Annotated in this window: 48 protein-coding genes (1 of these 48 cut by a window edge); 18 read left to right on the top strand and 30 right to left on the bottom strand. The window is 74.4% G+C overall.

Annotation, left to right across the window (positions count from 1 at the left end; all coding sequences use genetic code 11):
• Positions 1-2,259 (bottom strand): condensation domain-containing protein (locus ACIQVZ_RS10745; RefSeq protein WP_402448739.1); only part of this gene is annotated, 2,259 nt, incomplete at its 3' end.
• 103 nt (positions 2,260-2,362) lie between these two features.
• Complete coding sequence (sbnA, locus tag ACIQVZ_RS10740) at positions 2,363-3,412, bottom strand: 2,3-diaminopropionate biosynthesis protein SbnA (protein WP_350878288.1); 1,050 nt, start codon at positions 3,410-3,412, stop codon at positions 2,363-2,365.
• A gap of 221 nt (positions 3,413-3,633) precedes the next feature.
• Here sbnA and ACIQVZ_RS10735 point away from each other — a divergent pair, with 221 nt between their 5' ends.
• Complete coding sequence (locus ACIQVZ_RS10735) at positions 3,634-10,812, top strand: amino acid adenylation domain-containing protein (RefSeq protein WP_402448737.1); 7,179 nt, start codon at positions 3,634-3,636, stop codon at positions 10,810-10,812.
• 114 nt (positions 10,813-10,926) lie between these two features.
• On the opposite strand, the gene ACIQVZ_RS10730 is transcribed toward ACIQVZ_RS10735, so the two are convergent.
• The 13 genes from ACIQVZ_RS10730 to ACIQVZ_RS10670 form a co-directional block, all read right to left on the bottom strand.
• Positions 10,927-11,685 (bottom strand): AfsR/SARP family transcriptional regulator, encoded by a 759-nt coding sequence (locus ACIQVZ_RS10730; RefSeq protein ID WP_350878290.1) that lies wholly within the window; start codon positions 11,683-11,685, stop codon positions 10,927-10,929.
• A gap of 136 nt (positions 11,686-11,821) precedes the next feature.
• The gene (locus ACIQVZ_RS10725; RefSeq protein ID WP_107453059.1) at positions 11,822-12,112 is read right to left on the bottom strand and encodes a helix-turn-helix transcriptional regulator; all 291 of its coding nucleotides are present in this window, start codon (positions 12,110-12,112) and stop codon (positions 11,822-11,824) included.
• Between the two features lie 257 nt (positions 12,113-12,369).
• Positions 12,370-14,595, bottom strand: a complete 2,226-nt coding sequence (locus tag ACIQVZ_RS10720) for an MMPL family transporter (protein WP_350878291.1) — start codon at positions 14,593-14,595, stop codon at positions 12,370-12,372.
• Between the two features lie 154 nt (positions 14,596-14,749).
• Positions 14,750-15,325 (bottom strand): 4'-phosphopantetheinyl transferase superfamily protein, encoded by a 576-nt coding sequence (locus ACIQVZ_RS10715; RefSeq protein ID WP_350878292.1) that lies wholly within the window; start codon positions 15,323-15,325, stop codon positions 14,750-14,752.
• Between the two features lie 203 nt (positions 15,326-15,528).
• Complete coding sequence (locus ACIQVZ_RS10710; RefSeq protein WP_402448733.1) at positions 15,529-16,689, bottom strand: acyl-CoA dehydrogenase family protein; 1,161 nt, start codon at positions 16,687-16,689, stop codon at positions 15,529-15,531.
• Positions 16,686-17,405 (bottom strand): hypothetical protein, encoded by a 720-nt coding sequence (locus tag ACIQVZ_RS10705; RefSeq protein ID WP_402448731.1) that lies wholly within the window; start codon positions 17,403-17,405, stop codon positions 16,686-16,688. Before ACIQVZ_RS10705 ends, ACIQVZ_RS10710 begins: the two co-directional genes overlap by 4 nt.
• Positions 17,402-18,292, bottom strand: coding sequence for a hypothetical protein (locus tag ACIQVZ_RS10700; RefSeq protein WP_350878295.1), 891 nt, complete (start codon positions 18,290-18,292; stop codon positions 17,402-17,404). The genes ACIQVZ_RS10705 and ACIQVZ_RS10700 overlap by 4 nt, the downstream gene beginning before the upstream one ends.
• A gap of 2 nt (positions 18,293-18,294) precedes the next feature.
• Positions 18,295-18,567, bottom strand: coding sequence for an acyl carrier protein (locus ACIQVZ_RS10695; protein ID WP_063348736.1), 273 nt, complete (start codon positions 18,565-18,567; stop codon positions 18,295-18,297).
• A gap of 47 nt (positions 18,568-18,614) precedes the next feature.
• Positions 18,615-19,901, bottom strand: a complete 1,287-nt coding sequence (locus tag ACIQVZ_RS10690; RefSeq protein WP_402448728.1) for a type III PLP-dependent enzyme — start codon at positions 19,899-19,901, stop codon at positions 18,615-18,617.
• A gap of 2 nt (positions 19,902-19,903) precedes the next feature.
• Entirely contained in the window at positions 19,904-21,316 is a 1,413-nt protein-coding gene (locus ACIQVZ_RS10685; protein ID WP_402448726.1) for a hypothetical protein, read from the bottom strand.
• A gap of 87 nt (positions 21,317-21,403) precedes the next feature.
• Positions 21,404-22,336 (bottom strand): 3-oxoacyl-[acyl-carrier-protein] synthase III C-terminal domain-containing protein, encoded by a 933-nt coding sequence (locus tag ACIQVZ_RS10680; RefSeq protein ID WP_402448725.1) that lies wholly within the window; start codon positions 22,334-22,336, stop codon positions 21,404-21,406.
• A gap of 192 nt (positions 22,337-22,528) precedes the next feature.
• Positions 22,529-23,107, bottom strand: a complete 579-nt coding sequence (locus ACIQVZ_RS10675; RefSeq protein ID WP_350878299.1) for a TrmH family RNA methyltransferase — start codon at positions 23,105-23,107, stop codon at positions 22,529-22,531.
• A complete protein-coding gene (locus ACIQVZ_RS10670; RefSeq protein ID WP_063348741.1) occupies positions 23,104-23,748 on the bottom strand; it encodes a class I SAM-dependent methyltransferase in 645 nt (214 codons plus the stop codon). Before ACIQVZ_RS10670 ends, ACIQVZ_RS10675 begins: the two co-directional genes overlap by 4 nt.
• Before the next feature lie 240 nt (positions 23,749-23,988).
• Here ACIQVZ_RS10670 and ACIQVZ_RS10665 point away from each other — a divergent pair, with 240 nt between their 5' ends.
• Positions 23,989-24,186 (top strand): hypothetical protein, encoded by a 198-nt coding sequence (locus ACIQVZ_RS10665; RefSeq protein WP_402448721.1) that lies wholly within the window; start codon positions 23,989-23,991, stop codon positions 24,184-24,186.
• 55 nt (positions 24,187-24,241) lie between these two features.
• Here ACIQVZ_RS10665 and ACIQVZ_RS10660 read toward each other — a convergent pair whose 3' ends face one another.
• Positions 24,242-26,791 (bottom strand): lysylphosphatidylglycerol synthase domain-containing protein, encoded by a 2,550-nt coding sequence (locus ACIQVZ_RS10660; protein ID WP_402448719.1) that lies wholly within the window; start codon positions 26,789-26,791, stop codon positions 24,242-24,244.
• Between the two features lie 91 nt (positions 26,792-26,882).
• On the bottom strand, positions 26,883-27,644 hold the full coding sequence (locus ACIQVZ_RS10655; protein WP_402448716.1) for an SDR family oxidoreductase: 762 nt from the start codon (positions 27,642-27,644) through the stop codon (positions 26,883-26,885).
• 215 nt (positions 27,645-27,859) lie between these two features.
• Here ACIQVZ_RS10655 and ACIQVZ_RS10650 point away from each other — a divergent pair, with 215 nt between their 5' ends.
• The 3 genes from ACIQVZ_RS10650 (at position 27,860) to ACIQVZ_RS10640 (ending at position 29,715) form a co-directional block, all read left to right on the top strand.
• Positions 27,860-28,126 carry a UBP-type zinc finger domain-containing protein gene (locus ACIQVZ_RS10650; protein WP_350878302.1) on the top strand — a complete coding sequence of 89 codons (267 nt, stop codon included), beginning with the start codon at positions 27,860-27,862 and terminating at the stop codon, positions 28,124-28,126.
• A 164-nt stretch (positions 28,127-28,290) separates the two neighbouring features.
• Complete coding sequence (locus ACIQVZ_RS10645) at positions 28,291-28,563, top strand: hypothetical protein (RefSeq protein ID WP_350878303.1); 273 nt, start codon at positions 28,291-28,293, stop codon at positions 28,561-28,563.
• Between the two features lie 174 nt (positions 28,564-28,737).
• On the top strand, positions 28,738-29,715 hold the full coding sequence (locus ACIQVZ_RS10640) for a sigma-70 family RNA polymerase sigma factor (RefSeq protein WP_402448714.1): 978 nt from the start codon (positions 28,738-28,740) through the stop codon (positions 29,713-29,715).
• On the opposite strand, the gene ACIQVZ_RS10635 is transcribed toward ACIQVZ_RS10640, so the two are convergent.
• Positions 29,623-29,961 carry an STAS domain-containing protein gene (locus ACIQVZ_RS10635; protein ID WP_402448713.1) on the bottom strand — a complete coding sequence of 113 codons (339 nt, stop codon included), beginning with the start codon at positions 29,959-29,961 and terminating at the stop codon, positions 29,623-29,625. The genes ACIQVZ_RS10640 and ACIQVZ_RS10635 overlap by 93 nt on opposite strands.
• A 150-nt stretch (positions 29,962-30,111) precedes the next feature.
• Here ACIQVZ_RS10635 and ACIQVZ_RS10630 point away from each other — a divergent pair, with 150 nt between their 5' ends.
• On the top strand, positions 30,112-30,549 hold the full coding sequence (locus tag ACIQVZ_RS10630; RefSeq protein ID WP_402448711.1) for an SRPBCC domain-containing protein: 438 nt from the start codon (positions 30,112-30,114) through the stop codon (positions 30,547-30,549).
• A 69-nt stretch (positions 30,550-30,618) separates the two neighbouring features.
• Positions 30,619-31,110, top strand: a complete 492-nt coding sequence (locus ACIQVZ_RS10625) for an NUDIX domain-containing protein (protein WP_402448709.1) — start codon at positions 30,619-30,621, stop codon at positions 31,108-31,110.
• Between the two features lie 62 nt (positions 31,111-31,172).
• On the opposite strand, the gene ACIQVZ_RS10620 is transcribed toward ACIQVZ_RS10625, so the two are convergent.
• The 3 genes from ACIQVZ_RS10620 to ACIQVZ_RS10610 all read right to left on the bottom strand — a co-directional run bounded on the left by ACIQVZ_RS10620 (position 31,173) and on the right by ACIQVZ_RS10610 (position 33,752).
• Positions 31,173-31,922: a Clp protease N-terminal domain-containing protein gene (locus tag ACIQVZ_RS10620; RefSeq protein WP_350878310.1), complete on the bottom strand. Its 750-nt coding sequence runs from the start codon at positions 31,920-31,922 to the stop codon at positions 31,173-31,175.
• 194 nt (positions 31,923-32,116) lie between these two features.
• Entirely contained in the window at positions 32,117-32,857 is a 741-nt protein-coding gene (locus ACIQVZ_RS10615; RefSeq protein ID WP_402448706.1) for a tyrosine-protein phosphatase, read from the bottom strand.
• A 184-nt stretch (positions 32,858-33,041) separates the two neighbouring features.
• Positions 33,042-33,752 (bottom strand): VC0807 family protein, encoded by a 711-nt coding sequence (locus ACIQVZ_RS10610; protein WP_402448703.1) that lies wholly within the window; start codon positions 33,750-33,752, stop codon positions 33,042-33,044.
• Positions 33,753-33,957: 205 nt separating this feature from the next.
• On the opposite strand from ACIQVZ_RS10610, the gene ACIQVZ_RS10605 reads away from it, so the two are divergent.
• The 3 genes from ACIQVZ_RS10605 to ACIQVZ_RS10595 all read left to right on the top strand — a co-directional run bounded on the left by ACIQVZ_RS10605 (position 33,958) and on the right by ACIQVZ_RS10595 (position 38,008).
• Entirely contained in the window at positions 33,958-34,839 is an 882-nt protein-coding gene (locus ACIQVZ_RS10605) for an RNA polymerase sigma factor (RefSeq protein WP_402448701.1), read from the top strand.
• On the top strand, positions 34,836-35,984 hold the full coding sequence (locus ACIQVZ_RS10600) for a hypothetical protein (RefSeq protein WP_402448699.1): 1,149 nt from the start codon (positions 34,836-34,838) through the stop codon (positions 35,982-35,984). Before ACIQVZ_RS10605 ends, ACIQVZ_RS10600 begins: the two co-directional genes overlap by 4 nt.
• 395 nt (positions 35,985-36,379) lie before the next feature.
• On the top strand, positions 36,380-38,008 hold the full coding sequence (locus ACIQVZ_RS10595) for a protein kinase (RefSeq protein ID WP_402448697.1): 1,629 nt from the start codon (positions 36,380-36,382) through the stop codon (positions 38,006-38,008).
• Positions 38,009-38,067: 59 nt separating this feature from the next.
• On the opposite strand, the gene ACIQVZ_RS10590 is transcribed toward ACIQVZ_RS10595, so the two are convergent.
• The 5 genes from ACIQVZ_RS10590 to ACIQVZ_RS10570 all read right to left on the bottom strand — a co-directional run bounded on the left by ACIQVZ_RS10590 (position 38,068) and on the right by ACIQVZ_RS10570 (position 41,902).
• A complete protein-coding gene (locus tag ACIQVZ_RS10590) occupies positions 38,068-38,478 on the bottom strand; it encodes a VOC family protein (protein ID WP_402448695.1) in 411 nt (136 codons plus the stop codon).
• Positions 38,479-38,563: 85 nt separating this feature from the next.
• On the bottom strand, positions 38,564-39,097 hold the full coding sequence (locus tag ACIQVZ_RS10585; RefSeq protein WP_350878316.1) for a potassium channel family protein: 534 nt from the start codon (positions 39,095-39,097) through the stop codon (positions 38,564-38,566).
• Positions 39,098-39,195: 98 nt separating this feature from the next.
• Positions 39,196-40,590: a hypothetical protein gene (locus tag ACIQVZ_RS10580; RefSeq protein WP_402448693.1), complete on the bottom strand. Its 1,395-nt coding sequence runs from the start codon at positions 40,588-40,590 to the stop codon at positions 39,196-39,198.
• Between the two features lie 151 nt (positions 40,591-40,741).
• The gene (gene tatA / locus ACIQVZ_RS10575; RefSeq protein WP_350878319.1) at positions 40,742-41,041 is read right to left on the bottom strand and encodes a Sec-independent protein translocase subunit TatA; all 300 of its coding nucleotides are present in this window, start codon (positions 41,039-41,041) and stop codon (positions 40,742-40,744) included.
• A 291-nt stretch (positions 41,042-41,332) separates the two neighbouring features.
• Positions 41,333-41,902, bottom strand: a complete 570-nt coding sequence (locus tag ACIQVZ_RS10570; protein ID WP_402448691.1) for a methyltransferase family protein — start codon at positions 41,900-41,902, stop codon at positions 41,333-41,335.
• Between the two features lie 171 nt (positions 41,903-42,073).
• Here ACIQVZ_RS10570 and ACIQVZ_RS10565 point away from each other — a divergent pair, with 171 nt between their 5' ends.
• Both ACIQVZ_RS10565 and ACIQVZ_RS10560 read left to right on the top strand, forming a co-directional pair.
• Positions 42,074-42,355: a type II toxin-antitoxin system Phd/YefM family antitoxin gene (locus tag ACIQVZ_RS10565; protein WP_244293429.1), complete on the top strand. Its 282-nt coding sequence runs from the start codon at positions 42,074-42,076 to the stop codon at positions 42,353-42,355.
• Positions 42,356-42,360: 5 nt separating this feature from the next.
• A complete protein-coding gene (locus ACIQVZ_RS10560; RefSeq protein ID WP_402448687.1) occupies positions 42,361-42,639 on the top strand; it encodes a type II toxin-antitoxin system RelE/ParE family toxin in 279 nt (92 codons plus the stop codon).
• Positions 42,640-42,717: 78 nt separating this feature from the next.
• On the opposite strand, the gene ACIQVZ_RS10555 is transcribed toward ACIQVZ_RS10560, so the two are convergent.
• Positions 42,718-44,274, bottom strand: coding sequence for an MFS transporter (locus tag ACIQVZ_RS10555; protein WP_402448686.1), 1,557 nt, complete (start codon positions 44,272-44,274; stop codon positions 42,718-42,720).
• A gap of 109 nt (positions 44,275-44,383) precedes the next feature.
• On the opposite strand from ACIQVZ_RS10555, the gene ACIQVZ_RS10550 reads away from it, so the two are divergent.
• Positions 44,384-44,995 carry a TetR/AcrR family transcriptional regulator gene (locus ACIQVZ_RS10550; RefSeq protein WP_350878322.1) on the top strand — a complete coding sequence of 204 codons (612 nt, stop codon included), beginning with the start codon at positions 44,384-44,386 and terminating at the stop codon, positions 44,993-44,995.
• 41 nt (positions 44,996-45,036) lie between these two features.
• Here ACIQVZ_RS10550 and ACIQVZ_RS10545 read toward each other — a convergent pair whose 3' ends face one another.
• The gene (locus ACIQVZ_RS10545; protein WP_350878323.1) at positions 45,037-45,354 is read right to left on the bottom strand and encodes a cupin; all 318 of its coding nucleotides are present in this window, start codon (positions 45,352-45,354) and stop codon (positions 45,037-45,039) included.
• 150 nt (positions 45,355-45,504) lie between these two features.
• Between ACIQVZ_RS10545 and ACIQVZ_RS10540 the strand changes: the two genes are divergently transcribed.
• Entirely contained in the window at positions 45,505-45,765 is a 261-nt protein-coding gene (locus ACIQVZ_RS10540) for a hypothetical protein (RefSeq protein ID WP_350878324.1), read from the top strand.
• 141 nt (positions 45,766-45,906) lie between these two features.
• Here ACIQVZ_RS10540 and ACIQVZ_RS10535 read toward each other — a convergent pair whose 3' ends face one another.
• Positions 45,907-47,064, bottom strand: coding sequence for an acyl-CoA dehydrogenase family protein (locus ACIQVZ_RS10535; protein ID WP_350878325.1), 1,158 nt, complete (start codon positions 47,062-47,064; stop codon positions 45,907-45,909).
• A gap of 209 nt (positions 47,065-47,273) precedes the next feature.
• Here ACIQVZ_RS10535 and ACIQVZ_RS10530 point away from each other — a divergent pair, with 209 nt between their 5' ends.
• Positions 47,274-48,491 (top strand): TetR/AcrR family transcriptional regulator, encoded by a 1,218-nt coding sequence (locus tag ACIQVZ_RS10530; RefSeq protein WP_402448683.1) that lies wholly within the window; start codon positions 47,274-47,276, stop codon positions 48,489-48,491.
• 43 nt (positions 48,492-48,534) lie between these two features.
• Here ACIQVZ_RS10530 and ACIQVZ_RS10525 read toward each other — a convergent pair whose 3' ends face one another.
• Entirely contained in the window at positions 48,535-48,858 is a 324-nt protein-coding gene (locus ACIQVZ_RS10525; protein WP_350878328.1) for a hypothetical protein, read from the bottom strand.
• Between the two features lie 344 nt (positions 48,859-49,202).
• Here ACIQVZ_RS10525 and ACIQVZ_RS10520 point away from each other — a divergent pair, with 344 nt between their 5' ends.
• The 3 genes from ACIQVZ_RS10520 to ACIQVZ_RS10510 all read left to right on the top strand — a co-directional run.
• Complete coding sequence (locus tag ACIQVZ_RS10520; protein ID WP_402448681.1) at positions 49,203-51,128, top strand: ATP-binding protein; 1,926 nt, start codon at positions 49,203-49,205, stop codon at positions 51,126-51,128.
• A gap of 61 nt (positions 51,129-51,189) precedes the next feature.
• Positions 51,190-53,547 (top strand): hypothetical protein, encoded by a 2,358-nt coding sequence (locus tag ACIQVZ_RS10515; protein ID WP_402448679.1) that lies wholly within the window; start codon positions 51,190-51,192, stop codon positions 53,545-53,547.
• A 130-nt stretch (positions 53,548-53,677) separates the two neighbouring features.
• On the top strand, positions 53,678-54,065 hold the 5' portion of the coding sequence (locus ACIQVZ_RS10510) for a VTT domain-containing protein (protein WP_350878332.1). It continues 266 nt past the right edge of the window; 388 of the gene's 654 nt are visible here — the first part of the coding sequence; it begins with the start codon at positions 53,678-53,680; the stop codon falls past the right edge of the window.

The raw sequence follows: 54,065 nt of genomic DNA, 5'->3' as shown, positions 1-54,065 counted from the left end.
GATGTGGGGGTGGCGGGTGTGCCAGCGGTGGCAGAGGTCGGCGGGGAGGGCTTCGCCGGTGACCATCAGCCAGCGCAGGTGGGGGAGTTGGGGGGCGGTGCCGTCGAGGTCCCAGGCGTCCAGGGCGGCGCGCAGGAGTGAGGGGACGACCTCCAGGACGGCGATCTTCTCGTCCCGGGCCATGCCGAACAGGGCGGCCGGGTCGGCGGCCATGTCGGTGCCGGAGACCCGGACGGTGCCGCCGACGATGAGCGGGGCGAGCATCTGCCAGACGGAGACGTCGAAGGTGAGGGGCGCGTTCTGGACGACGCCCTCTCCGGCGGCCAGGTCGAGGTCGCCGACCTTGGCCCAGAGGTGGTTCATCATGCCGGAGCGCTGGACCATCGCGCCCTTGGGCTTGCCGGTGGAGCCCGAGGTGAACATCACGTACGCCAGGTCCAACTCGCCTCCGATGGAGGGGAGTTCGGCGCCACTGCCGGAGTCGGACGGATCGGTCAGCGGCAGGGCGGTGGTCGCCCCGGCGGTGAGCTCGGCGGCCTGTGCCTCGTACCCGGCGCCGACCAGCAGGTGGCGGGCGCCGCCGTCCTCCAGCAGCCCGGTGTTGCGGGCGGCCGGGGCGGCCGGGTCGAGCGGCAGGTAGGCACCGCCGGCGGCCTGGACGGCCAGCACGCCGGTGACGAAGGGGACGCCGGGCTCGGCGAACATCGCGACCACCGAACCGGTGGTGACCCCGGCGGCGGTCAGCCGGGCGGCCAGGCCCGCCGCGCGGGCGACCAGTTCGCGGTAGTCGATCCGCTCGGCGCCGTCCGCCACGGCCACCGCGTCCGGCGTACCGGCCGCGACGGCGCGGACCCGCTCGACCAGACCCTGGTCGGCGGCGGTGGCCGGATCCCAGGCGCCGAGCAGCCCGAGCGGTTCGCCGGTCGCGCCCAGGCCCACCTGGCCGAGCGGGCGGTCCGCGGGCATGGTGGCGAGGGCGCCGAGGAAGGTCCCGAACCGGGCGAGGTGGGTGGCGAGTTCGGCCGGCTCGTACAGCTCGGGGTTGCCGTCGAGGTGGATCTCGACGGTGCCGTCGTCCGCGTTCAGGACCGTCATGATGAGGTCCTTGACGATGCCGGTGGACAGGTTGACCACGACCCCGCGGCAGTCGCCGAAGGCCAGCTCCGGGTCCTGGTTGAGCACGTTGATGAACGGGCCGAAGGCGCGCTGGTCGTCGATCCGCAGGCCGATGTCGCGGCGGACCCTGTCCCCGCGGTAGCGCTGGTGCTTCAGCGTGCCGGCGACCTCGACCCAGGCCGCGCGCAGCAGTTCGGTGCGGGTCATCTCCGGGCGCACCCGCACGGCCAGCGGCAGGTAGTTGGCGAGCATGCCGGGGATCTCGCGGCTGACCGCGCCGACCCGGCCGGTGACCGGCAGGGTGAGCAGCGGCGCCGGGACCCCGGTGACGCGCTGGGTGTAGGCGGCCATCGCGGCGACCATCAGGACCGGCATGGTGACCTTGCCGTCCTGGGCGAGGGCGTGCAGCGCGGCCGTGGTCGCGGGGGAGAGCCGGGCGGTCTCGCGCAGCGCGACCCGGCCGGGGGCCGGCTCCTGCTCGGAGAGCGAGACCAGCTCGGGCGCCGGGCCGTGCCGGTCGGAGGTGAGGCGGTCCGTCCAGTAGGCGCGGTCCTTCTCGACCATCGACGAGTCGAGGTACTTGCGCTCGGCGTCCAGCAGCCGGTGGAAGGCCGGCATGGCGTCGGCGTCCAGCTCGGCCGGGCCCTCGCCGGCGGCCAGCCGGGTGTAGGCGCTGGACAGCTTGGGGTAGAGCAGCGAGCGGCTGAAGCCGTCGGCGAGGATGTGGTGCATGCACAGGTAGAGCAGGTGGTGCTCCGGGGCGAGCCTGATCAGCGCGCCGCGGAACAGCGGGAAGTCGGTGACCTTCATCGGGTCGGCGTGGTCGGCCCGCATCCACCGCTCGGCGGCCGCCGACGGCTCCGCCTCGCCGCTGAAGTCCAGCGTCCTGAGCGGGATCTGGGCGAGCGGGCGGATGATCTGGCCGGGGGCGCCGTCCTCCTCGACGAACTGCACCCGCAGCCCCTCGGCCTCGTGGCCGAGGCGTTGCAGCGCCCGTCCGAGCAGCTCGGCGTCGAGCGGTCCGCGCAGATCGATGTAGTCCGCCATGTTGTAGGCCAGCGGCCCGGCGGCGAACTGCTCGTCGAACCAGATCTCGGCCTGTGCCGCGGTGAGCGGAAGGACAGCGTTCCGGTTTGTCGTCACTGCTTTGCTCTCCGTCATTCTCAGCCTCAGCCCCGCCTTGAAAACTCTCGACCCTCTGACCCCGCCGGCCCCGCTCGCGTCGGCCCCGACCCCGCCGGTCCGGTCAGCCGGACACGGTCTGGAGCCCGGCGTGGAGCCCGGTGGCGACGCCCGCCCCGAGGCCCCGGTGCTCGATCCCGGGCAGCAGGCCCTCCGGGCCGACCGAACCGCGCACCCACTCGTCGTGGTAGACGGTGTCCATGTAGCGCTCGCCCAGGTCCGGCGAGATGGTCACGGCGGTCACCCGCTCGCGCACGCCGCCCGCGCCGTCGCCGTAGTGCTCGTTCAGCCAGCGCAGCGCGCCGCTGACGGCCGTCCCGGTGGAGCCGCCGAACAGGAAGCCGCCGCGCATCAGTTCGCGGCAGGTCCGGACGGTGTCGGTCTCCTCGACGTGGACCGCCCGCTCCACCAGCGACTCGTCCAGCAGCGCGGGGCGCACGCTGGTGCCCAGGCCCGGGATGTGCCGGGTGGCCGGCGGGGCGCCGAAGGTGACCGAGCCGACGCTGTCGACCGGGACGACCCGCACCGAGGGGCGCCGCTCGCGGAAGTACCGGGCGCAGCCCATCAGCGTCCCGGTCGTGCCCGCGCCGATGAACAGCACGTTCAGGTCCGGGAACTGGCGGGCGATGGCCGGCGCGGTGGTCCGGTAGTGCGCCATCCAGTTGCCCGGGCTCAGGTACTGGTTGAGCCAGACCCGCTTCTCGTCGGCGGCGAGCAGCGCCTTGACGTGGCGGATCCGCGCACCGAGGAAGCCCTCGGTCTCGTGCGGCTCGGTGATCAGGTGCACCTCGGCGCCGTACGACTCCATGGTGCGGCGGGTGACCTCGTTGCAGCGAGAGTCGGTGACGCAGATGAACTTGTAGCCGCGGCTGGCGGCGAGCACGCTCAGGGCGACGCCCATGTTCCCGGACGAGGATTCCACCAGGGTCGAGCCGGGGCCGAGGACGCCCGCCGCCTCGGCCTGCGCGACCATTTCCCGGGCCGCTTTCAGCTTGATGGACCCGGCGAAGTTGAACCCTTCGACTTTCAGGAAGAGACGGTGCCCGAAGAACGGCTGCAGATTCACGAAGAGGTCGCTGACCTCGAATTCGTGCGACGCGGAAATGACCGGCACTGGAGACTCCTGGCCTTCGGTAACGAATTAGCCTCGGCGGCAAGCCTCCCGCCGGGCGCTGACGAGGGGCTGACGGACTGCTGACGGGGTCCGCGACCAGGGTTTCGGACCCGCCCGCAGGCGCGCGTCAGCCGTCCGTCAGTTGCCGGTCAGTTGCTCGTCAGCGCCATCGGAAAGCGTTTGTTATTCCGCACTTGCAGGCCTTCCACGAGGAGCCCGGTTTGAATCGGCCGTCCGCCATCAGTGAAGTCCTTCCGCTCTCGCCGCTGCAACAGGGACTGCTCTTTCTCTCGGAGTACGACCGTGAGGGGACGGACGTCTACACCATTCAGCTGGTCCTCGACCTGGACGAGCTGACCGACGCCGATGCCGCCGCGCTGCGCACCGCGGCGGGCCTGCTCCTGGAGCGGCACCCCAACCTGAAGGCCTGCTTCCGGCACCGCAGGAACGGCGAGGCGATCCAGGTGATCCCCACGTCGGTCGAACTGCCGTGGCGCGAGGTCGCGGTGGCGGCCGGCGCCGAGGGGCCGGAGGCGGAGTTCGACCGGCTCGCCGAGGAGGACCGGCTGCGCCGCTTCGACCTCGCCCGCCCGCCGCTCCAGCGGCTCACCCTGGCCCGCGCCGAGGGCGGGCGCTGCCGGCTGGTCTGGACCGTCCACCACATCCTGGTGGACGGCTGGTCGATGGTCTCGCTGATCGGCGAACTCGCCGCGCTCGCCGAGGAGCTGAAGGCCGGCGGCGCCCCCGCCAAGCAGCCGCAGGCGGGCGCGGCCCGCTACCAGGCGCACCTGGCCTGGCTCGGCGCGCAGGACAAGGAGGCCGCCCGGCAGGCCTGGAGCACGGCCCTGGCCGGGGTCGTCGACCCGACCCGGCTGGTGCCGGCCGGCCGCGACCGGGCCGCCGGCGCCGCCGCGCTGCCGCAGGCCGTCCCGCTGGAGCTGACCCCCGAGGTCTCCGCCGCGCTGACCGGCTTCGCCCGCTCGCGCGGCCTGACCGTCAACGCGGTGGTGCAGGGCTGCTGGGCGCTGCTGCTGTCCCGGCTGACCGGCCAGGACACCGTGCTGTTCGGCGCGGTCACCTCCGGCCGGCCGGCCGAGGTCCCGGACGTCGAGCGGATGGTGGGCCTGTTCGCCAACACGCTCCCGGTCCGGGTGGACGTCGACCCGGCCCGCACCCCGGCCGAGCTCTTCGCCGACGTGCAGCGGTCGCAGACCGCGCTGCTGGCGCACGAGCACCTGACCCTGGCGGAGGTCCAGCAGCTCACCGCCGTGCGCGGCGAACTCTTCGACACCGCCCTGATGTTCCAGAACTACCCGATGGGCGGCCTGCCGCTGGCCACCGGCACCGGCCCCCGGGTGACCGGCGCCGACGTCCGCTCCGCCACCCACTTCCCGGTCACCCTCACGGTCTTCCCCGGCACCCCGTTCGGCCTGGCCGTCAACCACGTGCCCGCGCTGGTCACCCGGGCCGAGGCCGAACTGGTCGGGCGGCGCTTCGCCCGGCTGCTGGCCGCCGCCGTCGCCCGGCCCGACGAGCCGTGCGGCCGGCTGGACGTCCTGGACGAGGCCGAGCGCGCCGGGATCACCGGGGCCCGCAACGCGACCGGGGTGCCGCTGCCCGGCGACTGGCTGGCCCCGCTGCTGGCCGCCCGGGCCGCCCGCACCCCGGACGCGCCCGCCGTGCGCTGCGGCGAGGAGCGCCTGACCTACCGCGAACTGCACGCCCGCGCCGACGCGCTGGCGCACGCCCTGCACGCCGCCGGGGCCGGCCCGGAGCAGGTGGTGGCGATCGCCCTGGACCGCTCCTGCGACCTGGTGGTGGCCGCCCTGGCCGTCCTCAAGTCCGGCGCGGCCTACCTGCCGCTGGACCCGGACTACCCGGCCGACCGGCTGCGCTACATGCTCGCCGACGCCGCCCCGGTGGTGACCCTCACCCACCGCCGGGTGCGCGAACTCCTCGCCGCCGAATCCGCCGAATCCGCCGAAGGCGAGATGAGCACCGGCGAGCTGTGGGTGCTGGACGGCCCGGACGCCGCGACCGGTGCGCCCGGGCAGCGCGTACCGGGCACGGCCCCGCACGCCGACCACCCCGCGTACGTGATCTACACCTCGGGCTCCACCGGCCGCCCCAAGGGCGTCGTGGTGCCGCACCGGGCGCTGGTCAACCTGGTCGAGGACATGGTCGCCCGCTTCGAGGTGACCACCGAGGACCGCTTCCTCGCCGTCACCACCTTCGGCTTCGACATCGCCAACCTGGAGCTGTTCGTCCCGCTCGCCGCCGGCGCCGAACTGCTGGTCGCCGACCGCGAGACGGTCCGCGACCCGGCCGCCCTGGCGGACGCCGTCACCGGCCTGGACGCCACCCTGCTGCAGGCCACCCCCAGCCTCTGGCAGTCGCTCGCCGCCGACCACGCCCCCCGGCTGGCCGGCCTGCGCGCCCTGGTCGGCGGCGAGGCACTGCCCGAACCGCTGGCCCGCACCCTCACCGCGCACTGCGCGTCCGTGACCAACGTGTACGGCCCGACCGAGACCACCATCTGGTCCACCGCCGCGCCGCTGACCGCCGCCGAGGCCGGGCCGCCGCCGATCGGCGGCCCGATCGCCAACACCCGGGTGTACGTCCTGGACGGCGCGCTGCGCCCCGTCCCCGACGGCACCTTCGGCGACCTCTACCTCGCCGGCACCGGCCTGGCCCGCGGCTACCTGGGCCGCCCCGGCCTGAGCGCCGAGCGCTTCGTCGCCGACCCGTACGGCCCGAGCGGCGAGCGGATGTACCGCACCGGCGACATCGTCCGCTGGGACGCCGCCGGCACCGCCCTGGAGTACGCGGGGCGCAGCGACCACCAGGTGAAGATCCGTGGCTACCGCATCGAGCTCGGCGAGATCGAGTCCGTGCTCGCGGCGCAGCCCGGAGTGACGCGGGCCGTCGTCACGGCCCGCACCGACCGGGCGGGGGACGCCCGCCTGGTCGCCTATGTCGTACCGGCAGGGATCGACCGCGACCGCTTGCGGGAGCGGGCGTCATCGGTGCTGCCCACGCACATGATCCCTGCCGTGTACGTTCCCTTGGACGACCTGCCGCTGACCCCCAACGGCAAGGTCGACCGCAAGGCCCTGCCCGCCCCGCCGGACGAGCGGGCGGGCACCGGGCGCGAGCCCGCGGGGGAGCGCGAGGAACTGCTCTGCGCGGTCTTCGCGGAGGCCCTCGGGCTCGACCGGGTCGGCGCCGACGACGACTTCTTCGAACTCGGCGGCCACTCGCTGTCCGCGACCAGGGTCGCCAACCGGCTGCGTGCCGCGCTCGGCGTGGACGTCCCGGTGCGGACCCTGTTCGACGCCCGGACGGCCGAGGCGCTGGCCCGCGCCCTCGCCCCGGACACGGCGGCGGCCGCGGCGGAGCCGGCCCCCCGGCGCCCCGCGCTGCGCGCCGTCCCGAACCGGCCGTCCTCGGTGCCGCTCTCGCACGCCCAGGAGCGGCTCTGGTTCCTGGACAAGATGGACGGGCCCACCGGCAACTACAACATCCCGCTGGCGGTCCGCCTCACCGGCCCGCTGGACGCCGCCGCGCTGGCCGCCGCCGTCCGGGACGTGGTGGCCCGGCACGAGAGCCTGCGCACCGTCTTCGCCGAGGCCGACGGGCTGCCCTCGCAGCTGGTGCTCTCCGCCGAGGAGGCCGAGCAGGCCGGCGCCCCGCTGGTCGTGGTGGACCTCTCCGGGGCGGCACCGGGCGCGCTGGAGGCGGCGCTGGCCGCCGAGGCCGTCCACCCCTTCGAGCTGTCCGCCCAGGTACCGCTGCGGGCCCGGCTGTTCACCCTCGGCCGGGACAGCCACGCGCTGGCCCTGACGGTGCACCACATCGCCGCCGACGGCTGGTCGCTCGGCCCGCTCGCCCGCGACCTCTCCGACGCCTACCGGGCCCGGCTGGACGGCGCCGGGCCGCGCTGGGAGCCGCTGCCGGTGCAGTACGCCGACCACGCGCTCTGGCAGCGCGAACTGCTCGGCTCCAAGGACGACCCGGACAGCCTGGCCAGCGCCGAACTCGCGCACTGGCGCGAGGCGCTGGCGGGCATCCCGGAGGAACTGGACCTGCCCACCGACTTCCCCCGCCCGGCCCGGGCCGGGCACCGCGGCGCCGAGGTCGAGTGCACGGTGCCCGCCGGGACCCACGCCCGGCTCGCCGAACTGGCCCGGCGCGGCGGCGCCAGCCTGTTCATGGCCGTCCAGGCGGGCCTGGCCGCACTGCTCACCCGGCTGGGCGCGGGCACCGACATCCCGCTCGGCAGCCCGGTGGCCGGGCGCACCGACGACGCCGTCCGCGACCTGGTCGGCTTCTTCGTCAACACCGTGGTGCTGCGCACCGACACCTCGGGCGACCCGGCGTTCACCGCCCTGCTCGGGCGGGTCCGGGAGACCGACCTGACCGCCTACGGGCACGCCGAACTGCCCTTCGAGCACCTGGTGGAGGAGCTCAACCCGGTCCGCTCGATGGGCCGGCAGCCGCTCTTCCAGGTGATCCTGGCCTTCGAGAACAGTGCCGACCCGCTGCCCGCGATGCCCGGCCTGAGCGCCGAGGTGCTGCCGATCGGCAGCACGACGGCCAAGTTCGACCTGTCCTTCCAGGTGCTGGAGCGGACCGGTCCGGACGGCGCCCCGGCCGGTCTGGACATCCGCCTGGAGTACCGCGAGGACCTGTTCACCGGGGCGACGGCGGCCCGCCTCGCCCGGGCCCTGGCCACCCTGCTCGACTCCGCCGCCCGCACCCCCGACGCACCGCTCAGCGCCCTCGACCTGCTCACCGCCGAGGAGCGCCGCGTCCTGCTGGAGGAGTGGGCCGGCCCGACCGCCCCGTTCACCCCGGTCACCCTGACCGCCGTGTTCGAGGGCCTGGCGGCCGCCGACCCGGACCACCCCGCGCTGATCGGCCCGGACGGCGTGCCGGCCGGTCCGGCGACGACGCGGCTGTCCTACGCGGCGCTCAACGAGCGGGCCAACCGGCTCGCCCACCTGCTGCTGGAGCGCGGGGTCGGCCCGGGCGACGTGGTCGCGCTGGCGATGCCGCGCTCCGCGCCGCTGGTGATCGCGCTGCTGGCGGTGCTCAAGACCGGCGCCGCCTACCTGCCGGTCGACCCGCAGTACCCGGCCGAGCGGATCGCCTACATGCTCGACGACGCGGCGCCCGCCCAGGTGCTGACCGTCGAGGCGGTCGCCGACCGGATCCCGGGGCTGGCCGAGGGCGTCGGCCCGCTGGTCCTGGACTCCCTGCGCACCCGGTCCGACCTGGCCGGCCGGCCCGACCGCAACCCCGTCGACGCCGACCGCACCCGGCCGCTCCTCCCGCAGGACGTCGCCTACGTGATCTACACCTCGGGCTCCACCGGCCGCCCCAAGGGCGTCGCGGTGCCGCACCTGGGGGCGGCCAACCTGGCCGCCAACCACCAGGCGCGGATGGGCGCGGGGCCGGACACCCGGGTGCTGCAGTTCGCCTCGTTCAGCTTCGACGCCACCGTCTGGGAGCTCGGCGTCTCGCTGTACTCGGGCGGCACCCTGGTGGTCGCCACCGACGAGAGCCGGGTCTCCGGCGAGGTGCTGGCCGCGCTGCTCGCCGAGCACCGGGTCAACCACACTGTGCTGCCGCCCACCGTGGTCGCGGGCCTGCCCGAGGACGTGGCGCTGCCCGCGGACCTGCACCTGCTGGTCGCCGGCGAGGCCTGCCCGCCGGCTCTGGTCGACCGCTTCGCCCCGCAGGTCGAGTTCCGCAACGCCTACGGCCCGACCGAGACCTCGGTCTGCGCCACCTGGAGCGAGCCGCTGCGTCCGGGTAGCGGCCGCCCGCCGATCGGCCGCCCGCTGGACAACCACCGGGTGTACGTCCTGGACGAGGCCCTCGCCCCGGCCCCGGTCGGCGTCACCGGCGAGCTGTACGTCGCCGGCACCGGCCTGGCGCACGGCTACCTGCGCCGCCCGGTCACCACCGCCGAGCGCTTCGTCGCCGACCCGTACGGCCCGGCCGGCACCCGGATGTACCGCACCGGCGACCTGGCCCGCTGGCGGGCCGACGGCACGCTCGACTACGTCGGCCGGGTCGACCACCAGGTGAAGCTGCGCGGCTTCCGGATCGAGCTCGGCGAGATCGAGGCCGCGCTGGTGCGCCACCCGGTGGTCGTGCAGGCCGCGGTGCAGGTCGCGCCCTCGCCCACCGGCGTGCTCCAGCTGACCGGGTACGTGGTGCCGCTGCCCGGCGTCGCCGCCGTCGACGTGCCGGTGCTGCGCGCGTTCGTCGCCGAGTCGCTGCCCGCGCACATGGTGCCCGCGACGCTGGTGACGCTGCCCGCGCTGCCGCTGACCGCGAACGGCAAGCTCGACACCCGCGCCCTGCCGGCGCCCGGTGCCGCGCCCGCCGCCGCGCAGGCCCCGGCGCGGCGCCCGGGCACGCCGGCCGAGGAGGTCATCGCCGGGGTCTTCGGCGAGATCCTCGGCCTCGACCAGGTCGGCGCCGACGGGGACTTCTTCGACCTCGGCGGCGACAGCCTGCGCTCGGTGCAGATCGTCAGCCGGGCCGCGAAGGCCGGGCTCACGCTCTCGCTGGCCGACGTCTTCACCCACAAGACGGTGGCGGCCCTCGCCGCCGCCGCCCGGCCCGCCGCCGCCCGGCCCGCCGCCTCGCGGCGGCTCCCCGCGACGGTGCTGGAGCCGGTGCTGCCGATCCGGCCCGGCGGCACCGCCGAGCCGCTGTTCTGCGTGCACGGCGGGGTCGGCTTCGGCCTGCCGTACGCGGAGCTGGCCCCGCACCTCGACCAGGCCCGGCCGGTGTACGCGCTGCAGTCCGACGGCGTCGCCGCGCCCGAGGGGGAGTGGGAACGGCCGCAGGGCGTACGGGAGCTGGCGGCCACGTACCTGGCGAGGATCCGCGGGGTGCAGCCGCACGGCCCGTACCACCTGCTGGGCTGGTCCTTCGGCGGGCTGGTCGCGCACGAGATGGCGGTGCAGCTCCAGGCGGCGGGCGAGCGGGTGGCCTTCCTGGCGGCGCTGGACGTCTTCCCGGTGCTGCCGGGCGACCACGATCCGACCGACGAGGAGATCCGCGGGGCCTTCCTCGCCCACCACGCCACCGGGGCGGGCATCGACGACGGGGAGCTGCGCCGGCTGATGGCGGTGATGCGCCACCACACCGACATCGCCCGGGAGTTCACCCCCGGCCGGTTCGACGGCTCGCTGCTGCTGTTCACCGCCGCCGACGAGGTGCAGGGCGCCCCCGCCGCCGAGCTCGCCGACCGCTGGCGCGCGCACCTGACCGGCGCGCTGACGGTGCACGACGTCGCCTGCGGCCACGAGGAGATGCTCGGCCGGGAGGCGGCCGGCCGGATCGGCGCGGTGGCCGACGCCGCGCTGCGCCGGTCCTGAACGACCGGACGGCCGGGCCCGGAATCCGGGCCCGGCCGTCACGGGGCCGCCAGCGGCGCCCCAGGAGGGGAGCCGCCGGTGTGCCGGGGCGAACTGCCCTCGCCCCGACGGGACTTACAGTGAGGGGTCCTGCATCAGGATCGCCTGGTAGAGGTGGTGGAGACGACGACTCGGTTTGAGCCCCAACTCGTCGTCGAGCCACTTCCGGGTGCGGTGGAAGATGTCGACGGCCTCCGACTGCCGGCCGCACCGGTAGAGGGCGATCATCAACTGCTCGCTGAACCGCTCGCGTTCCGGGTACTGGGCGAGCAACTGCTTCAGCTCGGCCACCACCGCCCCCGCCTCGCCCGCCTGCAACTGCGCCGAGATGAGGTCCTCCCGCGCGGTCTTGCGCTGCTCGTCCAGACGCAGCGCGACGGCCCGGCACCAGGGCCCGTCGCTCGTGTCGAGCAGGGCCGGGCCGCGCCACATCGCGAGCGACTTGCGGAGCGTGTCCATCGCTTCGTACGGCCGGTCGCTGACCAGCCCCGCGCCCTTCTCCGCCGTCCGCAGGAATCGGTACGCGTCGACCGCGTCCTCCGAGACGTTGAGCATGTAACCGTTGTCAACCGTGCGGATGAGTTCCTGGTCCGGCCCCTCCAGACCGATTTCCGCCAACGATTTGCGCATGCGTTTGACATTGGCCTGCAAGGCGTTGCGCGCGTTCTTGAGCGGCGCTTCCCCCCACAGTTCGTCGATCAGTTCGTCGAACGCGACCACCTGACCGGCGTTGAGCGCCAGCATGGTGAGCATCACGCGGTTCTTCTTCGCCCGTAGACCTACGGTGCGCTGACCGTCGCCGATCAATAGTGGGCCTAATATGGAGATGTACACCAAATTCCCCGTCCCTAGCGGTGAACTCCAGCCACAAGCTTTTCTCCTGTGACCTCGGCCCGGCCACCGTCAACAGTGGTCGACGTGTTTGGGGTGGCCTGACAAAGGGGAAAAGCCTGGGTATCATTCGCGCTGGTCAAGTATCGGACACGCCTGGGTCGTCCGGCCATGTACCTTCGTACATGAGTTGATGAACCTGCGCCACCAATCCCACCTGAAGCCGCGACTCCACTCCCAGTTTCGCGAGGATGTTGGCGACGTGCGCCTTCACCGTGCGCTCCGTGACGTGCAGTCGGGCGGCGATGCCGCGGTTGGAGTGTCCGGCACCGATCAGGTCGAAGACCTGTCGTTCCCGTCCGGACAGCGTCCCGACCCGGGTGAGCTCGTTGCGCCAGCGCGCCGAGGCGAGGCTGCCGTCACTGTGCATGGCCACCCCCCTGACCGCCCCCTGCTTCCCCGTGGTGCGTCCAGCGGCAGTTGCGCCCCCCCGTCACCGGGAAGGTCGTTCACGTGCCGACGAACGCGCATGCGATTCTACAACTCCCGTAACAAACCACCACGGGACAGTCGGCGTCAAACCCCTTGTCACAACTGGTTGTGGCCGATGCCTGCACGAAACGCACACGAAAGGGCCGGGGAAGGGGCTAAGCCCTTCCCCGGCCGTCGAGTTGGACGGGTCCCGTGTTACGGGAGGGTCGTGCGGGCCGCCGAGGCCGCCGCCGCCGCGGCCACGATGGCCGGCATCCGCGGGGCCCGGGTCGTGGTCTGGCGCGCGAGCCGTGAGGGCCAGAAGGTCTTCCAGCCGAGCAGGGTGACCACGGCCGGCAGGACGACGATCCGGATCACCGTCGCGTCGAGCAGCACCGCGCAGGCCATGCCCACCCCCATCTGCTTCATCTCGATGAAGTTCAGCGAGGCCAGCAGGGCGAACACGCAGACCATCACCACCGCGGCGCTGGTCACCACGCCCGCCGTGCGGGTGATGCCCTGCTCGACCGCCTCCCTGACGGACAGTCCGCCGCGCGCCGCCTCCCGGATCCGGCTGACCACGAAGACGTGGTAGTCCATCGACAGGCCGAGCAGGATCACGAAGAGCATCAGCGGCAGCCAGGCCACCACCCGGCCGGTGGACTCGAAGTGCAGCAGGTCCTCCGCCCAGGTGTGCTGGAAGATCAGCGCGAGCAGGCCGAAGGAGGCCGCCGCGGACAGCAGGTTGAGCACCACGGTGATCAGCGCGAGCATCACCGAGCGGAACGCGACGGTCATCACCAGGAAGGTCAGCACCAGGGCCACCCCGAGCACCCAGGGCATCTTGCGCATGACGTTCGCCCGGTAGTCGACGTCGAACGCGACGTCGCTGCCGCCGACCGCGAACTCGGCGCCCGCGACCGTGCCGAGGGTCTGCGGGGCGAGGTCCTGGCGCAGCCGGGCCAGCGAGGCGCGGGCCTGCGGGGAGCCGCTGTCGAAGTGGGTGCCGATCGCGATGGTGGCGACCGTGCCGTCGGGGGAGGTGCGGACGGTCGGCGCCGGGTTGTGCACGAAGAGGGCGTCCTGCGAGGCGCGTTCGACCAGTGCCTCCACCGCGCCGCCCAGCTCCGCCGTCCGGTCGGCCGGGACCTTCACCGCGACGGTGTGGGTGTCGGCCTGACTCGGGAAGGAGTCGGTCAGCCGCTCGTTGGCCTGCATCGCCGGGATCGACCGGGGCAGGTCGTCGATCCCGGTGGCCTTGAGCTTCAGGCCGAGGGCGGGCAGCGCGAGGACGAGCAGCGCGCCGACCGAGAGCACCAGCGCGATCACCGGGTGGCGCAGCGCGGGCTTGAGCATGGTCGACCACAGCCGCGGCTTGACCCCGCCCTTCTGGGTGAGCCGCCACACCAGCGGGACCCGCGGCGCGTCCAGGTAGCGGCCGAACCGGGACAGCATGGCCGGCAGCACGGTCAGCGAGGAGGTGATCGCGATGGCGACCACCAGCACCGCGCCGGTGGCCATCGACTCGAAGGCGATGTGCCCGGCGAGGTAGAGCGCCCCCATCGAGATCATGACGACCACGCCGGACACCAGCACCGAGTGCCCGGAGGTGGCGGCCGCGATCTCGATGGCGTCGATGTTGTTGGCGCCCAACGCCCGCTCCTCGCGCTGGCGTTTGAGGTAGAACAGCGAGTAGTCGACCCCGATGGCCATGCCCATCAGCACGATGACGTGCGTCACCGGCCCCGGGTCGGGCACCAGTTGGGAGGCCACTCCCCACAGGCCCAGCCCGGCGAGCACCGAGGACAGGCCGAGGACGACCGGGACGCTCGCGGCGACGATCGCGCCGAAGACGAAGACCATCACGAGCAGCGTCACCGGCAGGCTCAGCACGGTCGCCTTGCCGAGGTCCTTGCTCAGCATCTCGTTGAGCCCGGCCTTGATCGAGCCGGCGCCGACGAGCTCCATCCGCAGCTCGGTGTGCGACGCGTGGGTCCTCGCCACGGTGTCGATGAGCGGCTGCACCCGGTCGGCGGAGGTCTCCGGATCGCCGTCGAGGGTCACCGGGACGAGCAGGGCCGAGCCGTCCGGCGCGGGCACCGGAGCGTCGATCGAGCTGATGCCGGGGAGGGCCTTCAGGTCGCGGGTGGCGTCCGAGGCCGCGGACTGAGCCTGGACGGGGTCGAGCCGGCCGCCGCCCCACGGGGTGATGAGGACGTTCTCCACCGCGCGCTCCTGGAGGCCGCCGCTGCGGGCGATCGCGGCCGCCCGGCCGGACTCGCCGATGGCGAGGTCGGAGGTGGTGGCCTGCCGGGTGCCCGTGACGCCGCCGACCACGAGGGCCGCCACGACGAACGCCACCCAGAGCGCGATCGCCCACCAGGGGTGGACGGCGCTCCACCGAGCGGCCCTGGTGATCACGTTCCTGCCTTCCACGATCACGTTCCCCTCCTCAAAAGAAATGCCCGGATCAAGACACGGGCCTGACTTATGAGTCCGGCCGGTGCGGTGCGGCGTTCGCCTGCATCACCGAATCTAGTGACGCTTCGACGCATGATCACGGGTACAACTTCGACGATCGGAGGGGGAGTTTCTTCTACTTGACAGCCGGCCCGAGAGGGCTGCCGCCGGATTCCCCGGGCGGAATTTGATACCACATCCGCCGGGACACGTTAAAGGGCCCGTCGCCGATCAGTGCGACGGACCCCGCGTATTCCTCGGGCAGCGGCAGGTCGTTGACTCTCCACGGCCCGGGCAACGGCCCGGAGCGTGCGTACACGGTGGCTTCCGGTCCGTCGTGGGCGACCGGGATCCCCATGCCCTGGGTGAGTCTGGCGCCCGAGGCCTTCACGCACGCCTCCTTCCTGGTCCACAGCCGGGTGAAGGCGTCCGGCCCCTCCCGGGCGACCAGCTCCCGTTCGTCCGGAGGGAAGAAGCGACCGGCCAGCCGGGCGGTGTCCAGCTCGGCGCGGGCCAGCTCGACGTCCACGCCGACCGGCCGGGATGCCAGGGCGAGCAGGGCGATCTCGCCCGAGTGGGACAGGTTGAAGTGCAGGCCCGGCGCGTCCTCGACGGCGGGCTTCCCCCACGGGCCGCGGCTGAAGCGCAGCCCGGCCGGGTCGCGGCCGAGGCGCTCGCCGAGGACGATCCGGGTGGCGGCGTGCGCGAGCACGAAGCGGCGCCGCAGCCCGGGCAGCTGTCCGCTCCGGGCGCGGGCCCGCTCCTGCTCGTCGAGCAGTTCCTCCAGGTGCGGCGGGTACCCGTCCGGGGCGCCCTGGGCGGCTTCGCCGCCCGGGTGGTCCGGGTGCTCGCCACCGGTCAGCGGAATCTGCCAGATCTCGACCGTGTCCCGACCGGCCGGTTGTTCTGTCCCGTTCAGAACCGGCCCACCTTTCCGGTGTGCAGCCCCTGGAACAGATTCAGCTTCTGGATGTTCCGTGTCCCCTCCATGAACTCCACGCCCCGTGCGTCCCGGGCGAGTTTGTCGAGGAGCGGGTGGTCCAGCCGGGCGCCGGGTCCGAAGAAACCCGGCGCGCGCATCGTGACGTCCTCGGCGAGTTCGCAGGCGCGGGCCTTCGCCGCCGAGGAGAGGTGCCCGGCGGCCGGCCTGCGGTCCACCGCGAGGGCCGCCCGGTAGGTCAACCGGCGGGCCGCGTCGATCCGCTGGCCGAGCGACTCGAACAGCTCGCGCTCCGCGCCGCGCAGTTCCCGGCGGTTCTCGGCGACGTAGTCGTGGGCGGCCCGGGCGATGCCGAGGGCGATCGCGGCCACGCTCGGGCGGAGCTGGTTGAAGACCGAGACGATGCTCCACATCCCCCGCCGGGTCGGCGGCAGGTGGGCGCCGAGCACCCGTTCGGCGGGCACGTGCACCCCGTCGAGGGTGATCCGGGTCAGCTGGACGCCGCGCAGGCCGAGGGTGGGCAGCGGCTCCGCCCGGAAGCCGGGGTCGGCGGTGTCCACCAGGACGGCCAGCACGCCGAGCCGCTCGGTGCCCGCGACCCGCGCGAACACGGCGCCCAGGTCGGCCCGGGCGGCGTTGCCGACGTAGCGCTTCTCGCCGTCCAGGACGTACGAGCCGTCGCCCACCGGGGTCAGCGTGGTGGTCATCTCGCCGATGGCCGAGCCGCGGTCGGGCTCGGTGAGGCCGAAGCAGGTCCAGCGGGGGCGTTCGGCGAGCCGGCCGTACACCCAGTCCTTCTGCGCCTGGCTGCCGAGCACGCTCAGCAGCACCCCGCACATCGAGGCGCCGGGCGCGCCCAGCATCATCCCGGCGTCGCCGCGCGCCAGTTCCTCGCTCACCAGGACCCGCTCCAGGGTGGCCAGGCCGTGCGCGGGGCCGGCACCGGCCTCGGCGGACGCCCGGTCCCACTCCGGCGGCACCTGGTGGCCGGCCAGGAAGCGCACGGCGGGCAGGTCCAGGAAGCGGTGGACGGCGTCCGGGTCCCGGTCGAGTTCGAGCGCGCCCGCCCGCAGGTCTTCGGCCCACCGCCGCACGTACCGGTGCGTGGTTTCCAGCGGGCCGGGCAGGCTGATCACACGTTCCCCTTCCGGGAGTCGACGTTCTGTGCCGTGTCCCCGGCCGGTCCAGGCCAGCCGCAGTACACGTCGGCGAGGAGCTCGGAGGCGTACGCCGCCCGGCCCGGTCCCTCGGCGGTGAAACCGTACGCCCCGAGCAGCCGCAGCAGCGCGCGGTCGGCCTGGGTGATCTGGGCCTGGAGGCGGGCGAGGGCCGGGCCGTCCAGGGGTCGGGCGGGGGCCGGCGGGGAGTCGTCCGGCCCCTCGGCGAGGTCGTCGAGGACGCCCTCGATCTCCAGGTGGTCGATCAGCACGTCGGCGAGCGCGCCCTTGACCAGCTGCTGCAGCAGCAGCGAGGAACCCTCGACCTGGCGGCCCGCGAGGTAGGCCAGGCAGGCCTCCCGCAGCCGCTCGGACGCGCCGAGCCGCAGCCAGGCGAGGCCGGTGCCCCAGTCGTGGGCGTCGGGGCCGGCGGGGGCCCGATCGCCGCCGGCGGGGCCCAGGACGGCCAGGCCGGGCACCGGATCCCGGCCCCCGTCCCCGTCCTCGTCGTCGCCGAACTCGGCGTACTCGCCGAGGAGTTCGCGCGGGACCACGGCGTGCCCGCGCGGGCCGCGCGGTGCCACCCCGGGGGACAGCGCGCGGGAGAGCAGGGTCAGTGCGGGGACGAGGCCGTCGTTGCGCGCGCTCGTCCGGGCCTCCTGCCAGTGCTCGCGCACCTCGGCCGGAACCGTCATCGGACCCCCAACTCCCCCGTGTCGAGTGTGCAGTAGGCCAGGAATCCGCGTTCCCGGTCGTAGTCGGCCACCACCACCGGGCGGTCCCGGTCGGCGGCGGCGAGCAGGGCGGCCCAGCCGCCGGTGGCGGGCTGTCCGGCCGCCACCCTGGTCCACGGACCGCCGTGTGCCGGAAGTTCAGCACAGCCGTCGGACAGGCCGGAGCCGGTGACCAGCGCGGCCGAGGTGTCCCAGCCGGCGAACAGCCCCGGCTCCGGGAGGCCCTGGGCCGCGCCGCCCAGCGGCGCGTCGCCGCCGTCCCAGTGGATCAGCAGCGCGACCGCGGCGTCCGCGTGGACGGCGCTCTGCCCCGTCGCGGGCAGCGGGAACGGCTGGGTGCCCTGGTCCACGACCAGCAGCAGCAGCCGCGACCAGCCGCACCGCCGGGCGTACTCCACGGCGACCCGCAGCGCGCTGAACGGCGCCAGGACGCCCTGGTCGGACAGCGCGAAGGAGAGCGGCTCGCCCGGCAGCCGCCCCTTCACGCAGGAGGCGACCAGCTCGGCGTGGTCGAAGTCCGGTGCGGAGTAGGCGACCACCACCACCTCGGGGCACTCCTCGGCGGTCAGCGGCCCCAGCGCGTCGAGCGCGCCGTGGGCCAGCTCCACCGAGGTGCGCCGCCCCGAGGCGGCGAACTGCTCGCGGTCGAAGTCCGCGCCGTAGAGCGCCCCGAGCTCGCGGTAGAAGTCCTCCCGCGCGGCCTCCGGCCGGTACGGCGCGCCCGGCCCCGGCGGGGTGTGGGCGCCGGCCCGGACCAGCCGCGGCAGGACCGCCGCCGGGGCCGGGCCGGGCGTGCCGTCCGCGCCGGCCGGGGCCGGACGCCGCACGGGTGCAGTCGCGCGGAACATGCTTAGGCGCTCGCTTCCGCGGCGACGAAGCCGGCCAGCGAGCCCACGGTCTCGAAGTGGGTCATGTCCAGCTCGTCGGCGTCGAACTGCACGTCGAGGATCTCCTCGATGGTGATGAGCAGTTCGAGCGCGCTGCTGGAGTCCAGGCCCAGCTCGTCGAAGAGGCGGACGCCCGGGTCGGCGCCGGAGACGTCCTTGTTGAGGACCTCCGACAGGCCCTTGCGGACGGCGTCGACGTACTTCACGTCGGCCACGGTGTTGGCGGTGTCGCTCATGGTGTTCTCCTCGGGCTGGTCCCGGCCGGGGGTCGGCCGGTCGGTGGTCAGTTCTGGTCGTCGCCGGGGGCCGTGTACAGCCGCTGGCCGCCGAGCATGGCCTCGACGTCGTCGCGCTCCCGGACCAGGTGCGCCCGCCCCTCCAGGACGAGCACCTCCGCCGGGTAGCCGTGGCTGAGGAAGTGCACCGGCGAGGCCGTCGGCCCGTACGCGCCGGAGCGCTGCACCCCGATCAGCTCGCCGGCCCGCAGCGCCGGCATCGGCACCTTCTTGCCGATGACGTCGTTGGGCGTGCAGAGCGGGCCGGTGATGTGCCAGGGCTCGGTGGCCGGCTCGTCCAGCCGCTCCAGCGCGGCCATCGGGAAGTTGCGCTTCACGTACGAGCCGATGCCGACGGCCGCCATGTGGTGGTTGGTGCCGCCGTCGGTGACCGCGAAGTTCTCGCCCATCGAGGTCTTGGTGTAGCGCACCCGGGTCACGTAGGTGCCGGACGCGGCGACCAGGAAGCGGCCCAGCTCCATGATCATGCGGGTCTCCGGGTGTTGGGCCCGGAAGTCCGCGATCAGCGGGTTGAGCCCGGCGGTCAGCTCGGCGACGTCGAGGTCCTTCTCGTTGTCGAAGTAGGCGATGCCGAGGCCGCCGCCGACGTCGACCGTCTCCAGCGGGAAGCCCAGTTCGGTGGAGAGGCGCTCGGCCAGCTCCAGGATCCGCCGGGTGTTCTCGACGACGGACTCCTCGATCAGGATGCGGGTGCCCAGGTACACCTGGACGCCCATCAGCCGGATGTTGGGGTAGCGGCCGACGAGGTCCCTGCCCTCGGCCAGCAGCAGCTCCTCGTCGGTGCCGAACTGGCGCGGCTTGCCGCCCATGGTCAGGCCCGAACCCTTCACCGAGAAGCTCGGGTTGACCCGCAGCGCGACCCGGGCGGTGATCCCGCGCTCGCGGGCCACCTCGTCGATCAGGTCCAGCTCGCCGATCGACTCGCAGACGATCGCGTGGATGTCCTCGTCCAGGCAGGCCGCCACCTCGCCGCGGCTCTTGCCCGGGCCGAGGAAGATGATGTCGCGCGGCTCGACCCCGGCCCGGCGGGCGGTGACCAGCTCCGTCAGCGAGGACACCTCGGCGCGCGAGCCCAGGCTGTGCAGCAGCGCGCAGACGGAGATGTTGGGGTTCGCCTTGAGCGAGTAGAAAACCTCCATCGCCGGGTGCAGCGCCTCGCGCAGCCCCTGGAAGCGGGTGGTGATCTCCTCGCCGTCGTACAGGTAGAGCGGGGTGCCGAACTCCTCGGCGAGCTCGGTGATCCCGAGGCCCTGCACCTCGAATGCGACGCTCACGGTCAGCTCCGTTCCGGGTAGGCCGCGAGGCGGCGGGTGATGGCGGTGTCGAGCGCCTCGATCTCCTCGTTGGAGGCACCGACGAGCACGCCGTACAGCCGGCCCTCGAAGCCGTCCGCTTCGGTGTCGGCGGCGGTGCCCGCGGCGGCGTTCACCGTGGCGTAGTTGTTCACGAACAGGCCGCGCGGGCGCGGTCCCCGCTCGGTCAGCAGCAGCCCGTCCAGCACCTCGGCCAGTTCGGCGAAGGGCAGCGGGCGGGTCAGCCGCAGCGGGAAGTGCCGGGCGACGGCGACGTCGTCGGCCCCGGCCAGGCCGCCCTCGTGCACCACGTTCTGGTACGTGGACATGTTGTTGCGGGCGTTGATCTCGATGACCGGGTACAGGCCCTCGTCCGGGTCGACCATCGCGTCGACGCCGACCACGCCGTGGTAGCCGTCGGCGGCCAGGCGCTCGCCGAGCCGCAGCGCCGTCGCCTCGATCTCGGCGACCTGCCCGTCGGTCAGCCGGGCCGGGATCCGGTGGCCCTTGTGGACGCCGCCCTCGGTCAGCAGCTCCTTGACGAAGTCGAAGTGCGTGGAGCCGTCCCGGCCCACCGTGAACTGGTAGTTGAGGTCGCAGCGCTTGGCGACCCACTCCTCGATCACCAGCGCGGTGCGCGGGGCGCCGCCCGCGGCCTTGGCGGCGCGCTCGGCCTGCTGGACCGCCATCCGGTGCAGCCGGCCCAGCCGGGCCTCGGAGTCCAGCACGACGATGCCCTTGCCGGACACGCCGAACGCGTCCTTCAGCACCACCTTGCGGCCCGCCGCCAGCAGTTCACCGGCCGCGGCCACCGCCTCGGCCAGCTCCTCCAGCGTCTCGCAGGCCCAGCCGCGGGCCTGGCGGATGCCCAGCTCGTCGGAGAGCCGGCGGCTGTACACCTTGCTGTTGACCCGCTTGCAGACCGCGGCGGTCGGCGCGCCCAGTTGAAGCCCGGTGCGCTCGGCCAGCTCCTCCTCGACGGTGGAGATGCCGTGCGCGGTCAGCCGGGCGCCCTCGGCGGCGACGGCGGACAGCGCGCGCAGCAGCTCCGGGTCGGCGAGGGCGTCCTCGCTGACGGTGCGCTGCGGGTCCTGGCCGGCCACCACGTGCACGGTGGGCAGCTCCAGGCCGAGGCCCTCCAGGTAGCCGCGGTAGCCCTCGTCCAGGGCGGTCTTCAGCACGACGTGGTCGTCCTTGCCGCCGAGCAGCAGCGCGAACTCGTCCATGCGGTTCACCACCGCACTGCCCGCGTGCGAGGCGACCCGGGGCAGCGCGGGCTCGCCGAGCGCCCAGTGGTTCTCCACCTCGAAGTTGCCCAGGAACACCAGCGGGGTGTCCGCGGACCCGGTCACGGCGCGCTTGAGGCGCGCGCTGAAGCCGGAGGACGGTAGATGCATGTCGACCTCGTCATTTCTCGTGTGCGCTCGGGCGCGGTGCGGCGGGTGCGCGGGTGCTGCGGTGGTGGCCGATCCGGTGGGCGGCGGTCAGTGCTCCAGGACCATCGCGGCGAAGGTCGCCCCGAGCCCCACGCTGGTCATCAGGTAGCGGTCGCCGGGGCGCAGCCGCCCCAGCTCGGTGGCCTTCTGCAGGTTGATGAAGGGGTCGGCGCAGAAGCAGTGCCCGGTCTCGCCGACCAGGTCGAGGAAGACCCTGTCGAGCGGCAGCCCGAGCGCCTTGCAGACGCCGATCCACGACAGCCGGTTGACGTTGTGCGGCAGCACGAGCGCCAGCTCGTCGAGGCCGCAGCCGGCCTCCTCCAGGGCGGCGCCGATCACCTCGCACAGGCCGGGCCCGTACAGGTCCTGGAACTCCTTGGCGGCGGCGTCGCCCATGATGAACTCGTCGCCGAACTGGGTGTGGGTGCGCGTCGCGTAGCCGAGCATCCGGTCGGAGCCGGTACGGTCCGCGCTCACCAGGAAGGCCACGGTGCCCTCGCCCATGACGGTGACGTCCGGGATGGACTGCGTCCGGGTGGTGCACGCCTTCTCCCCGGCCAGGACCAGGGCGAGCGCGTGCGGATCCGGGTCGGCGGCCAGCAGGGTGCCCGCCAGGTCCAGCGCGAGCAGCCCGGAGGCGCAGGCGTGGTGCGAGACGACGAAGCCGGCGGCGTGCTCCAGGCCGAGCTCGACCTGGACCGGTCGGAGCGAGGTCATCGGGTACGGCAGCGGCGACGGCATCGTGCGGGCCTGGAGGACGTACTTGACGCGCTGTTCCTGCCCGCGCAGCTCCACCAGCTTGGTCGCGGCGCGCAGCAGCAGCTCGGTCTCGGTGGCCGCGGGGTCGCGGCACACCTCGGAGAGCCCGTAGAAGCGCTGGTAGCGCCGGAGCTGCACATCCGTCAGCTGGAGTTCCTGTTGGAAACGCGCGATCGGGATGGTGTCGGGAAGACAGCTGGAGACTGCCGTGATCGACGTCATGCCAACTACAGTCGCCTGGAGCGCTGACGCTTAGCTGACGCTGCGCTGACCACCGCCGGCGGGGCCGGGGCGCGCTCCCCGCGGACGCCGGGGAAGTCCGGCCCACAGGCGTGGTCGACCGTCCCGTGCCGCCGGGCGGAAACGACCGGAGGGGCGGGCCTTTCGGCACACCCCTCCGGATCGGATCAGGTCCTACTCGTCGTCGGCCCCGCCGAGGTCGCCGAGGTCGGTGCCGTCCGGGGTGCCGCTGATCGCGTACCCCTGGCGGCGTGCCTCGTAGCAGGCCACCGTCGCGGCCGCCGACACGTTCAGCGAGCCGACCCGGCCCAGCTGCGGCACGAACACCACCTGGTCGCAGAGCGCCAGCGCGTCGGGGGTGATCCCGCGGTCCTCGTGCCCCAGCACGAAGGCCACCGCCGGGGTCAGTTCGGCGGCGAACATCGGTACCGCCTCGTCCGCCAGCTCCAGGCCGACCACCTTGAAGCCGTCCGCCTTCGCCGCCGCGACCGCCTCCGCGATCGTCGGGAAGTGCTCCACCTTCAGGTACTTGTCGGTGCCCATCGCGGCCTTCTGCGCGCCCGAGGAGCGCACCGACGGGGTCTCCCCGGCCAGGTACAGCTTCTCGGCGCCCATCGCGGCCCCGGTCCGGACCACCGAGCCGACGTTGAACGGCGACTGCAGGTTCTCCAGGATCATCGCGAGCCGGAACTCGTTGCTGCGCCGCCACGAGCGGTGCAGTCGCTTCAGTTCGGTCCCGCGCAACTGCTTCACGACGACGTTCCCCGTCCACTCTCCGTGCCCTCGCCCGGCTCCGGGCGGGGTCGTGCTTCCAGAATCCGGAACCCGTTGACCGACGCGACCCGGGTGGTCGGGTAGCCCTGCTCGTTCAGCCACTTCTGCAGCGAGTCCGAGCCCAGGTGCTTCTGCACCACCAGGAACGCCGAGCCGTCCGGGGTCAGCCGGCCGAGCCAGTGCGTGAGCAGCCGGCGCAGCGCGGCCTTGCCGATCCGGATCGGCGGGTTGGAGTAGATGGTGGCGAACCGCACGTCCTGCGGGACGTCCTCGGGCAGCGCGGCCTGGACGTTGCCCAGCCGCAGTGCCTCGGCGTTCAGCCGCACCAGTTCCAGCGCGCGCTCGTTCACGTCCACCGCCCAGACCGGCAGCCGCCTGCGCCGGCTCGCCCAGGTCAGCGCGATCGGGCCGTAGCCGCAGCCGACGTCCAGGATCGGGCCGCGCACCCGCGGCTGCGGGGCGTGCTCCAGCAGGATCCGGGTGCCCGGGTCGAGCCGGCCGCGCGAGAACACTCCGGTGTCGGTGGTCAGTTCGAGGGTGAGGTCCGGCAGGGAGACCGTGATCGGCCGGCGCTCGCTGGCGACCTCGGGTGCACCGGTGAAGTAGTGCGAGCCGGACATGATTTCCCCGTCGTTCGTATGGGCCTCGGGGCCACCGGGTGGGTGTGGGTAAGCCCTTGGTACGGCACCGATCGTACCCCCGGTGGCCTGCGGCGCGTTCCGTGCCGGCCGGCGGCCCGGGCGCCGCGGGGCCGCCGCGGCGCGATCGCGCCCGGCCGTCCGGCGACGGATACTGCCAGTACCGCCCCCGCGCCCGTGGGAGCCTCCGGACAGCGCCTCCGAACAGTGAGGACGGACGCCATGCCGCAGAATCACGAGGACTACCTGATCGACGAGGCCGTCGAGACCGTCGAATCCGACGACGAGGCCACCGAGGGCGACGAGTACGACGAGGTGGCCGAACGCCGGGCCGTCGGAGCCGACCCGGCCACCGATGTCGCCGACGCCGCCGAGCAGAGCCGCGTCGTCCAGCTCGACGAGGACGAGTACCGCGAGTAACCGCGGCCGGGCCCGGTCCGGGGCGCCGTCCGGTGTGCGCGCGCCGTGCGGGGCCCTACAGCGCCCGGCGGCGCTGCAGCCAGGTCATCGCCGCCCAGCCCGGCAGCACCGGCAGGATCAGCGTCAGCAGGCGGTACATCGCCACCGCCGCCAGCGCGCCGCCCTTCTCCATCGACGCGGTCTGCTGCAGCAGCGCGATCAGCGCCCCGTCCACCGCGCCGGCTCCGCCCGGGGTGGGTGCCACGTTGCCCGCCGCGTTGCCCACCAGGAACACCACCGCCACCGAGGCGAAGGACGGCTCCCGGCCGATCGCCCGGGTGCAGCAGTACAGGCAGCCGATCAGGCAGATCGACACCAGCAGCTGCCCGGTCAGGCCCACCGCCAGCCGGGCCGGGCTGCGCAGCAGGTCCAGCAGCCGCGGCAGCACCTCGGTGGTCAGCGGCCGCAGCCGCGCGGCCAGCCAGCGCCGGGCCGGCGGCACCGCCGACACCACCGCCAGCAGCGCCGCCGCCCCCGCCAGCCCGCCCACCACGGCGGGCAGCGCGTCCAGCTCCGAACCGCCCGGTTGCAGGTCCAGCAGGTAGACGAAGGCGCCCAGCTGGAGCAGGTGCAGCACCAGGCCGATCAACTGCCCCACCCCGACGCTGGACAGCGCCTGCGCGGTCGGGATCCCGGCCCGCTGCAACAGCCGGGTGTTCAGCGCGATCCCGCCGACACCCCCGGGCGACACCAGTTTCACGAACGCCCCGGCCAGCTGCGCCAGCACCGCGTTGCGGAAGTCCAGCCGCTCCGGCACGAACCCGACGAACCCCATCGCCGCCGTCACGTGGCTCAGCGCCGCCGCCAGCAGCGCCAGCGCCAGCCACGCGGGATCGGCGTCGGCCACCGCCGCGATCGGGTTGTCCTCGGCCGCGAACAGCTGGGGGATCAGCAGCCACCCGGCCACCACCCCGCCCACCACCGCGAGCAGGGTCCGCGGCCGCAGCCGCTCCAACCGCACCGGCCGCACCTCCGCCTGCGGCCTGGTCCGCAGCACCTCCGCCCGGATCTCCTCCAGCAGCCCGCCCCCGCCGGCGGCGGCCTCGTCCGGCCCGGGGCCTGCCGGGCCGTCCGTGCGGGCGGGGGAGGTCGGTCGGGCGGTCCGCTTGAGGGCGTGGCGGGTGGTGCGGGCGAGGGCGATCGGCTGGAGGAGGGGGAGGGCGGCCTCGACGGTGTCGGCGCCGAGGACGGTGACGGCGGTGCGGACGGAGCGGGCAGCGCCGGCCCGCAGGGCGAGGGTGGTGAGCAACTGGGCGATGTCGCAGCGCAGCACGAGTTCGCTGGCCGCGATGTCGCCGTCGGCGAAGTCGACCAGGTGCACCGCGCCGGTCGCGTCCACCAGCAGGGAGGACGGGACGAGCGCCCGGTGGGCGATCTCCCGGCGCTGGAGGCGGGCGAGCTGGCGCCAGGCGTCGGCCAGCAGGTCGTCGGTGATCTCGTCGTCGGGGAGCCGGTCGAGGGTGCGTCCGGGGAGGTGTTCGTAGGCGATGAGGGCGGTGTCCTGGCCGAGGCCGGCGGTGGCGGCGATGCGGCGGGTGCGGACGCCGGCGGCGAGGGCGGCGTAGGTGACGAGCGCCTCGTGTTCGAGGCCTGCGCGGGGGGAGCGCAGGGCCCGGGGGTGGGGGGCGGTGCGCAGCCGCAGACGGCGCCAGGCGCGCTGGACGGCGGCGGCGGTGACGGCCTGCCGGTCGAGGAGCTGGACGTCGAGGTCGGGCCGGTCGTCGGCTTGCCGGACCAGGTAGCGGTCGGGCCCGGCGGGGTGGGCCTCGGCGGGGCGCAGGCCGCTCTCGCGCAGGGCCCGGAGGATCTCGCCGGGCCTGGGTAGCGGGTCGGGGGTGCCGACGGCGTAGAGGGTGCCGTGGGCGCCGGTCCAGCCGATGAGCAGGCCGAGCAGCAGGGCGGTGGGGGTGGCGTACCCGCCGGCGAGTCCGGCGAGGCCGGAGAGGGCGAGGACGGCCCAGGGGGCCCGGTGTTCGCGGTTGCCGGAGGCGGTCATGAAGGCGAGGACGGGCGCGAGGTAGCCGTAGACGGGTTCGGTGTGGCCGAGGACGCCGCCCGGCAGGGCCTGGGTGAGGGCGGCGAGCAGGGAGACGGGGGCGACGCCGTCGGCCCACAGGTCGAGGAGCAGGGTGGCGCCGTAGGCGAGGACGGCGGCGAGCAGACCGTCGGAGACCTGTTGGAGGGCGCGTCGCCGGTCGGGGCCGAGGAGGCGGCGGGCGGCGAGGACGACGGGCACCAGCAGCACGGCGGCGGTGGTGAGGCCGCCGGCGAGGCCGGCGAGCGGCCGGGGCACCAGTTCGGCGGCCTCGGCGACGTCGGCGGCGATGCCCCCGGTGGTGGCCCGGGCGTAGTCGGCGAGCAGCAGGGTGAGGGCGATGGCGATGAGCCCGGTGAGCAGCCGGATCAGGGCGACGGGCTGCCGGATCCGGCCGGGTTCGGACACCGCCCGGGCCGGGCCCCGGTCGGCTCCGGCGCTCGCCGGTATGCCGGTGTCCGCCGGTGCGGGCGTGCCGGCGGTGTCGCCACCGCCGGTGTCGCCGTTCGTTCTCCCCGTCACGATCGCCACGGGTGGCATGCTCCCATGCCTCCCCTGATGGTGGAGCCGGAGCCCGGAAGCCGGCCCGGATCGGGGGAGTCCGGGGACCGGCCCTGCGGCCCTACGCCTGCCGGGTCGGCACGACGACCGTGTGGCTCAGGTTGACGTGCCGGGGGCGGCTGACGGTGTAGGCGATCAGGTCGGCGAGGTCGTCCGCGGTGAGTGCGGGGATGGCCGCGAACATGCCGCCGAGCTGTTCGCGCAGGGCGGGGTTGTCGATGTGGCCGCCGAGTTCGGTGTCGGTCAGGCCGGGCTCGATGGAGCTGACCCGGACGTCGCGGGGGCTGAGTTCGCAGCGCAGGGCGGCGGACAGCTGGGTGAGCGCGGCCTTGGTGGCGCTGTACACGGCGTAGTTGGGGAAGACGACGCGCGAGGCGATGGAGGAGACGTTGACCAGGTCGGCGGCCCGGCCGTCGGCGGCGGCCGCGGTGAGGTCGTCGGCGAAGGCGTGGATGATCCGCAGGGCGCCGGTGAGGTTGGTGTCGACCATGCGGGTCCACTCGTCGGTCCGGCCGTCGGTGAGGGGGTTGGGCAGCATCACGCCGGCGCTGTTGACCACCAGGTCGACCCGGCCGTAGGCGTCGTGGACGGCCTCGGCGGCGGCGCCGACGGAGGCCTGGTCGGTGATGTCGGCGGTGACGGCGAGGGCCTGGCCGCCGGCGGCGGTGAGCTCGGCCGCGAGGGTGTCGAGCCGGTCGGTGCGGCGGGCGAGCAGGGCGACCCGGGCGCCGTGGGCGGCGAGCAGGCGGGCGGTGGCCGCGCCCATGCCGCTGGCGGCTCCGGTGACGACGGCGGTGCGGGCGGCGAGGGCGGGGTAGCGCATCGGTGGCTCCTGGGCCTGGGAGGGTGGTGGGGCTGACGACGACAACTGTGTGCGGGCGGGCGGGGGTTCGCCCAGGGCCGTGTGCGTCCCCGGTGCGGCCCTCCCGGGATCCGCGTTCCCGGGTGCGGCAGGACCACCCTGGCGCCGGGAAGGCCGACCGGGCGCGCGGCGTGTCTTGAGGCCGGGGCCGGCCGGGCCGTCACTACCCTGCGGGCATGAGTGCCTGCGAAGACCTCGCCGCGGCCCCCCAGGACATCGCGCCCCTCCCACCGGCCGACGGCTGCGCCGACTGCCTGGCCCAGGGGCGCCGGGACTGGGTGCACCTGCGGATCTGCCTGGACTGCGGCCACATCGGCTGCTGCGACTTCTCGCCGCAGCGGCACGCCACCGCGCACTTCCACGACACCTCGCATCCGGTGATCCGCTCGTACGAGCGGGGCGAGGACTGGCGCTGGTGCTTCGTCCACGAGGTCATGGGCTGAGGCCCGGCGCGGGGCGCGTCCCGCGGATCGGGTCGGGCCGGGCGTCGCCCGTTTCCGGTGGCATCCGGGTGAAACCCGGATAAAATCCGGACATGACGCCCGCGCGGCCCCGGCCCCTCCGGTCGACATCCGTCCCGCCGGTGACCGCCGAAGGGAGGCCGATGATGACCAGGCGAACACCGGGCAGCACTGCCCAGCTCCGCCGTGGCACCCAGGAACTGCTGGAGCGCCGCGGCATGGCGACCGCGCCCACCCGGCTGGTGCCGGTGCTGAGCGCCGACGCCATGTCCTCCGCCACCGCCGGGTACGCCGCGCCCGACGCCTTCCGGCACGGCGGCCGCGACCAGGCGGCCTCGGCGGGGCACGCCGCCCCGTCGATGCACGCCGAGCTCAAGGGCCACCGGCACCGCGGCGCGGAGAAGCACTCCGCCCACTGAGCGGTCCCGGGTCCGGGGGCGGGCGCCGCGTTCCGGCGCCCGCCCCCGCCGCGTGCTCGGGGGCGAGGTCCGGAGTGGTTCGCGGTCGGTGCGGGGGCGCGCCGGGGCGTTGTCGGTGGGCTGGAGTACCTTCGTGCCGTTCACCAGCACGGGGCGGGACGACGGGGGCGCACCATGGCCGACCTGATCGCGGAGGAGCCGGTCGAGCTCCAGTTGGAGCGGTACCGGACGGAGCTGACGGGCTACTGCTACCGGATGCTCGGCTCGGTCTTCGAGGCCGAGGACGCGGTGCAGGAGACGATGGTCCGCGCCTGGCGCGGCCACCGCGGCTTCGAGGGCCGCGCCGCGCTGCGCTCCTGGCTGTACCGGATCGCCACCAACGTGTGCCTGGACGCGCTGAACGGCCGCAACAGCCGGGCCCGCCCGATGGACCTGGCCGGCCCGGTGACGGTGGCCACCGCGAGCGGCACCCGACTGCCCGAGGTGACGTGGATCGGCCCCGCGCCGGACGGCCGGGTGCTGCCCGAGACGGGTGACCCGGCCGAGGTGGCGGCCCGGCGCGAGTCGGTGAAGCTGGCCTTCGTCGCCGTGCTGCAGCGCCTCGCGCCCCGGCAGCGGGCCGTGCTGATCCTGCGCGAGGTGCTCGGCTGGAAGGCCGCCGAGGTGGCCGAACTGCTCGGCGTGACGGTGGCCTCGGTGAACAGCGCGCTGCAGCGGGCGCGCGCGGTGCTCGCCGGGGACGGCGCGGCCGCCCGCCCGGCCCCCGCGCTGGACGCCGACCACCGCGCGCTGCTGGACCGCTACGTCCGCGCCTTCGAGGCGTACGACATGGACGGTCTCGCCGCGCTGCTGCACGAGGACGTCACGCTCAACATGCCGCCGTACGCGATGTGGCTGCGGGGGCGGGGCGAGATCCGGGCCTGGATGCTCGGCCCGGGCCACGGCTGCCGCGGCTCCCGGCTGGTCCCGGTGACGGCCAACGGCGCTCCGGCCTTCGCCCAGTACCGGCCGAGCCCGGCGGGCGGGTACGAGCCGTGGGCGCTGATCGTGCTGGAGGTGTCAGCGGGTCGGATCACCGGGTTCACCAGCTTCCTGGACACCGACGTGCTCTTCCCGCTGTTCGGCCTCCCGCCCCGGCTGGCCGCCGAGTAGGTCCTGTCCGGGCCGCCGGAGGCCGAGGGGGTCCACGCCCCCCGGCAGCTGGGCCGCGAGCCCGCTGAACGCGAGCAGTTCCCGCAGCGGGCCGCTCGTGTTCAGCAGCACCACGTCCACCCCGTGCCGCGCGGCGGCGAGCCGCAGCCGGGCGAGGGCGTCGACGACGGCCAGGTCGGGCGCGGTCAGCGCGCCCAGGTCACAGGTCAGGGCGGGGGCGGTCGGGGGCTTCGGCGTGGTGTCCATGCTGCTTGGACCGGCCCGGGGGCTCGGGCTCATCGGCTCCGGCGCAACCTCTCGGAAGAACTTCCGAGTGGAGCGATGAGTTTCGGTCGCGCCCTCGGTCTACTCCTGTGAAAGCGCCACCGTGGCGCCGCGATCACGAAGGACGACACCATGACCGAGAACCTGGGCGAGCTGACCATCACCCGCGAGCTGCCGGCCGCCCCGGACGCCGTGTTCCGCGCCTACGTCGAGCCCGAGCAGTTCGTCCGCTTCTGGGGCCCGGTCGGCACCCACGTCGAGCTGGACACCGTCACCATCGAGCCTCGGGTGGGCGGGCGCTACGACAGCACCATGATCATCGACGCGACCGGCGACGAGTACCCGATGCGCGCCGAGATCACCGGGATCCGCCCGGGCGAGCTGATCGCCCTGGTCGAGGAGAGCGTGGGCCTGCGCTCCACGATGACCTTCAAGGACCTCGGCGACGGCCGCACCGAGGTGGTCCTGCACCAGACCGAGGTGCCGGCGATGTACTGCGGTCCGGAGGCCCGGGCCGGTCTCGACTCCAGCTTCGACCGCCTGGTCGAGCACCTCGCCGCCCGGCGCTGAACCGACGTCCCGGGGCGGGTCGGTGGCAGAGTGGGCGGTGCAGAACCATCGTGCCCCAGGAGGATCGCAGTGACGGCTGAGCCCTTGAAGTCCCGCGAGGAATGGTTGGCGTCCCTGCCCAGGATCTACGCGGCGGCGGGCTGCCTGCTGCGGGACGAGTCCGGTCGGATCCTGATCGTGAAGGCCGGGTACCGCGAGTACTGGCAGTTCCCGGGCGGCACGATCGACCTCGGCGAGGGCCCGGTGGAGTGCGCCTCGCGGGAGCTGCTGGAGGAGACCGGCATCGTCCGGGCGACCGGGGAGCTGCTGGCCGTCTCCTGGACCCACCCCTCGGCCGAACTCGACCACCCGGCGCAGCACTTGATGTTCGACTTCGGCACCGTCCCGGACGGCACCCCCGTGACCGTCCCGGCCGGTGAACTGGACCGGCACCAGTGGGCCACCGTCGAGGAGGCGCTGGAACTCCTGGGCCCGGCCCGCTCGCTCCGGCTGCGGGCGGCGCTGGAGGCGGCCGCCGACGGCCGGGTGCGGATCGTCACCACGCCCGTCTCCGGCTTCTGAGTCCAGCCCCGGTCCAACCGGCCGGCCCCGGGCGGGAGTTCCGCCCGGGGCCGGTCCCCGTCTCACGCCTGCTCGGCGTTCCGGGCGGCGATGACGGCCTTGACGGCCTCGGAGGCGAAGGTCTCCGCCTCGGACTTCTCGACGCCGAGCCCGGCGAGCACGCCCGAGCCGTTCTCCAGCTCCAGCAGGGCGAGCAGGATGTGCTCGGTACCGACGAAGTTGTGCCCGAGCTTCAGCGCCTCACGGAAGGTCAGTTCCAGCGCCTTCTTGCCCTGCGCGTCGTACGGGATCAGCGCGGGCACCTGCTCGGCGGCGGCCGGCAGGACGGCGGCGGTCGCCTCCCGGACGGCCTCCGGGGTGACGCCCTGGGCGGCGAGCGCCTTGAGCCCGATGCCCTCCGGTTCGGCGAGCAGGCCGAGCAGGAGGTGTTCGGCGGTGATCTCGGCGTTGCCGGCCGCCCTGGCCTCCTCCTGCGAGGCCATCACGACGTTCCGGGCCCGGTCGGTGAACCGGGCGAAGCCCTGGCTGGGGTCGAGGTCGGCGGGGGTGCCCGGGTCCTTGGGGACGAACCGCTTCTGGGCGGCCTGCTTGCTGACGCCCATGCTGCGGCCGATGTCGGTCCAGGAGGCGCCGGAGCGCCGGGCCTGGTCGACGAAGTGGCCGATCAGGTGGTCGGCGAGGTCGCCGAGGTGGTCGGCGGCGATGACCGCGTCGGACAACTGGTCGAGCGCGTCGGGGTGGACCTTCTTGATCGCGGCGATCAGGTCGTCGAGGCGCAGCGGAGTGGTGTTGGGAACGACGGGATTCTCCATGCGTCAACCGTAGGTTGTCGATCCTGGGTCGTCAACCGTCGGTTGACGATATGCGCGAGTAGTCCTCGGCGACCCTGCGGAACGGAGGCCTCCGACGGGCGGGCCGCGGGTCCTGGCCCTGCCCGGGGCCGGGCCGCCTCGCGAAATCGAGCCCCGGGTGGTCGAGTTGCGGGAGCCGGCCCGGCCGGTGGCCGTTACGCGGCGGGCAGCAGCCGGGCTCGGACGGCGGCGACCTCGGCGGGGGTGGCCCCGGCGGCGAGCAGGTAGCCCGCCGGGTCAAGGCCCTCCAGCGCGTCCGCCAGGGCGGCTTCGGCGGTGGTGCCGGCCTCGGCGAGCACCGCGTCGATCCGGTGGTACTGGTCCGGCAGGCCCAGCATCCCGTACAGCGGGCGGACGTTGGGGCCGCTGAGCTGGTAGTCCTCGACGATCGCGGCCCGTTCGACGCCGGCCAGGGCGAGCAGCAGCAGGGCCGCCAGGCCGGTGCGGTCGCGGCCGGCGCCGCAGTGCACGACCAGGCCGCCGGGTCGGGCCCCGGCGATGGCGGCGATCAGCGCGGCGGCGGCGTGCGGGCAGTGGTCCAGGTAGGGGCGGAGCGCGAGCGGGGTGCCGTCCAGCCGGCCGTAGGCCTCCCACCAGGCGGGGCCGGCGAGTTCGTCCAGCGGGACGCGGATCAGCTCGACGCCCTCGGGGAGCGGGAGGAGCGGCTTGTACTCCTCGGCGTTGCGCAGGTCGACCACGGTGCGGACACCGTGGTCGAGGAGGGCGTCCCGGCCCTCGGCGGTGAGGCGGTCCAGGTTGTCCGCCCGGACTATCGCCCCGCGGGCGGTGGGCCGGCCGGAGGCGGTGGGCAGTCCGCCCAGGTCGCGGACGTTCAGGCAGCCGTCCCACACGAGGGTGCGGTCCTCGGTGGTGGTCAGCGCGTGCGTCCGGTTCATGGGGGCCCCGTTTCCTCGACCGGGGGTCCCGTTACCCCCTCGTTATGAAGGACTCGCGGGAGATCCGGATGGTTCCGTGCCGTTCGGATCGCCGACACCCGGCGTTGCGGCCGGTACGGGCGCCGTCCGGGGGCGGTGGTGCTCCCCCGGGCGGCAGGTGGGCGGCAGGCGAGGTCAGGCGGCGTCAGGCGGCGGTCGGGGCTTCGGTCTCGGCCGCGACCAGCTTCTCCATCGGCTCGGCCGCGATCCGACCGAGCACCGCGCCGGCCGCGATCGCGGCGATCGCGAACGTGGTGGACAGCCAGGCCATGGTCGCCACCGGCAGGGTGAAGGCGCCGACCACCCGGGCGACGCAGTCGGCCAGCAGCGCGGTGCCCCAGACGCCCGCGAACACCCGCTCGTGGCGCTGGAAGGCCCGGGAGCCGGCCGCCCGGCCCTCGACCAGCCGCTGCCAGGCGGCGGCCCGGTCGTGCTTGCCCTTGGTGAGGAAGGGCATCAGCACCGGGGTCATCACCGACCGGCCGACCAGCGCCGAGAACAGGATGGCCAGCGCCACGGTGCCGCTCAGCCCGCCGTCCTTGGCGATCATCAGCCGGGCGTCGCCGGTGACGAAGGTGAGCGCCAGACCCGCCAGGTTCACGACCAGCATCAGCGCGGCCCACAGGTTGAGCCTGCGCTCGCGCAGCAGGCCGAGCACGGTCCGGGCGGCCGGGATGGCGCTGCTCCACGCCAGGGCGGCGAACACGCTCAGGTCGCAGACCGAGTGCAGCAGGTAGTAGCCGGCCAGCGGGGCGACCACGTCGATGGCGAGCGGGCGGAGCCCCGAGGCCGACGGGTTCGGGGTGGCGCCGGCCTCGGCGGTGGTCGCGGCGGTGATGGTGACGGTCCGGTTCACGGCGGGTTCCTTCCCTGCTGGTGGCCGCGGGCCGCTGCCCGCGTCGTGCCTCCAGTGTTTCCGTCCGACCCTCCGTCAGAGCAGTGTCGTCCGTTGCGGGATCCGCGTGACAGCTGTCATGGGGCGGGCCGTGACAGTCGCTCCGACCTGCGACTTCTCCCGGCTCGCGGGGCCGCGTTCGCCCGGATGGCCCATGATGTGGCGGGTGCAGAGTGCAGAGCGCCCCGGAGCGGGCACCGGCAGCCCCGTCGGCCGGTCCGGACCAGTCCCTTCCGTCGGCCCGCCAGCGGGCCGGGCCCCCGCTCCCGCCGATCTGACCGAGGCCGTCCGGGCCGCCCAGGCCGGGGACGACGAGGCGTTCCGGCTGCTGTTCCGGACCGTCCAGCCCGGCCTGCTGCGCTACCTGCGGGTCCTGGTCGGCGGCCGTCCCGAGGACGCCCAGGACGCCGAGGACATCGCCTCCGAGACCTGGCTGCAGATCGCCCGCGACCTGGGCGGCTTCTCCGGTGACGGGGACGGCTTCCGCGGCTGGGCCGCCACCGTCGCGCGCCACCGCGCGCTCGACCACCTGCGCGCCCGGCGCCGCCGCCCGGTCGCCGACCTGCCCTTCGAGTACCTGGCCGGGCTGGCCGCCGGGGACGACACCGCGGGCGCCGCGCTGGCCACCGTCGGCACCGCCGACGCGCTGGCGCTGATCTCCCGGCTGCCGCGCGACCAGGCCGAGGCCGTCCTGCTGCGGGTGGTCATGGAACTGGACGCCGAGAGCGCCGCCCGGGTGCTCGGCAAGCGGGCCGGCAGCGTCCGGATGGCCGCCCACCGGGGGCTGCGGAAACTGGCCACGCTGCTGGAGCAGTCCTTCGCGGCCGGGGTGGGGATCCCCACCGCGCGCGAGGCCGAACCGGCCGTGCGGCGGCCCGGCCGGCCCGGTCGGCGTCGTACCGAGGAACCCGTCGAGGAACCCGTCGAGGAAACCGCGGGCAAGGTCGCCGGGAAGCCCGCGGGGAAACCCGCGGGAAAGCCTGCGGGAAAAAGTTCTCCGCAAGGTGTGACAGAACGCCGGGCCGCGACGCTGAAGGACATGAGATGAGCACCAACCGATCCCGTCGGATCGACCGTGACGCTGCCGAGCATCTGCTCGGCGGTGCCGTGGGCGGCCCGCCGGCCGGGCAGGACGCCTCGCTCACCGGACCGGACGGCGGTCCCGGGCCGCTCGCCCGGATCCTCGCCGCGGCCGCCGCCCCGGCGACGGCCGACGAACTGGCCGGGGAGCAGGCCGCCCTGACCGCGTTCCGGGAGGCGCGTCTCACGCCCGACCCCGTAGTGACCACACCCGTCCGGAGACGATCGATGGCAACCGCCGCGCTGGCCAGGGCCTTCAGCACGAAGGCCACTGCCGCCGTGCTCGGCGCCACCGCGCTGTGCGGGGTCGCGGTCGCCGCCGGCACCGGCAACCTGCCGTCCCCGCTGGGCGGAGGGTCCGGCGCACCCGAGCACGCGCTCGCCGCCGCGGGCGGGCCCTCCGGCAGTGCGCCCGGCACCGCGTCCGCCGATGCGTCCGCCGATGCGTCGGCCGGTTCGTCCGACACCTCGCCCGACAGTGCCGCGCCCGGCACCCCGCCCGTCCGCCCCTCCGGCGGCGGCTCCGCCTCGGGCGGCCCGCAGTTGGTCGGGCCGTCCACCGCCCCGAAGCCCGGCACCCCCTCCGCCGATACCGACGGCGACGGCGACACGGAGGGGCACGGCGCCCGGCCGCTCGCGCCCGGACTGGTCGCCCTCTGCCACGGCTTCGCCGACTGGCCGGGCCGGGGCGAACGCTCACCGGCCACCGAGCCGCGGTTCGGCCCGCTGATCGCGGCGGCCGGCGGGGCGGAGAAGGTGGCGGACTACTGCGCGGAGGTGCTCGGCGACGAGGACGACGACCACCCGGGTGCCGCCGCGCAGCCCCACGATCCCGGCCGCACCACCCCCGGCCCCGGTGCGGGCGCGGGCAGGGGGAGCGGGAACGCCGAGGACGGCCGGGGCAACGGTCAGGACAAGAGCAAGAACAAGGACAAGGGCAACGGCAAGGACAACGGCAACGGCAACGGCCAGGACAAGGGCGACGGCGGCAACGGGACCAGGCCCGGCCGGTCCGGCGTGACCGTCCCGGCGCCGCCGTCCGCGCCACCCCTGCCCGACGTCCGCCCGAGCAGGACCGACCGTTCCGACGACAGCCAGTCGGGCCGGAGGTAACCCAGGAACTCCGGGTGGGCGGCGAGCGACTCCCCCCGGGCTCGCCGCCCACCCGGACCGCACCACCGGCAGTACCCGCAGTACCGCTCGTCAGTACCACCCGAAGACCCCGGGTGGCCGGTCGGCTCCCCGTGCCGCCCGGCCGCCCGGTCGGCCCTGGCCGGCCCGGCAGGCGCTCACCCCGGACGCGCCGCCGGCCCGGTCGGCCTGGAACGTGCGGCCCGCCCTCCCGCAGTCAGGGCGGGTCGCACCCCCGCGCCGGCGGCCGGGGGACCGCTGCCCGGTCCCCCGACCGCCTCCCCGCCCCCGGCGGTGCGGTCCGGCGGTGCGGCTATCGTGCACAGGTGCACGAGGCGGTCCGGAACACCGGGCACGGCACGTGAGGGGAGTTCCAGGTGATCGGACGGGCGCTGAACGGGCGTTACGAACTCGTCGAGATACTCGGCGTCGGCGGCATGGCCACCGTCTGGCGCGGGCTGGACCACGTGCTGGGCCGCCAGGTCGCCGTCAAGGTCCTCAACGGGGGACTCGCCGACGACCCCCGCTTCGCCGAGCGGTTCAGCCGCGAGGCGCAGCACGCGGCGATGCTGGTGCACCCGAGGATCGTCATGGTCTTCGACTCGGGCGTCGACCAGGGCACGCCGTTCATCGTCATGGAGCTCGTCCACGGCCGTTCGCTCGCCGCCGTGCTGGTGCAGCAGCCGGGCCTGCCGGTGGAACGCGCCGTCGGCATCGCGGCGGCGGTCTGCGAGGCGCTGGCGGTCGCGCACGCGGCCGGACTGGTCCACCGGGACATCAAACCCGGCAACATCATGATCACCGACGACGGCGGGGTGAAGGTCGTCGACTTCGGCATCGCCCGGGCCGGTTCGTCCAGCAACCTGACCCAGACCGCGAGCGTGCTCGGTACGGCCGCCTACCTGTCGCCCGAGCAGGCCACCGCCTCGGCCCTGGACGGCCGCACCGACCTCTACGCGGTCGGCTGCGTGCTCACCGAAATGCTCACCGGCGAGACCCCGTTCACCGCCGAGACCCCGGTGGCGATCGCCTTCAAGCACGTCAGCGAGCAGCCCCTGCCGCCGTCCTACCGCCGCCCCGGCCTGCCGCCCGCGCTGGACGCGGCCGTGCTGCGCCTGCTCGCCAAGAACCCCGGCGACCGACCGGCCGACGCCGTCGCGGCGCGGGCGGAACTCCTCTCCACCATCCCCGGGTTGGCGGTCGGCGACCCGACGGCGGAACTCCTCGCCACCGCCGCCGCCACCCAACTGCTGCCGCCCGTGAGGCCGGTGAACCCCAACCAGCAGCACACCACCCTGCTGCCGCCGCAGGCCCCGGCCGTCACCTCGCTGATGGCACCCGTCCCGCCGGCCCCGCCGGCCACTTCGCTGATGGCGCCCGTCCGGCAGGGCCCGCCCGCGCCCGCCGGCCGCAACCGCCGCCGCAGCAGGCCCCTCGTCCTCGGCGTACTGGGCGTGGCCGGACTCGCCGGTGTCACCGCCCTGGCCGTCGCCGCCCTGGACGAGCCCGCCGGCAACGCCGCCGCCCCCGCCACCACCAAGCCGCCGGCGGCCACGGCCCCCAGTACCCCGGCCGCCGCGCCCAGCACCCCGGCCCGCCCGTCCACCCCCGCGGCGACCCCGACACCCACCACCGCGGCCCCCACCACCGCGGCCCCCACCACCCCGGCCGGCCTCCCCACGGCCCCCAATCCCGGCGTCCCCGGCAACCAGGGGGCGGCCCTCCAGCTCAACGCCTTCCGCCAGGCCGTCGTCCAGGCCCCGGTCGGGGGCAAGGAGCACGACCGCCAGGCGCAGCTGCTGCGCATCCTCGACGACGCCTCCGCCCGCCTCAACGAGGGCAATCCGGACGACGCGGCCCAGGAGCTCAAGGACGCCCAGAAGGTGATCCGCGACCTGGCCAAGAAGCACGCCATCGACGGCCCCACCTACGCCAACTGGAACGCCCGCCTCGGCGCCCTGCTGATCACCCTGCACGCCACGGCCGCCGACAACCAGGACTGGTGACGCCGGGCCTCAGGTCCGGTCCGACGCCGGCGCGGCGGTTCGGCGCGCGGCCGGACGGCTCAGCGCAGTTCCTGGATGCGGATCAGGTTGCCGGCGGGGTCGCGGAAGGCGCAGTCGCGCATGCCGTACGGCTGCTCGGTCGGCTCCTGGACGACCTCGGCGCCGCCGGCCCGCACCGCCCGGAAGGTGCCGTCGAGGTCCCGGGTGGCCAGCAGGATCCAGCCGTAGGTGCCCTTGGCCATCATCTCGGCGATGGTGCGGCGCTCGTCCTCGGTGACCCCGGGGTCGACGGCCGGCGGCGCCAGGAGGATGGAGGTGTCGGGCTGGCCGGCCGGCCCGACGGTGATCCAGCGCATCCTGCCCTGCCCGACGTCGCCGCGGACCTCGAAGCCGAGGACGTCGCGGTAGAAGGCCAGGGACGCGTCCGGGTCGTCGTGCGGGAGGACGCTGGTGTGAATGGTGATGTCCATGGCGCCGATGCTAGGTGTGGCCGCGCGGGCGTGCTTCTCGAATCCTGACCGATCGGGCGCGGCCGTCCACAGCCTGTGGACGACGTCACGGCTTGCGGTGGCTCCGGGTCTCGACGTTCGCCCGGATCGCCCGCGACAGCGTCCCCGCCGCCGTGGCGAGGAAGACGAAGGTGTACCCGAGCTGGAGGATCACCACGAGGCGGGGCGCCTGCCCGGCCGGGGTGATGTCGCCGTAGCCGACGGTGGCCAGGGTGACGACGGTGAAGTACAGGGCGTCGAGCCGGGTGACCAGCCCCTCGAACTCACCCGGACGGGCGGCCATGACGTAGTAGGTCGCGGCGAAGATGGTCATCGCGAGGAAGATCAGGAAGGTCAGCCAGACCACCGGGCGTTTCGCGTCGCCCCGCAGCACGGCGGTGGTCTTCGCCAGCAGCAGGCCGGTCAGGCCGACCAGCGCGGCGACGAACACGAACCAGCTGAGGACGGGGTGGCGGTAGCCGAGCAGGCGCAGGGGGAGGGCCCAGTACGCGAGGATCAGCGCGGTGCAGGCGCCCAGCAGCCAGAGCGCGGACCGCGGGTCGACCCGGCCTTGCGGTGGTGGTGGCTGGCTTCCGGACATCGCGTCCAGCCTGCGGCCGCGCCGGGCCGGCCGCGTCCCGGGCTGCGCCGTCCGGGGGCGTGTCGGCGGCCGCGGCACCGGCCGCCGCCGACCGCCCCTCAGGCGGAGGCCGGGGCTCCTCCGTCCGGTCGGCCGGGTTCGTCCAGCAGCTCCAGCAGGGCCAGGACGGCGACCAGCGCGAGCGCCAGGCAGAGCGTCACCAGCACCGTCGGATAGCTCCACAGCACGAACACCAGCGCCGCGACCGCGACCGCCGCCCAGCCCAGCCAGGCCTTCCAGCGGTGGACGAACCGCCCGACCGGCCCGAGCCGCAGCCCGGCCCGTTCGGCGGTGCTCCGGGCCGCGCCGAGCCCCGCGTGCCAGCCGCCGCGCGCGGTGCGGGCCCAGCGGCCGCCGCCGCTGATCCAGGCGCCGAGCGCGACGACCAGGCCGAGCGCGATCACCACCCGGACGGCGGAGCGCAGGTAGCGCACCAGCGCGTCGTACACCGCCTGGGCGGCCGCCTGGTCCACCCCGGCGGGGAGCCCGTCCAGGTAGACGGCCCGGAACACGCTCAGCCCGATGCCCAGCAGCAGCGCCCCGGCGGCCATCCCCAGCGCCGCCGTGACCACCGCCCGGCGCCGCCGGACCGCGAGCAGCACCCCGCCGACCGCGCAGACCAGCGTGAGCACCGGCATCCAGAAGCCGGCCAGGTCCAGCAGCCGCAGGCCGGTGCGGACCTTGGGGATGGCGTCGGACTGCACCAGCGTGAACGAGGTGTGGATCTCCGGGATCCTCGCGGCCGGCGCGAGCCCGTTGTCGACCAGTGCGGTCTTCACCCGGGCGATCACCGGGGCGAGGTCGAGCACCACGGTGTCGTTCCTGACCTCGACGGCGCCGCCGCCCTGCCCGGTCAGCATCCGGTCGATCGCGGTGTGCGCCTGCCGGTTGACGTCCGTCCAGAGGGTCGCGAAGGCGTCGCTGTCCACCACCCGCTGGACCTGGTTGCGGACGAAGCCGGTGAGCCCGTCGGTGAGGGCCTGGCCGATGCCGTTCAGCAGCGCGCCGAGCTTGGGCCGGTCGTCGGGGGCGATGGTGTCGAGCAGCGAGTCGACCGGGATCCGCGCCACGACCTCGTCGGTGACCCGGTTGGTGACGGCCGCCCTGACCGCAGGGTCCCTGGCCAGCGGGGCCATGGTCGCGACGTACCGGTCGGTGTCGCCGATCTCCGACCTCGCCCACACCGCGACGGCGCTCAGCGGGGTCAGCACGCAGGCCAGCAGGATCAGCAGGACGGCGAAGAGGGAGCGCACCCGGTGGCGGTCCGGACGGGTCGCCAACTGTCGGGTGAGCTGCGCCTGGTGGGCCTCGGCGGCGCTCAGCCGGGCCCGCAGGTCGGCCAGCTCGTCGGGCGATCCGGCAGGCGGTTCGCCGGGGGGCTCGCCCGGCGGTCCGGCGGGTGGTCCGGCGGGTGGTCTGGCGGGCGGCTCGTCGCCCGGTTCGTCGGTGGGCATGCCGCGACTCCGTTCCTCCGGTGGGTGCATACCAGGAGATAACGGATCAGATCGGACGGCCAGTCGGGAGGGCCGTGAGCAGCCCGGATGCAGCAGAAGCCCCCGGCACCGTCATCGGACGGTACCGGGGGCTTCCGGAGGAGAGCGGGACTCAGACGGCCGTCTCGGGCCGCTTCGTCTCGGTGGCCTTGGTCACGTTGGTCGGCGTGACGGCCGGCGGGGTCGTGGCGGCCGGCTGCGGGGCGGCGGTGCTCTGCGCGGTGCCGGCGCTCTGCGCGGCGTCCGCCGCCGGGGCCTCGTCCTCGCGCAGCGCCTTCGTCTCCGCCTTCAGGATGCGCATCGACTTGCCGAGGCCGCGGGCCATCTCCGGCAGCTTCTTCGACCCGAACAGCAGGATGACGATCGCCAGCACCACCAGGAGGTGCCAGGGCTCAAGACCGTTCCGCAGCATCCCTGGCCACCGGTCCCTTCTTGTCTAGAGTCAAGGGTGGGCGAGCGCCCGTGCTGGCCAGTATGCCTGGCGACGACGGCGAACGGATACACCGGCCGGGAAACGCTGGCCAAAAAGCAGGTGCCGTTCGAGCGGAACGCGAGCGCCCGCGGCGGGGGCCGCAGCCGGCCCGGTCCGGCTCGCGCACCCGTGACCGGCCCGCACGGCACCGCGCCGCGCAGCACCCGTCCCTCCGGCCCCTTCCGTTCCGTCGCCGGGGCCGCAGCCGGCCACCGCCCGATCGGCGGCGGCTCAGTACACGAAGGGCACGAGTCGCTTCGACGTCCGCCGGTATTCCGCGTATTCCGGCCCGAAAGCGGCCAGCAGCAGCCGCTCCTCGGCGGTGATCCGCCAGCCGTACGCGCCGAGCAGCAGCGCCGGCACCAGCAGGGCCGCCGGCCAGCTGCCCAGGCCGAGCGCGTAGCCCGTCCAGACCAGCAGACTGCCGGCGTAGCCGGGGTGGCGGATCTGCCGGTACGGGCCGCTGCGGACGACGCGCTGGGTGTCCACGGTGCGCAGGGTGCGGGTGTAGTAGCGGCCCAGGGTGCGCATGCCCCAGGCCCGCAGGGCCAGCCCGGCGGCGATCAGCGCGATCCCGGACCAGCGGGCCCAGGGCGGCAGTTCGCCGATCCCGGCGCGGCCGAACAGCACCACGACCAGCACCGCGGCGGCGTAGCAGGCGAGCAGCAGCCGGGTCGAGCCGCGGTCGCGGTCGTCCGCGCGCCAGGTGCCGGCGGCGGAGTCCTCGCGGCGGCGCAGCATCAGCTCGTAGCCGACCCAGCAGAGCAGGCCGAGGAGGGAGAGCAGGGTGGTCAGGGGCATACGGCGGCTCCCGGCGAAGAGGAGGGACGGGCCAGGTACCCCTTCACGGTCCTCCCCGGGGGCCGCTGGTGCACGCCCCCGGGGGTGGATGCCCCGCCCTCCACCCCCAGGTGGACCCTCCCGCCCGCCGGACTCGATAAGTAACAGATGTACAACTGCTACATTGGCGTCATGAGCGAGCCAGTGATCGAGTCGATGGCCGAGGTCCGGAGCCATCTCGCGGATGTGATCGACCGGGCCCGACGTGACGAGACTCCGACGATCATCACGAGGCGCGGTCGGCAGGAGGCGGTGGTGATCGACATCGCTGAGTACCAGCGTCTGCGGGAAGTCGCCGAGCAGGCCGAGGACGAGTGGCTGAACCGCCTTGCGGACGAGGCGGAGGCAGAGGGCCTCGAAGGCTCCGTGTCGCTGGAGGAAATGGCCGCCATGCTCCGCGAACACCACGGCTGAGCGCGATGGGGTATGTCACGCGGTTCAGTCCTGGCGCGCAACGGGATCTTCTCAAGGTGCCCAGGCCGGACGCTGTCCGCATCCTGCACCGCCTCGCAGAGTTGCAGAAGGCGCTGGACGTCGGCGACACCTCGGGCTTCGACATCAAGCCGCTCCAGGGGCACCAAGCCCGGTGGCGGCTGAGGGTGGGGGACTACCGGGTGCTGTACACCGTCGAGGACGGGGTGCTGATCGTCTGGGTCATGGCGGTCGGCAACCGTCGTGAGGTCCACCGGCACCGGTAGGGCCGGCGGGAACGGCGCAGAGCCCCCGCCCGAGGGGGCGGGGGCTCTCGATGACTCGCGTGGACCGGGCCGGGTGGGTCAGACGGTGACGGCCTCGGCTGCGGCCTCGGGGGCCGGGGCGGCGGCGGGGAGGTGGCGCATCAGGCGGTAGGCCAGCAGGGCGGCGCCGAGGGCGAAGACCAGGCCGACCACCGCGGCGACGTGCAGGCCGTCGGTGAAGGCGGCCCGGGCGGTCTCCAGCAGGTCCGTGCCGATCCGGCCGGGCAGGTGGCCGGCGACGGTGACCGCGCCGCCGAGGGTGTCCTGGGCGGCCCGGGCGGCCTCGCCGTCGAGGCCTGCCGGGAGGGCGCCGTCCAGCTGGTGGCGGTAGACGGCGGCGCCGGCCGCGCCGAGCAGGGCGATGCCGAGCGAGCTGCCGAGTTCGACGGCGGTCTCGGAGGTGGCGGAGGCGGCGCCGGCCTGCTCGGCGGGGGCGGCGGAGACGACCATTTCGGCGGTCATGGTCATGGTGCCGACGGTGCCGGCGGCGAGGACGCCCGCCGCGACGAGGATGAGCGCCAGCGGGGAGTGCGCGCCGACCTGCGTCATCATCGCGAAGCCCGCCGCTCCGACCAGGAACCCGCCGCCCATCAGGGCCGCCGGACGGACCTTGCCGGCCAGCGCCGAGCTGGTGCCGACGGCCGCGCCGACGCCGACGCTGGGCACCAGCGACCAGAGCGAGGCGGTGAGCGGGCTCATGCCCTTGACCAGCTGCAGGTACTGCGAGGTGAAGAGGGAGAAGCCCATCATCGCGAACATCGCGATGGTGTTGACGCTGATCGCGCCGCTGAAGGTGCGGATCCGGAACAGGCCGAGGTCGATCAGCGGGTCGGCGGCGGTGCGCTGGCGCCGGACGAACGCGGCGGCCAGCAGCAGGCCGACCGGGACGGCGAGGGCGGGCAGCGGGCTCCAGCCGTCCACGGCGAGGGTCTTGACGCCGTAGACCAGCGGCAGGATCGCGGCCATCGAGAGCGCGGCGCCGGGCAGGTCGAAGCGGCCGGTGCGGGCGGTGGAGCGGTACTCGGGGAGCAGGACGGGCGCGGTGAGCAGCACCAGGGCCATCACCGGGACGGCGATCAGGAACGCGGAGCCCCACCAGAAGTGGTCGAGCAGCAGGCCGCCGGCGACCGGGCCGAGGGTGGCGCCGGCGGTGAGGACGCCGCCCCAGGCGCCGAGGGCGATCTGCCGCTGCTTGGGGTCGTGGAACATGTTGCGGATCAGCGCGAGCGTCGAGGGCATCACGGTGGCCCCGGCGACGCCGAGCAGGGCGCGGGCGGCGATCAGCTGGCCGGCGGTGTCGGCCCGGGCGGCCAGCAGCGAGGCGCCGATGAAGCCGGCGGCGCCGATCATCAGCAGCCGGCGGCGGCCGATCCGGTCCCCCAGCGAGCCCATGGTGATGAGCAGCCCGGCGAGCAGGAACGAGTACACGTCCATGATCCACAGCTGCTGGGTGCCGCTGGGCGCCAGCGTGGTGGAGATGAAGGGGACGGCGAAGAAGAGCACGCCCATGTCCATGGCGAGAACGAGGGTCGGGAGCAGGAGGACGGCCAGGCCGGTCCATTCGCGACGGCCTGCGCGGCCGGTGGTTGCGGTCATGGGGAAGACGGTACGGGCGTGTCAGACATCTGTCTAGTACGTATGTGTAAATCGCTCGTGCAAGACATTCGTGCAAGACATCTGTGCAGTCCTTCCGTAGGATCGGGTCATGGGAAACCGCGAAGACCTGATGGCCGGCGCCAAGCGCTGCCTGTACGAGAAGGGGTACGGGCGCACCACCGCCCGTGACGTCGCGACCGCCTCGGGCGTCAGCCTGGCCGCGATCGGCTACCACTTCGGTTCGAAGGACGCGCTGCTCAACGCGGCGATGATCGAGGCGATCGGGGAGATGGGGACGGCCCTGGGAGCGGTGGTGTACGCCGCCAACCAGGTGTCCGACGACCCGGAGGAGCGCTTCGTCGCGGTCTGGGACGGCCTCAGGAGCGTCTTCACCGAGCACCGCGGGCTCTGGGCGGCCCAGTTCGAGGCGCTCGCCCAGGCCGCGCACGCGCCCGAGCTGGCGCACGCGTTCGCGGAGGCGCAGAAGGAGGGCCGGCTCGGTCTCGCCGCGCTGTTCCAGGGGCTGCCCGAAGTGCCGGACACCGAGGAGGAGGTCGTCCGCGGCTCCTTCTACCAGACCCTGCTGGCCGGGTACGCCGCCCAGTGGCTGGCCGCCCCCGAACTGGCGCCGAACGGGCGGGACTTCCTGCGCGGGCTGCGGCTGGTCGGCGCGAGCGTGTTCGGCCCCGCGGTGCCGTCACCGCCCGCCACCGCCCGCTGACGACGGCCGGCCGTCGACCGCTCGCGACGGCTGCCGCCCCGCTAGGCGGTGACCACCGTCAGCAGCACCACCGAGTCGACGTGGGCCAGCAGCCCGTGCCGCTCCTGGGGCACCGGCTCCAGCCGTCCGACCGGCAGCTCCTGGCGCCGGCCGGCGATGGTCAGCGAGACCCGGCCGCGCAGCACCTGGATGCTGCCGGCGGTCGGCGGGGTGTGCTCGTCCAGCGAGGTGCCCGCGGTCAGCGCGATCACGGTCTGCCGCAGGACGCCGTCGTGGAGCACCAGGTGGGCGCTGCGCCCGTGCGGGCTCTCGGCCGCCCGGGCGACGTGCTCCACGGCGAGCTGTTCGAGATCGGGCATCGCGCGTCCTCCTGAACCCGGCGTGCCGGGCCGACCGCGGGCGCCCGGACCGGCGCCGTGTGCCCAGGTTCGCGGACGCGCCCGGCTCGCGCACCCGGAGCCGTTCGACGTGCAGCCCCCGGCGAGTGCCCGCATCGTGGAGGCATGGCGATGAACGAGACAGTCTCCGGCGGGTTCCAGGTCAACCGCTCGCTGCTGGCCGGCGGCGCGCTGCTCACCGGTATCGGCGCCGTGCTCGGCGTGGCCGGGGCGGCGATGGTGTGCGCGGCGCTGGCCACGGCCGGCCGCAGCTGGGTGCGCAGCCTGGAGACCGCGCCGGCCGCGTTCGCCCAGAGGGCGCTGCGCGAGGCGAAGGTGGCGTCCAGCGCGGGCTGGGAGGCCTGGCGCGCGGAGCACGGTTCGCCCAACTGAGCGCACCCGTCCACCTGAGCCGCACCCGCGCGCCCGCCCGAGTGCGCCCGCCCGAGTGCGCCCGCCCGAGTGCGCCCGTCCGGGTGCGGCGGGCCGCCATGGGGGTGCGGCCCGCCGCGGCTGTGGGCCCGCCTGCCCCGCCTACAGGCCGAGCGACTTGGCGATGATGCTGCGCATGACCTCGCTGGTGCCGCCGTAGATCCGGAACACCCGGTTGTCGGTGTAGAGCCGGGCGATCGGGTACTCCAGGATGTAGCCGTAACCGCCGTGCAGCTGAAGGCACTTGTCGATGACGGTGGAGGCCGACTCGGTGCAGAACAGCTTCGTGGCGGCCGCGTCGGCGACGGTCAGCTCCCCCTGCTGGTACAGCTCCAGCGCGCGGTCCACCATCGACTGCTGCGCCACCACCTGGGCCTCGCAGTCGGCCAGGGTGAACTTGGTGTTCTGGAACTCGGCCACCGCCTTGCCGAACACCTTGCGGTCCTTGACGTACTGGAGCGCGAACCGCACCGCCGCGGCCGCCGACGCGTACGCGCTGACGGCGATCGCCAGCCGCTCCTGCACCAGGTTGTGGGTCAGGTAGGAGAAGGCCCGGCCCTCCTCGCCGAGCAGGTTCTCCACCGGCACCTTGACGTCGCTGAACGCCAGTTCGGCGGTGTCCGAGGTGCGCAGGCCGATCTTCTGCAGCTTGCGGCCGACCGTGTAGCCGGGGGACGCGGTGTCCACGCAGAGGATGGACAGGCCGGCCCGGCGGTTGTCCGGGTCGTACGGGGCGGTGCGGCAGACCACCAGGACGAGGTCGGCCAGCACGCCGCCGGTGATGAAGGTCTTGGCGCCGTTCAGGACGTAGTGGGTGCCGTCCTCGGAGAGCTTCGCGGTGGTGGCGATGCCCGCGAGGTCGGAGCCGGCGCCCGGCTCGGTCATCGCGATGGCGGTCATGATGTCGCCGGAGACGAAGCCGGGCAGCCAGCGCCGCTTCTGCTCCTCGGTGGCGTACTCCAGCAGGTAGGGCAGGACCAGCGCGGTGTGCACGCCCGAGGAGCCGAAGCTCACGCCCGCCCGGGCGGTCTCCTCGGTGATCACCGTCTGGTACTTGAAGCCGCTCTCGCCCGCGCCGCCGTACTCCTCCGGCACCTCGATGCCGAAGACGCCGAGCGCGCCGAGCTGCCGGTAGAAGTCGCGCGGCGGGTGGCCGTCGGCCTCCCAGCTCTCGTAGACCGGGACGACCTCGTTGGCGATGAAGTCCCGGATGGTCTCCCGGAAGGCCTCGTGGTCCTCGTCGAACACGGTGCGGCGCACGGCGGCGCTCCCTTCGGTGGTGACCGGCTGCGGGTGCCGGCGGGGGCTGAACGTGCCAGGTGATGGCCTCACAAGTTAATCCCGGGTAGCTTCGGCTGTCCAGGGTCGACGGCTCCGGAAATGGCCGCTGGTCACCGGCGGTCGGCGCCCTCAAGTGAATCCTTGCTAGCCTTCGGTCGGCAGTCCGGAGTGCGGGAGGGGGGCTCACCATGGTGGTCCGACGACCGCCCGGGCGGCGCGCCCAGATCCTCGCCGTGGCGGCCGACCGGTTCCACCGCAGCGGCTACCACCAGGTCTCCATGGCCGAGGTCGCCGCCGGGGCCGGCATCACCGCGCCCGCCCTCTACCGGCACTTCCGCGGCAAGCCCGAACTGCTCGACCGCGCCGTCCGGCTGGGGCTGGACGCGCTGGCCTGCGGGCTGCGCGGGGCCCGCACCACCGGTGACCTCGGCGCCGCGCTGGCCGCCGTCGCGGTCGGACACCGCCCGCTCGGCACCCTGGTGCAGCGCGACGCCAGGCTGCTGCCGCCGGCCCGGCGGGCGGCGCTGCGCCGCGAACTGCGCGCCGACGTCGCGCTGATGACCGCCGTGCTGTGTGCAGGGCGGCCGGAACTCCCGGGGCCGGACGCCGAGTTGCTCTGCTGGTCGGCGCTCTCGGCCTGCACCGGGCTCTCCTACCAGTCGGCCGCGCCGCAGCCGCGCCGCGCCGAGGCGGTGCTGCGTGATCTCGTCGCCGCCGTCCTCGCGGCCTCCCCAGGCGACGCCGCCCCCGCCACCGTCCGTGCCCCCGTCCCCGATCCCGCCCCCGATCCCGTCGCCCCCGGCACGCCGGAGCCCAGGCCGCAGGCGCGCCGCGAGGAACTGCTCGCGGCGGCCGTCCGGCTCTTCCACCAGCGCGGCTTCGACAACGTCAGCACCGACCAACTCGGCGCCGCCGTCGGCATCTCCGGCCCCAGCGTCTACCGGCACTTCGACAGCAAGGCCCAGTTGCTCGCCGCCTCGCTGGTGCGCAGCCGCGAACGGCTCTGGCAGGAGGTGGACGGCGCGTTCGCGGCCGCCGCCGGGCCGGAGGCGGCGCTGGTGGCCGGCCTGGGCGCGTACGTCGGCTTCGCGCTGCGCAACGGCGACTACCTGGGCGCGATGCTCAGCGAGACGGAGCGGCTGGCCCCGCCGGACCGCCGGGTCGCGGTGGACTTCCGGCGCGACTTCCTGCGCACCTGGGTCGGCCTGCTGCGGCGGGTCCGGCCCGAGTACGACGCGGTCGAGGCCCGGATCCGGGTCCACGCCCTGTTCGCGCTGGTCAACGACGGGGTGCGGAACCGCCCGCACAGCGCCCGCCCGGACCTCGGGGACTGCCTGCTGCACCTCGGCCGGGCCGTCCTCGGACTGCCCGGAACGGACGGCGGCCGGGTGCCCGCCCCGCGTTGACGGAGCGGGCACCCGGCCCGTGGGCCAGACGCGCTAGGCCGGCCTAGCCGACGGCGCCCGGGAAGAAGGCCCGGGCGTCGAGGTTGCCGTTGCCCTGCAGAGCGCCGATGTTGCCGCCGTTGCCGGCCGCGGCGAGGCCGTTGTTCTGGTTGCTCGCGCCCGAGCCGGTGGCCGTCTGCTGGGTGACGACCACGTTGCCGTGGACGTTGCCGATGACGTTGGCGGAGCCGGTGTTGCTCACGACGCTGCTGTTGGAGTGGTCGATGGCACCGGCGCCGTTGTCGGCGTGGGCGCTGGCGGCGCCGAAGCCGACGAGGAGGAACGCCCCGAGGGCGGTGACGGCGGCGGCTGCGCGGATACGGGACACGGTGGTCTCCCTGAGCTGGGGGTGCGAAATGTGGCGCGCTCCGGAGTGGCCGCTCCGTGGCGCCGTTGCCTGACGTCGCACGTTCAGCATTCACCAACAGCGTGGACGAACTCCACCAAACAGGTGGCAATTCCCCCGATGGTGTCATGGTGACGCCGTATCCGGAGATTGCCCGATGGTCGCGGCGAAGGCATCTCCGTCCCTCAAAACCCCTGATGGAGTGGCAAGTTGACGCGCAAGACGGCAAGGTGGGACAACCTCGGGATGTCAACACAAAGTTGACCGAGTTTTCTCAGGAAGAAAGAAATGGTGGCCGGATAGTCGCACTGGCACACTGGGGACCCATGTCTGAAGGTGCCCCGCCCGAGCCCGCCCCCGCCGAGGATCTGCGTACGACCGAGGTCGATCTCGGCGGACTGGTGAACGTCCTCGCCACCCACCTCTACTCCACCCCGCTGGTCGCGCTGCGCGAACTCGTCCAGAACGCCCACGACTCGCACACCCGCCGACTCCTGGAGGACCCGGAGGGCGACCACCGCCCGTTGATCCGGGTGCGCGGCGACGCCGCCCGGCGGACCGTCTCCATCGAGGACACCGGCGCCGGCCTCACCGAACCGGAGATCCACGCCTACCTCGCCACCGTCGGCACCGGCTACACCCGGATGCTGCGCGACCTCACCGGCAACCAGGAGTTGATCGGCGCCTTCGGCCTCGGCTTCCTCTCCGCCTTCTCGGTGGCCGACGAGGTCGCCGTCACCACCACCTCGCACCGCGAACCGCACCTCGGCCACCGCTACCGCAGCCGGGGCGGCGAGCAGTACCAGGTCGACCCGGTGCCCGCCCGGCCCCGCCCCGGCACGGTCGTCGAGCTGACCCTCAAGGCCGAACACGCCCACCTCGCCGACGAGGACGCGCTGCGCGACGTGCTCGGCCGGTACTGCGTGCTGCTGCCGATCCCGGTCTACGTCGGCGACGACGAGCAGCCCGTCAACAACGTCGAGGTGCCCTGGCGCCACAGCGTGCCGGGCGACCAGCACGCCGCCCGGATGCGCTTCGCCACCGCCTTCGGCCGCCGCTTCGAGCCGCTCACCGCCTTCCCCGTCCACCCGGCCGAGGGCGGCACCGGGGGCGGCACCGACGCGATCGGCCTGCTCTGGGTCCAGGACGGCGGCACCTACGGCAGCAGCGACAACCGCGACCTCGCCGTCTACCTGCGCGGCATGCTGCTCGCCGAGGACGCCCGCGACCTGCTGCCCAGCTGGGCCGGGTTCATCGGCGGCGTGGTCGAGTCCAGCCGGCTCACCCCCACCGCCAGCCGCGAGGACCTCCAGCGCGACGACCACTACCGCGCGCTCCAGCGCGCCCTCACCGACGCCATCGTCGACGGCCTGTACGAGACCGCCCGGCTGCGGCCCGCCGCCTGGCGCCGCATCCTCACCCGGCACGGCCAGGACCTGCTCGGCGCCGCGCTCTGCGACGAGCGGCTGTTCACCCTGCTCGCCGACGACGTCCCCGTCCCCACCTCCCAGGGCGACCTCACCGCCGGCGCGCTGCGGGCCGCGGGCGGGGGCGCGGTGCACGTCGCGCTCGGCAGCGGCGGCGGCTTCGAGGAGATGCTGTACCGGGCGATGCGGGTGCCGATCGCCCGCGGCGACCGCTACGCCGTCCTGCCCTTCCTGCGCCGCTACGCCCAGCTGCGCGGCTGCCGCCTGGTCGAGCTGGGCAGCGAGCACGGCGACCGCGAGCTGTTCCGCGACCCGGAGCGTCCGCTGCCGGCCGGCGAGGCGGCCTGGCTGGCCGGCGCCCTCGCCGACGAGGGCGAGCAGCTCGTCCCGGCCCGGTTCGACCCGCCCGGCCTGCCGCTGGTCCTGGTGCCGGACCGCGAGGCCGAGCTGAAGGCCCGGATCGAGGACGACCAGGCCGACGCCCGGATCCCGTCCGCGGCGCTGCGGCTGGCCCGGGCGTTCACCGCCCGCACCGACGGCGAGGTCCGGGCCCGCCTCTACCTCAACCTGTCCTGCCCGGCCGTGCTGGACCTGCTCGCCGCCTACCGCGCCGGGCACACCGGCAGCGCCACGGCGGCGGGGCTGCTCCGCTCGCTCAAGGTGATCATGGCCGCCGCCTCGGCGGGCCCGGCCGGCTCGTCCGGCGGCGACCTGACCGCCGCGCTGTCCGGCGTCGGCACCGCGGTCTCGGCGCTGACCGCCGCCGTCCCGGCCGGCCTGCCGGGCGTCCCGGACACCCTCGGCGCCCTCCCGGACGAGGCGTGACGGACGGATTGTCAGTGGTCCGCGGTAGACATCACATCAGCACGACGCAGGGGGACACCACATGAGTACCGACATCTGGGCCTGGGTCCACGACGCCCACCGCCAGCTGGCCGAGGCCGGCCACCGGCGGCTGGCCGACGCCATCTACGAGCTGCCCGGCCACGCCAACGAGGGCCGCAACGACCAGGTGGACGCCGTCTACCCGGAGGCGCTGGCCGCCTCCCGGGCGCTCGGCCTGCCCTGGGTCGAGGTCTACCTGCGGCACTGGCGGATGCAGAACCTGCTGAACAAGCGCCACCAGGGCGAGCAGGCCCTGCCCGAGGCGGTCGACCTGCTGGAGTTCGCGCACCGCGAGGAGACGGCGGGCTGCCCGCAGTCCGTCTGCGTGGTGCAGGACTTCGCGATCTGCCACGCCCGGGTCGACGGCCCCGGCTACGTGCCGGAGCGGCTGGCGGTGCTCGGCGAGACGCTGGAGCGGATCGAGCCCGGCCGCGCCTGCTTCGACTGCCTCTCCCGCGAGTACTCCGACGCGCTGGAGGACGACGGCCGCCACACCGAGGCGCTCTCCCACCTGGACACCGCCGCCACCCGGATCCAGGCGGCCGGCGAGCGACTCTCGCTGCACTTCCACCACGCCCGGGCCGGCACCCTGCACCGGCTCGGCCGGCACCAGGAGGTGCTCGCGCTGCTCGACACCGCCGAGCAGGCCGAGCGCTCCCGCGGCCACGAGATCGACGAGAGCGACCGGCTCTGGGGCGGCCTGCTACGGGCCCGCGCCCTGGCCTCGCTCGGCCGGACGGAGGAGGCGCTGGCGCTGCTGCCCGACCGGGAGGCCGCCGAGCGCCACGCCGACCTGCGGGACGGCTGGACGCACACGGTCGAGCTGCTGGTCGCGGCCGGCGCCTGGGAGAACGACGCCGAGCTGGGCGCCGCCGTGGCCGGCTGGGTCGGCTACCTGGACGGCACCGGCTCGCACCGCCCGTGCGTGGACCTGCTGCTGGCGGCGGGTCGGCTCGCCCTCGCCCGCGGCGCCCGGACGGTGGCGCTGACCCTCGCCTCGACGGGGGAGCGCAAGCTCGCCCAGCTGCGCCGCACCGACGGCGTGGCCGCGGAGGTCGCCGCGCTGCGGGCGGCCGCCGAGGCGCTGCCGGAGCCCGAGCTGCCCGTCCCGCCCGGCGAGCTGACGGCGCACCTGGCCGAGGTCGGAGTGCCCTACGAGACCGGCGCCGACCTGCTCTCCGTCGCCCTGGGCCGGTACCGGGGTGAGCAGGCCGGCGCCACCGAACTGGCCGTCAACCTGGCCGCGGTGCTCGGCGGCCTCGGCCACGCCCGGGCCGCCGCCGACCTGCTCTGGCACCGGCTCGACACCGCCCCGGCCGACGAGGTGCTGATCGGCATGCTCGGCTCCGCCCTGATCGACGCGGGGGACGGCGAGGGCATCCGCCGCCTCGCCGACCGGCTGGCCGACGACAGCCCGGAGGACGGGCACTGGATACGCGCCCGCTGGGCCGCCGCCGAGGGCCGCTGGGCCGAGGTGCTGGAGCAGTGCGAGGCGATCCTGGCCCTGGACGCCGGCCGGATCAACACCCGCCGGCTGGCCGCCGGCGCCGCCACCGAGCTGGGCGACCACGCCACCGCGCAGCGGCTGTACCAGGAGCTCCTGGAGCACGCGCTGCCCGCCGAGGCCGCCCCGGAGGAGGAGCGCCACCGCACCGTCCAGGAGTCCGACCTCTGGCACCTGATCACGGCGGCCACCGCCAACCGGGACTGGGCCGCGGTCCGTTCCACGGGCGCGCTGCTCGGCATCGAGTTCGACGAGCCCGAGGGGCCGGTGGACGAGGAGTGGCAGCTGGTCACCGTCCGGGCCACCCGCACCAACGGCGCCACCGCCGACCTGCCCGCCGTCCGCACCGGTCCGGCCACCGCCCGGATCCTGCCGGTGCTCGGCGAGGACCTGACGCTCAACCACGGCGACGTGGTGGTCTTCGCCCCGGCGCTGCTGGAGCCGCCGCCGGCCGAGGACGCCCCCGAGGAGGAGCGGCACGGCTGGCGCCCGGTGTTCGAGCTGCTCACCCTGCTCGACCCGGCGGGCTACACCACGTACTGGATCGACGGCGGCTGGCCCGGCGACGAGCCGTGGGCGGCGCTGCGCGAGAGCCTCCAGCAGGCCGGCTACGCGGTCTGGGCGTACAGCGGGGAGCAGTACCGCATCACCGACCCGGCCGACGAGGACGGCACGCTGCCCGGCGTCTACGCCGCCTTCGGGGTGCCGCCCACGGCCTCCGCCGCCGAGGCCGACGCGCTGCTGCACCGGCTCACCGGCGACTGGCCGCACCCGCTCGCCTGGCTCGACCTGGCCAAGGCGGCGGGCGCGGACGCCGCCCGGCACGAGGAGATCGTCGAGCGCTACGGCCTCTGAGCCGCTCCCGCTCCCGCTCCCGCTCCGGCTCAGGCCCGGGGCGGGGCGGGAACCATCCTGGGATCTGTCGAGTCTTGGTAAATGCTTTACCATTCCATTGCCAAGACTCGACCCCCAGGAGTGTCCGCCCGTGACCAGCCTCGCCCTCGGCCCGTCCTGGCTCGATCCGACCAACCTGATCTCCGCCTTCGGCCTGATCGGCATCCTGGCCATCGTCTTCGCCGAGTCCGGCCTGCTGATCGGTTTCTTCCTGCCGGGGGACTCGCTGCTGTTCACCACCGGCCTCCTGGTGGCCGGCGGCACCTACCTGCACCAGCCGCTCTGGCTGGTCTGCGCGCTGATCGTGGCCGCCGCGGTGGCGGGGGACCAGGTCGGCTACCTGTTCGGCCGCAAGGTCGGGCCGAGCCTGTTCCGCCGCGCCGACTCCCGGCTCTTCAAGCAGGAGAACGTGGAGAAGGCCGCCGCCTTCTTCGACCGGCACGGTCCCAAGGCGATCGTGCTGGCCCGCTTCGTGCCGA

The sequence above is a fragment of the Kitasatospora sp. NPDC098663 genome (assembly GCF_044760075.1).
Lineage (GTDB): Bacteria > Actinomycetota > Actinomycetes > Streptomycetales > Streptomycetaceae > Kitasatospora.
The sequence above is the reverse complement of the archived record's forward strand: the minus strand, read 5'-3'. Positions and strand labels throughout refer to the sequence as shown.

What these genes read in the sequence shown, in the direction of transcription:
- ACIQVZ_RS10725 (WP_107453059.1), bottom strand. Translation starts at nt 12,112, where the DNA reads ATGCACAGTGACGGCAGCCTCGCCTCGGCGCGCTGGCGCAACGAGCTC.
- ACIQVZ_RS10705 (WP_402448731.1), bottom strand. Translation starts at nt 17,405, where the DNA reads ATGACGGTTCCGGCCGAGGTGCGCGAGCACTGGCAGGAGGCCCGGACG.
- ACIQVZ_RS10700 (WP_350878295.1), bottom strand. Translation starts at nt 18,292, where the DNA reads ATGTTCCGCGCGACTGCACCCGTGCGGCGTCCGGCCCCGGCCGGCGCG.
- ACIQVZ_RS10695 (WP_063348736.1), bottom strand. Translation starts at nt 18,567, where the DNA reads ATGAGCGACACCGCCAACACCGTGGCCGACGTGAAGTACGTCGACGCC.
- ACIQVZ_RS10685 (WP_402448726.1), bottom strand. Translation starts at nt 21,316, where the DNA reads ATGCATCTACCGTCCTCCGGCTTCAGCGCGCGCCTCAAGCGCGCCGTG.
- ACIQVZ_RS10680 (WP_402448725.1), bottom strand. Translation starts at nt 22,336, where the DNA reads ATGACGTCGATCACGGCAGTCTCCAGCTGTCTTCCCGACACCATCCCG.
- ACIQVZ_RS10670 (WP_063348741.1), bottom strand. Translation starts at nt 23,748, where the DNA reads ATGTCCGGCTCGCACTACTTCACCGGTGCACCCGAGGTCGCCAGCGAG.
- ACIQVZ_RS10665 (WP_402448721.1), top strand. Translation starts at nt 23,989, where the DNA reads ATGCCGCAGAATCACGAGGACTACCTGATCGACGAGGCCGTCGAGACC.
- ACIQVZ_RS10655 (WP_402448716.1), bottom strand. Translation starts at nt 27,644, where the DNA reads ATGCGCTACCCCGCCCTCGCCGCCCGCACCGCCGTCGTCACCGGAGCC.
- ACIQVZ_RS10650 (WP_350878302.1), top strand. Translation starts at nt 27,860, where the DNA reads ATGAGTGCCTGCGAAGACCTCGCCGCGGCCCCCCAGGACATCGCGCCC.
- ACIQVZ_RS10645 (WP_350878303.1), top strand. Translation starts at nt 28,291, where the DNA reads ATGACCAGGCGAACACCGGGCAGCACTGCCCAGCTCCGCCGTGGCACC.
- ACIQVZ_RS10640 (WP_402448714.1), top strand. Translation starts at nt 28,738, where the DNA reads ATGGCCGACCTGATCGCGGAGGAGCCGGTCGAGCTCCAGTTGGAGCGG.
- ACIQVZ_RS10635 (WP_402448713.1), bottom strand. Translation starts at nt 29,961, where the DNA reads ATGGACACCACGCCGAAGCCCCCGACCGCCCCCGCCCTGACCTGTGAC.
- ACIQVZ_RS10630 (WP_402448711.1), top strand. Translation starts at nt 30,112, where the DNA reads ATGACCGAGAACCTGGGCGAGCTGACCATCACCCGCGAGCTGCCGGCC.
- ACIQVZ_RS10620 (WP_350878310.1), bottom strand. Translation starts at nt 31,922, where the DNA reads ATGGAGAATCCCGTCGTTCCCAACACCACTCCGCTGCGCCTCGACGAC.
- ACIQVZ_RS10615 (WP_402448706.1), bottom strand. Translation starts at nt 32,857, where the DNA reads ATGAACCGGACGCACGCGCTGACCACCACCGAGGACCGCACCCTCGTG.
- ACIQVZ_RS10600 (WP_402448699.1), top strand. Translation starts at nt 34,836, where the DNA reads ATGAGCACCAACCGATCCCGTCGGATCGACCGTGACGCTGCCGAGCAT.
- ACIQVZ_RS10590 (WP_402448695.1), bottom strand. Translation starts at nt 38,478, where the DNA reads ATGGACATCACCATTCACACCAGCGTCCTCCCGCACGACGACCCGGAC.
- ACIQVZ_RS10585 (WP_350878316.1), bottom strand. Translation starts at nt 39,097, where the DNA reads ATGTCCGGAAGCCAGCCACCACCACCGCAAGGCCGGGTCGACCCGCGG.
- ACIQVZ_RS10580 (WP_402448693.1), bottom strand. Translation starts at nt 40,590, where the DNA reads ATGCCCACCGACGAACCGGGCGACGAGCCGCCCGCCAGACCACCCGCC.
- tatA (WP_350878319.1), bottom strand. Translation starts at nt 41,041, where the DNA reads ATGCTGCGGAACGGTCTTGAGCCCTGGCACCTCCTGGTGGTGCTGGCG.
- ACIQVZ_RS10570 (WP_402448691.1), bottom strand. Translation starts at nt 41,902, where the DNA reads ATGCCCCTGACCACCCTGCTCTCCCTCCTCGGCCTGCTCTGCTGGGTC.
- ACIQVZ_RS10565 (WP_244293429.1), top strand. Translation starts at nt 42,074, where the DNA reads ATGAGCGAGCCAGTGATCGAGTCGATGGCCGAGGTCCGGAGCCATCTC.
- ACIQVZ_RS10560 (WP_402448687.1), top strand. Translation starts at nt 42,361, where the DNA reads ATGGGGTATGTCACGCGGTTCAGTCCTGGCGCGCAACGGGATCTTCTC.
- ACIQVZ_RS10555 (WP_402448686.1), bottom strand. Translation starts at nt 44,274, where the DNA reads ATGACCGCAACCACCGGCCGCGCAGGCCGTCGCGAATGGACCGGCCTG.
- ACIQVZ_RS10550 (WP_350878322.1), top strand. Translation starts at nt 44,384, where the DNA reads ATGGGAAACCGCGAAGACCTGATGGCCGGCGCCAAGCGCTGCCTGTAC.
- ACIQVZ_RS10545 (WP_350878323.1), bottom strand. Translation starts at nt 45,354, where the DNA reads ATGCCCGATCTCGAACAGCTCGCCGTGGAGCACGTCGCCCGGGCGGCC.
- ACIQVZ_RS10540 (WP_350878324.1), top strand. Translation starts at nt 45,505, where the DNA reads ATGAACGAGACAGTCTCCGGCGGGTTCCAGGTCAACCGCTCGCTGCTG.
- ACIQVZ_RS10530 (WP_402448683.1), top strand. Translation starts at nt 47,274, where the DNA reads ATGGTGGTCCGACGACCGCCCGGGCGGCGCGCCCAGATCCTCGCCGTG.
- ACIQVZ_RS10520 (WP_402448681.1), top strand. Translation starts at nt 49,203, where the DNA reads ATGTCTGAAGGTGCCCCGCCCGAGCCCGCCCCCGCCGAGGATCTGCGT.
- ACIQVZ_RS10515 (WP_402448679.1), top strand. Translation starts at nt 51,190, where the DNA reads ATGAGTACCGACATCTGGGCCTGGGTCCACGACGCCCACCGCCAGCTG.